The 54610-nt window shown below is 44.4% G+C and carries 41 protein-coding genes; 22 read left to right on the forward strand and 19 right to left on the reverse strand.

Annotated elements, in window-relative coordinates:
- The 3 genes from AB6D07_RS14280 to speA form a co-directional block, all read right to left on the reverse strand.
- Nucleotides 1-5420 (reverse strand): retention module-containing protein (locus tag AB6D07_RS14280; RefSeq protein ID WP_372140724.1); only part of this gene is annotated, 5420 nt, incomplete at its 3' end.
- A 724-nt stretch (nucleotides 5421-6144) separates the two neighbouring features.
- Nucleotides 6145-7071 (reverse strand): agmatinase, encoded by a 927-nt coding sequence (gene speB / locus AB6D07_RS14285; RefSeq protein ID WP_017103789.1) that lies wholly within the window; start codon nucleotides 7069-7071, stop codon nucleotides 6145-6147.
- Nucleotides 7071-8978, reverse strand: coding sequence for a biosynthetic arginine decarboxylase (speA, locus tag AB6D07_RS14290; protein WP_032500816.1), 1908 nt, complete (start codon nucleotides 8976-8978; stop codon nucleotides 7071-7073). Before speA ends, speB begins: the two co-directional genes overlap by 1 nt.
- Nucleotides 8979-9535: 557 nt before the next feature.
- On the opposite strand from speA, the gene AB6D07_RS14295 reads away from it, so the two are divergent.
- From AB6D07_RS14295 to AB6D07_RS14310, 4 genes are all read left to right on the forward strand, one after another.
- Complete coding sequence (locus tag AB6D07_RS14295) at nucleotides 9536-10972, forward strand: coniferyl aldehyde dehydrogenase (protein WP_029223063.1); 1437 nt, start codon at nucleotides 9536-9538, stop codon at nucleotides 10970-10972.
- The gene (locus AB6D07_RS14300; RefSeq protein ID WP_017103787.1) at nucleotides 10969-11547 is read left to right on the forward strand and encodes a TetR/AcrR family transcriptional regulator; all 579 of its coding nucleotides are present in this window, start codon (nucleotides 10969-10971) and stop codon (nucleotides 11545-11547) included. The genes AB6D07_RS14295 and AB6D07_RS14300 overlap by 4 nt, the downstream gene beginning before the upstream one ends.
- A gap of 491 nt (nucleotides 11548-12038) precedes the next feature.
- Nucleotides 12039-13613, forward strand: a complete 1575-nt coding sequence (locus tag AB6D07_RS14305; RefSeq protein ID WP_372091460.1) for an ABC-F family ATP-binding cassette domain-containing protein — start codon at nucleotides 12039-12041, stop codon at nucleotides 13611-13613.
- Between the two features lie 114 nt (nucleotides 13614-13727).
- A complete protein-coding gene (locus tag AB6D07_RS14310) occupies nucleotides 13728-14966 on the forward strand; it encodes a leucine-rich repeat-containing protein kinase family protein (RefSeq protein ID WP_017103785.1) in 1239 nt (412 codons plus the stop codon).
- 120 nt (nucleotides 14967-15086) lie between these two features.
- On the opposite strand, the gene AB6D07_RS14315 is transcribed toward AB6D07_RS14310, so the two are convergent.
- The 7 genes from AB6D07_RS14315 to AB6D07_RS14345 form a co-directional block, all read right to left on the reverse strand.
- Complete coding sequence (locus AB6D07_RS14315; protein ID WP_017103784.1) at nucleotides 15087-15536, reverse strand: hypothetical protein; 450 nt, start codon at nucleotides 15534-15536, stop codon at nucleotides 15087-15089.
- A gap of 68 nt (nucleotides 15537-15604) precedes the next feature.
- Nucleotides 15605-15919 (reverse strand): N(4)-acetylcytidine aminohydrolase, encoded by a 315-nt coding sequence (yqfB, locus tag AB6D07_RS14320; protein ID WP_009846506.1) that lies wholly within the window; start codon nucleotides 15917-15919, stop codon nucleotides 15605-15607.
- Nucleotides 15920-16087: 168 nt separating this feature from the next.
- On the reverse strand, nucleotides 16088-16441 hold the full coding sequence (gene rplT / locus AB6D07_RS14325) for a 50S ribosomal protein L20 (protein WP_004733517.1): 354 nt from the start codon (nucleotides 16439-16441) through the stop codon (nucleotides 16088-16090).
- A 42-nt stretch (nucleotides 16442-16483) separates the two neighbouring features.
- Nucleotides 16484-16678: a 50S ribosomal protein L35 gene (gene rpmI, locus AB6D07_RS14330; RefSeq protein WP_004738430.1), complete on the reverse strand. Its 195-nt coding sequence runs from the start codon at nucleotides 16676-16678 to the stop codon at nucleotides 16484-16486.
- A gap of 104 nt (nucleotides 16679-16782) precedes the next feature.
- Nucleotides 16783-17334, reverse strand: a complete 552-nt coding sequence (gene infC, locus AB6D07_RS14335) for a translation initiation factor IF-3 (RefSeq protein WP_077680304.1) — start codon at nucleotides 17332-17334, stop codon at nucleotides 16783-16785.
- A 2-nt stretch (nucleotides 17335-17336) separates the two neighbouring features.
- Nucleotides 17337-19265 (reverse strand): threonine--tRNA ligase, encoded by a 1929-nt coding sequence (gene thrS / locus AB6D07_RS14340; protein ID WP_029223062.1) that lies wholly within the window; start codon nucleotides 19263-19265, stop codon nucleotides 17337-17339.
- 384 nt (nucleotides 19266-19649) lie between these two features.
- The gene (locus AB6D07_RS14345; protein WP_017063601.1) at nucleotides 19650-20393 is read right to left on the reverse strand and encodes a sporulation protein; all 744 of its coding nucleotides are present in this window, start codon (nucleotides 20391-20393) and stop codon (nucleotides 19650-19652) included.
- 181 nt (nucleotides 20394-20574) lie between these two features.
- Here AB6D07_RS14345 and hutC point away from each other — a divergent pair, with 181 nt between their 5' ends.
- The 6 genes from hutC to AB6D07_RS14375 all read left to right on the forward strand — a co-directional run bounded on the left by hutC (nucleotide 20575) and on the right by AB6D07_RS14375 (nucleotide 27975).
- Nucleotides 20575-21288: a histidine utilization repressor gene (gene hutC, locus AB6D07_RS14350; protein WP_017099838.1), complete on the forward strand. Its 714-nt coding sequence runs from the start codon at nucleotides 20575-20577 to the stop codon at nucleotides 21286-21288.
- A gap of 113 nt (nucleotides 21289-21401) precedes the next feature.
- Nucleotides 21402-22652: an imidazolonepropionase gene (gene hutI / locus AB6D07_RS14355; RefSeq protein ID WP_029223061.1), complete on the forward strand. Its 1251-nt coding sequence runs from the start codon at nucleotides 21402-21404 to the stop codon at nucleotides 22650-22652.
- On the forward strand, nucleotides 22639-23703 hold the full coding sequence (gene hutG / locus AB6D07_RS14360) for a formimidoylglutamase (protein WP_017103782.1): 1065 nt from the start codon (nucleotides 22639-22641) through the stop codon (nucleotides 23701-23703). The genes hutI and hutG overlap by 14 nt, the downstream gene beginning before the upstream one ends.
- Before the next feature lie 78 nt (nucleotides 23704-23781).
- Nucleotides 23782-25476, forward strand: coding sequence for a urocanate hydratase (gene hutU, locus AB6D07_RS14365; protein WP_017103781.1), 1695 nt, complete (start codon nucleotides 23782-23784; stop codon nucleotides 25474-25476).
- Between the two features lie 14 nt (nucleotides 25477-25490).
- Nucleotides 25491-27023, forward strand: a complete 1533-nt coding sequence (gene hutH / locus AB6D07_RS14370; RefSeq protein WP_017085756.1) for a histidine ammonia-lyase — start codon at nucleotides 25491-25493, stop codon at nucleotides 27021-27023.
- 226 nt (nucleotides 27024-27249) lie between these two features.
- Nucleotides 27250-27975 carry a DUF3581 domain-containing protein gene (locus AB6D07_RS14375; protein ID WP_010438254.1) on the forward strand — a complete coding sequence of 242 codons (726 nt, stop codon included), beginning with the start codon at nucleotides 27250-27252 and terminating at the stop codon, nucleotides 27973-27975.
- Between the two features lie 138 nt (nucleotides 27976-28113).
- On the opposite strand, the gene AB6D07_RS14380 is transcribed toward AB6D07_RS14375, so the two are convergent.
- Both AB6D07_RS14380 and AB6D07_RS14385 read right to left on the reverse strand, forming a co-directional pair.
- A complete protein-coding gene (locus tag AB6D07_RS14380) occupies nucleotides 28114-28575 on the reverse strand; it encodes an isoprenylcysteine carboxylmethyltransferase family protein (RefSeq protein ID WP_017103780.1) in 462 nt (153 codons plus the stop codon).
- 66 nt (nucleotides 28576-28641) lie between these two features.
- Complete coding sequence (locus AB6D07_RS14385; RefSeq protein WP_017103779.1) at nucleotides 28642-31677, reverse strand: FAD-binding and (Fe-S)-binding domain-containing protein; 3036 nt, start codon at nucleotides 31675-31677, stop codon at nucleotides 28642-28644.
- 219 nt (nucleotides 31678-31896) lie between these two features.
- Here AB6D07_RS14385 and AB6D07_RS14390 point away from each other — a divergent pair, with 219 nt between their 5' ends.
- The 7 genes from AB6D07_RS14390 (at nucleotide 31897) to AB6D07_RS14420 (ending at nucleotide 38043) form a co-directional block, all read left to right on the forward strand.
- Nucleotides 31897-32580: a DUF3334 family protein gene (locus AB6D07_RS14390; protein ID WP_009846485.1), complete on the forward strand. Its 684-nt coding sequence runs from the start codon at nucleotides 31897-31899 to the stop codon at nucleotides 32578-32580.
- 220 nt (nucleotides 32581-32800) lie between these two features.
- A complete protein-coding gene (locus tag AB6D07_RS14395) occupies nucleotides 32801-33490 on the forward strand; it encodes a DUF2786 domain-containing protein (RefSeq protein ID WP_009846484.1) in 690 nt (229 codons plus the stop codon).
- A gap of 105 nt (nucleotides 33491-33595) precedes the next feature.
- Nucleotides 33596-34264, forward strand: a complete 669-nt coding sequence (locus AB6D07_RS14400; protein WP_009846483.1) for an OmpA family protein — start codon at nucleotides 33596-33598, stop codon at nucleotides 34262-34264.
- 142 nt (nucleotides 34265-34406) lie between these two features.
- On the forward strand, nucleotides 34407-35507 hold the full coding sequence (locus AB6D07_RS14405) for a tetratricopeptide repeat protein (protein ID WP_017103778.1): 1101 nt from the start codon (nucleotides 34407-34409) through the stop codon (nucleotides 35505-35507).
- A gap of 165 nt (nucleotides 35508-35672) precedes the next feature.
- On the forward strand, nucleotides 35673-35861 hold the full coding sequence (locus AB6D07_RS14410) for a hypothetical protein (RefSeq protein ID WP_017098749.1): 189 nt from the start codon (nucleotides 35673-35675) through the stop codon (nucleotides 35859-35861).
- Between the two features lie 361 nt (nucleotides 35862-36222).
- Nucleotides 36223-36630 (forward strand): SulA-like leucine-rich domain-containing protein, encoded by a 408-nt coding sequence (locus AB6D07_RS14415; RefSeq protein WP_017099831.1) that lies wholly within the window; start codon nucleotides 36223-36225, stop codon nucleotides 36628-36630.
- Between the two features lie 309 nt (nucleotides 36631-36939).
- Complete coding sequence (locus AB6D07_RS14420; RefSeq protein ID WP_017103777.1) at nucleotides 36940-38043, forward strand: phosphoribosylaminoimidazolesuccinocarboxamide synthase; 1104 nt, start codon at nucleotides 36940-36942, stop codon at nucleotides 38041-38043.
- 172 nt (nucleotides 38044-38215) lie between these two features.
- Here the strand turns inward: AB6D07_RS14420 and AB6D07_RS14425 are convergent, their stop codons facing one another.
- The gene (locus AB6D07_RS14425; RefSeq protein ID WP_017103776.1) at nucleotides 38216-38593 is read right to left on the reverse strand and encodes a hypothetical protein; all 378 of its coding nucleotides are present in this window, start codon (nucleotides 38591-38593) and stop codon (nucleotides 38216-38218) included.
- Between the two features lie 203 nt (nucleotides 38594-38796).
- Nucleotides 38797-41181 (reverse strand): helicase-related protein, encoded by a 2385-nt coding sequence (locus AB6D07_RS14430; RefSeq protein WP_017103775.1) that lies wholly within the window; start codon nucleotides 41179-41181, stop codon nucleotides 38797-38799.
- Nucleotides 41182-41365: 184 nt separating this feature from the next.
- On the opposite strand from AB6D07_RS14430, the gene AB6D07_RS14435 reads away from it, so the two are divergent.
- From AB6D07_RS14435 to AB6D07_RS14445, 3 genes are all read left to right on the forward strand, one after another.
- Entirely contained in the window at nucleotides 41366-43054 is a 1689-nt protein-coding gene (locus tag AB6D07_RS14435) for an NAD-dependent malic enzyme (protein WP_012603704.1), read from the forward strand.
- A gap of 171 nt (nucleotides 43055-43225) precedes the next feature.
- The gene (locus AB6D07_RS14440) at nucleotides 43226-44062 is read left to right on the forward strand and encodes an ElyC/SanA/YdcF family protein (protein ID WP_029223060.1); all 837 of its coding nucleotides are present in this window, start codon (nucleotides 43226-43228) and stop codon (nucleotides 44060-44062) included.
- A 198-nt stretch (nucleotides 44063-44260) separates the two neighbouring features.
- Nucleotides 44261-45631, forward strand: a complete 1371-nt coding sequence (locus tag AB6D07_RS14445) for a DASS family sodium-coupled anion symporter (RefSeq protein ID WP_017103773.1) — start codon at nucleotides 44261-44263, stop codon at nucleotides 45629-45631.
- 353 nt (nucleotides 45632-45984) lie between these two features.
- Here the strand turns inward: AB6D07_RS14445 and AB6D07_RS14450 are convergent, their stop codons facing one another.
- The gene (locus tag AB6D07_RS14450; RefSeq protein ID WP_017103772.1) at nucleotides 45985-47280 is read right to left on the reverse strand and encodes a GGDEF domain-containing protein; all 1296 of its coding nucleotides are present in this window, start codon (nucleotides 47278-47280) and stop codon (nucleotides 45985-45987) included.
- A gap of 302 nt (nucleotides 47281-47582) precedes the next feature.
- Here AB6D07_RS14450 and AB6D07_RS14455 point away from each other — a divergent pair, with 302 nt between their 5' ends.
- On the forward strand, nucleotides 47583-48407 hold the full coding sequence (locus AB6D07_RS14455; protein ID WP_017103771.1) for a DUF2797 domain-containing protein: 825 nt from the start codon (nucleotides 47583-47585) through the stop codon (nucleotides 48405-48407).
- Between the two features lie 133 nt (nucleotides 48408-48540).
- Here the strand turns inward: AB6D07_RS14455 and AB6D07_RS14460 are convergent, their stop codons facing one another.
- Complete coding sequence (locus tag AB6D07_RS14460) at nucleotides 48541-49791, reverse strand: diguanylate cyclase (RefSeq protein ID WP_372043898.1); 1251 nt, start codon at nucleotides 49789-49791, stop codon at nucleotides 48541-48543.
- Nucleotides 49792-50038: 247 nt separating this feature from the next.
- Nucleotides 50039-50923: a LysR family transcriptional regulator gene (locus AB6D07_RS14465; protein WP_372140725.1), complete on the reverse strand. Its 885-nt coding sequence runs from the start codon at nucleotides 50921-50923 to the stop codon at nucleotides 50039-50041.
- Between the two features lie 218 nt (nucleotides 50924-51141).
- Between AB6D07_RS14465 and AB6D07_RS14470 the strand changes: the two genes are divergently transcribed.
- Nucleotides 51142-51813: a type 1 glutamine amidotransferase domain-containing protein gene (locus tag AB6D07_RS14470; protein ID WP_017103768.1), complete on the forward strand. Its 672-nt coding sequence runs from the start codon at nucleotides 51142-51144 to the stop codon at nucleotides 51811-51813.
- A 165-nt stretch (nucleotides 51814-51978) separates the two neighbouring features.
- On the opposite strand, the gene AB6D07_RS14475 is transcribed toward AB6D07_RS14470, so the two are convergent.
- The gene (locus tag AB6D07_RS14475; protein ID WP_017103767.1) at nucleotides 51979-53214 is read right to left on the reverse strand and encodes a cysteine desulfurase-like protein; all 1236 of its coding nucleotides are present in this window, start codon (nucleotides 53212-53214) and stop codon (nucleotides 51979-51981) included.
- Nucleotides 53198-53854 carry a 2OG-Fe dioxygenase family protein gene (locus AB6D07_RS14480; RefSeq protein WP_029223059.1) on the reverse strand — a complete coding sequence of 219 codons (657 nt, stop codon included), beginning with the start codon at nucleotides 53852-53854 and terminating at the stop codon, nucleotides 53198-53200. The genes AB6D07_RS14475 and AB6D07_RS14480 overlap by 17 nt, the downstream gene beginning before the upstream one ends.
- Between the last annotated feature and the right edge of the window lie 756 nt (nucleotides 53855-54610).

Genomic DNA, 54610 nt, shown 5'->3' on the forward strand with positions numbered 1-54610 from the left:
AGTGCAAGAGTAAAAATCGGAGTCCCACTTGTGGTCGCACCTTGGTAGGTGGTTGTGTTCGCAGCCCCAGTGACCTCAGTGATCGAAATCGCTTCATTGCCTGATGTCAGAGTAGTTTCTAGAGTGGCTACGTTACGCAGTTCGTAAACCTCTACTTGGTCTGCACCTTCTGTGGTCACAAACGAGCCTGTCGCTTGAGCCACAACAGAGCCTAAATCATCTTCATCAACAACAAACGTACTCGCAACTGTTGTATCCGTAATGACGGGTACATCATCAGTAATAGTCACCGTAAGAGGCTTAATTACTGAATCCGTATTGTCTTGGTCGACCGCAATAACTGGCAAGGTGAAGATTTGAACGTTATTACCTTGCACAGGCAGGTGATCTAACTCTTCTAACAATGTGAAGGTATATTGACCAAGCACCAAACTATCAAAAGTGATGGTGAAAATGTCCGTTTGGACACCACCGTTTTCTACGAAGCCAATATAATTGTCGCTGTTTAGAGGATCTTCTTTTAGCTTAACAACCAGACCATCCGATTTTAGGTCCCCAGTTGTGTTGAACTGCGCAGTATCAATACGGAAGTGGTTCACATCATCACTACCAGATGTAAACGTCATTGTTCCGGTTTGAGTGACCGTTATGCTCGGAGAGGTGCCATCAAGCAAGTTTGCTTCAGCCAAGGCGACTGGTAGTATGTTATCAATAACAGGTGGAGCACCATCTGAAATGGTAAGCGTAACGGTCGACGTGACTTCGTCACCATCTTTATCTTCAGACGTGACCGTAATAGTCTTAACAATATCGCCCCCTGAATGATTGAGGTTGCGATTAGGTTCGAAACGGACATCACCTTCCAGAGTGATATACAGTTTACCTTCAGCAACAGGGAAAACCTGCTCTCCGGTTGTCCCCTGAATTAACGTGTACACGTTGTTATCGTAAGTAAACTGGCTAATCGTTGCCCCGTCGGCACTTTGAACTGGCATCACATCAATGGTGTTAGTCGTTACCGTACCATCAGCAAGATTTGGTTCAGTAATACTCAGCGTTTGGTTTTGCATGCCTTGCACATCATCGCTGACCGTCACTTTCAGTGGCGACATTAATGAGTCATCACCGTCGCGGTCTACCGCGTAAACAGGTAAATTAAAGCTCAACTCATTATTCGCTTGGCCATCAGCATGATCTAACGCTTCAAGTAGAGTAAAGGTGTACTCACCCACCGTGCTACTTGAGAAGCTAATCGTAAAGACAGGAACTTCTGGGTTGGCTCCATCTTTCACAAACCCTATGTACTGGTTACTGTTTTGTGGATCGATTCGTAAATCGACGGCTAACCCACCCGATTTAAGCATGTCGTTCGGGTTGAATTGAGTAGGATCGATACGGAATTTGACTACATCATCACTTTGATTGGTGAACTGAATAGTCTCAGTTTGGCTAACAGGAGCATTGCTTGCTGCTGAGCCATCGGCTAGATTGGATTCTGATAGCGTGACGCTAGGAATAGTATTGATGATTGGAACATCACCATCGGTGATGGTCAAAGTCACGGTGGATGTCACCGGATCTTTATCAAAGTCACTTGACGTCACCACTATCGTCTTAACGATATCTTCGCTGCTCGTGTGGTTTAAATCGCGATTCGGCTCAAAGCGCACCAACCCTTCAAGAGTCATATACAGTTTACCTTCAGTAACAGGGAAAACCTGCTCTCCGGTTATCCCCTGAACTAACGTGTACACGTTGTTATCGTAAGTAAACTGGGTAATCGTTGCCCCGTCGGCACTTTGCACTGGCATCACATCAACAGTGCCTGTCGTTACCGTACCATCAGCAAGATTTGGTTCAGTAATACTCAGCGTTTGGTTTTGCATGCCTTGCACATCATCGCTAACCGTCACTTTCAATGGCGACATCAATGAATCATCACCATCACGATCGACCGCAAGTACAGGAAGCTCAAAGCTCAGATCGTTCTTTGCTTGGCCATCAGCATGATCCAATGCTTCAAGTAGAGTAAAGGTGTACTCACCCACCGTGCTGGTAGAAAAGCTAATAGTAAAGACGGGAATCTCTGGGTTGGATCCATCTTTCACAAAGCCAATGTACTGATTGCTGTTTTGTGGATCGACACGTAACTCGACGGCTAACCCGCCCGATTTAAGAGCGTCGTTCGTGTTGAATTGAGCAGGATCGATACGGAACTTGACTACATCATCACTTTGATTGGTAAACGAGATCGTCTCGGTTTGACTCACTGGCGCGTTGCTTGCTGCCGAGCCATCTGTAAGGTTAGATTCTGATAGCGTGACACTTGGAATAATATTGATGATTGGAATATCACCATCGGTGATGGTCAAAGTCACGGTGGATGTCACCGGATCTTTATCAAAGTCACTTGACGTCACCACGATCGTCTTAACGATATCTTCGCTGCTCGTGTGGTTTAAATCACGATTCGGCTCAAAGCGTATTTCACCTTCAAGGGTAACGAACAGTTTGCCCTCAGGAACTGGAATCAGTTGCTCTCCCGTTATGCCCTGATTCAAGGTGTAAACGGTATTGTCATACGTGATTTGGGTAATGGTCGCGCCATCAGCACTCTGCTCGGGCATTACATCAATGGTGGCAGTCGTTACCTTACCAGCAGCCAAATCCGCAACCGTCGGTTCAACAATATTGAGCACACCATCTTTCATGATTTGCACATCATCACCGATGGTCATTGTAAGCGGGGAAATTTGCGAGCTATCGCCATCAGTGTCCACGGCGTAAACAGGCAGTTCAAAACTTAGCTCGTTATTTGCAAGGCCATCTTCATGATCTAACGCTTCAAGCAGCGTGAAGGTGTATTCCCCTAATGTACTTGTAGAAAAGCTAATCGTGAATACTGGGACATCAGGGTTTACCCCATCGTTAACAAAACCTATGTAAGTACCTGAGTTCTGGGGGTCTTCCTTGAGTTCAACGACAAGCCCATTCGATTTGAGCGTATCATTAGTATTGAACAAGTTTGGATCAATTCGAAAACTCGCGACATCATCACTACCGGCTGTAAACGTAATCGTTTCAGTGGCGCTAACCGCATTTCCGCTTGGCGAAGATCCATCACCAAGATTCGTTTCAGATAATGTCACTGGTGGAACTAGGTTAATTACCGGATCTTGGCCATCAGTAATACTAAGATCAAGCGTTGAGAAGCTCTCGTCGCCATCAGCATCTTCAGCTAAAAAGGCAAATTGTTTTACTATGGTTTCGCTGCTTGAGTGGTTGATATCACGAGCGACTTCAAAACTAAAATCACCATTGAGTGAAATCGTTGCAACCCCTTCTGTAAATGGGAAAGTTTGTGCCGCATCTGGGAGTAGATTTTGGTCTAACTTGTATTCGACCCCATCGTAAGACAATGATTGGATTGTCGAACCATCCGCACCCTCAAAGTTGAATAGATTATAAGAAACAACAGTATCACCCGCCAAAGTCGGTTCATCGACGGAAACGACATTATCGATGAGTTCGACCACATCATCTTTTACACTGATTAAGATCTCAGCAGCTTCTGGTGTGTTTGACCCACCAGACAGTGCAGAGCGGTCACCATCCGCGTCAACCGCGTAAATGGGCAATACAAAGGTTAGCAACTCACCTTCAGCACCTTGGTGTGAAAGCGATTCGTACAGAGTAAATTCATAATTCCCCAATGATGGACTATCGACTTTAACGTCAAAGACCGTAATTCGAGATCCATTGACCTCGACATAACCTTCATACGTTCTCACGCCATTGGTTTGACTAACTAACTCTAATTGAACGGCAGCACCATTGGAAACCAAGGCTCCCGTTGTATTAAATTCAGTCGGTTCAAGTTCGTAATGGTCAATAATGTCACTTTCAAAAACACTTGCTGTGATACTGCCAATACCACCTACTGGGGTTGTTCCTTCTTGTGAGCCGCCAACAATGCCTGACTCATCAACATCGATGCCATCAACATTAATAATGAACGGGCTATCACCATCAGAGATATCAACCTTAATCGTATTCGTTACGACATCCTGGTCAAAATCGGTAACCGTAATCGGTAGAGAGAATGAAAGCGTGTCGGAGCTCACTTCTTCTATCGGTTTAAACTGTTGGAAATTATATGTGCCATCGGTATCGAGGGAGATTGTGAGAACAACCTCACCTCTCCCTTGAATAGACAGAGTGATCGTTGTTCCATCATCAGACAGTCTTGCAACCGTGTTTTGGTTATCACTGAGCAACCCATCAAACTCTTCTAACGCACTGGCATCAAAGACAGCGGATTGAAGTTTATCACTTCCAATATTAGAAAAAGTGCCTTCAATAGGTGCACTACTCGTTTCTACATTATTGATATTCACGCTTTCAGCAGACGGATTCACCCCGTCAAATAAAGTAACCAGCGCATTAATTGGTGATGCTATTGGGTTTCCTGCGGAGTCTTCACCTTGAATATCAAAAGCAAAGTTAATTTGATCGCCAGTATAAGAGACCTGCCCACCACCGATAGACGGAACATGATCAATAGATTGAGAAATCGTGGTGGTTAACGAGATATCGATATTATTGCCAACACTAGTAGCATCAATATCGATACGTAATACTTCGTCAGTACCTTGGACACCAACAATGGAATTCGTCACCGAGTCGTAAGTAAACGTGACAACTTGGCCGCTTGATGTAATGTCGTTATTAAGCTCACTTAGGAGTGAAGCAAGGGAGAGTGTGTCTGGGACAAAAGAATCTGGGTCTAGAGCTAAACTGCCCGCAATAATCGTTTCTGTGGTCGTAATAGATTGGGGGTAGGTATTGCCAGAAATAGAACCTTCAGTGACTGATTCGCTGATCGATTGACCACCAGCTGAACGGGTGATCGTTCTAAATTCCTCTCGAGTTTCCTCTACCTCTTCTTTCGCAAGCCCTGATGTCTCAAAGAATGTCGAGGGCTGAGTTTGAATATTATTGTATTCAATCGTAACAAAGCCAGCATTTGCAGAGCCTAGCCCTTCACCAGCAGCCGTTGCTTCCAAAATTTCAGTAGGATCGGCGCCGCCTAAAATAGCTTCTTGGATTGCCGCAATATCATCGTCAGTAAATGCTCCGTCGTCAGATTGCTCTAGATCGAAATTGACCTCTCCGGCGACAGGGGCATCAGCCCAAGACAATTCTTGGTCAATACATCCAACACAATTCTCGCCAACCAGAACCTCACCATTTGGAGCACCTAATACAAGTTCTGCATTATTTGCGGTAATGACTATCTCATTTTCACGGATGATATCGCCAACTAGAACTTTTTTTGGGTTGCCGTCAGGTGTTACTACAACCACATCCCCACTTACTGCTTCAACAACCGCAGCTTGGCGCGAAACCTCAATATCCATATATCCCCCGTTATCACAAGCACTCTTATCTAGAGCTGTACAAATTATTTTTGTTAATCATTACAGGCTTTAATCAAATTCATACTTACCCCTCATCAATGGCCAATCTTTTGTTGTGCCTCTTCGAGTTGAAAAGAGATAAGTATTTAACCTGTTTTTTTATAGTTTACTTACTGTTAAGCCTAGTCTTCCCCATAAAAAATGCCATGTCTGTGCTAAGAGACTCCTTTTCACAAATTCACTTATTCTCTATGGATTTCTAAAACACAAATTAAACGTTAGTAGTGCATTGATTTATATGCAAATAAACTCACAGCGATGTTACATCTCTTTAATCCTATAAAGATATACAGGAATAAAGTAGATAAATCATGAGCGAATATCAGACATTGCTTGAGGCAAACGATGTGATAGCAACAAAGCAGAGAGTAGTCCCAAACTTGAGACAATGTTCAGCACAAAGCGGATGAAAAACCATTTATTAAGCGTATATTTCGCCAATTTCATATATACCCATCAACATATTAAGGTGCTATGGAGGAACAATAGTCATGACTTATCATTCGATACACACATATCAAGAGGAATACGTTTTAGGACAAAACAATAGATACAAAAAAGCCGCCCGAGTTTAACTCGGGCGGCTTTTAGAAGATCATGTACCGCAATATGGTGTTTATCTGTAAAACGAGATTGCCACGTTCAACATGCCTCGCTAACTATTTTATTTTGTTAAGCGATTTGCAGTCCAAACATAAAGCAGCTCAAGTGCGATAGTTGCGCCAGCTAGAGCCGTAATTTCGCTTTGGTCATAGGCAGGACACACTTCTACAACGTCCATACCAACCATGTTAATACCCTGTAAGCCACGAATGATTTTGAGTACTTTATCTGAGTTCAAACCACCACACACAGGCGTCCCAGTACCCGGCGCAAAAGCAGGATCCAGACAATCGATATCAAACGTTAGGTAAACTGGCTTATCACCAACAATGCCTTGCACTTGAGCAATGATCTCATCCACGCTCATGTCATTCGCTTGCATCGCATTGATAACATTAAAGCCATGACCTTCCTGCTTATACTCTGTACGAATACCTATTTGCACAGAATGCTCAGGCGAGATTAACCCTTCATTTGGCGCATGGTAGAACATAGTACCGTGATCGTAACGACTACCCTGACTGTAAGTATCAGTGTGCGCGTCAAAATGAATCAGAGCCATTTCACCGTACTTCTTGCCGTATGCTCTTAGCAAAGGCAATGTAATGAAGTGATCGCCACCTAAACCTAACAATGTTTTACCACTGTTTAGAATCGCATTTGCAGCCGCTTCTAAACGCTGAGTTAAATCTTCAGCATCACCGCAATCAAACACAAGATCGCCAGCATCAATTACCGAGGTATGTTCAAATACATTGAAGTCCCAAGGAAACTTTTTGCCTTCCCACGCCAAGTTTACCGACGCACGACGAATCGCATCAGGTCCCATACGAGCGCCCGGACGACCCGACGTCGCCATATCTAACGGCGCGCCCAACACAACCACATCAGCATCGTGATCAATTGGGTTCTGTACCAATGGGCGACGCATAAACGTCATCGCGTTGGAGTACAGCGAGTAATCTGGTTTGGTAAATAGATCGTTCATTAAAAATCCTCAAGATAGGTGTAACCCATCAAGCCTTGCTCTAACTCTTCAAGTACGCTTTGTTGCTCTTGTGCTGGTACTTTCGCCGTGACCAAATCTTTGTAGTTCTGACGAATCAGATCCGTATCAATGTGAACATAACGCATCATGTCTTCAACCGTATCGCCTTCATTGATGTAGTCGATATTCGCTTGGCCACTTTCATCAACATTCACCACTACACTGTGGGTATCACCAAATAGGTTATGCATATCACCCAAGATCTCTTGGTATGCGCCTACTAAGAAAAAGCCCATCAGGTATGGTTCATCTGGGTTCCATGCCGGCACTGGCAGCGTTGTTTCAATACCTTGACCATCAACGTACTGATCAATCGTACCGTCAGAATCACATGTGATATCCAGTACTACAGCGCGTCGCTCATCCGCATTATCCAAACCACTTAGAGGCAATACAGGGAACACCTGATCGATACCCCAAGCATCTGGCAACGATTGGAACAGCGAGAAGTTCACGAAAAACTTATCAGCCAAACGCTCGCTCAACTCATCCAAAATAGGACGGTGGTAACGGTTCTTAGTGCTCATTCGAGAGCTAAGTTCGTAGTTAATGCGCAAAGACATCTGCTCTGCCCAAGCACGGTGCTGAAGGTTCAGCATACCCGTCGCAAATTGGTTGTGTGCTTCTGCGATATCACTTTGCGTGTCGTTGTAGATCTCAATCAGCGCGCGGTCACCATTACCCGCATCTAGCTCTAAGAAATTCTTCCACATGTTGTTTAGCAACATTGGTGCGTCAGCTTCAGGCGCAGCCATATCTTCCGGAGAATAGCTTTCTGTACCGATCACGTTAGTAACAAGCACAGCGTGATGCGCAGTCAACGAACGACCAGATTCAGAAATGATCACAGGTTGCGGCTGATTGTAGAGCTTACAAATATCCCCTACTGTCATTACGATGTTGCGAGCGTACTCAAGCAAGCCGTAGTTCATTGAGTTTGAAGACTGGCTACGTGTGCCGTCGTAATCGACCGCCAAACCGCCACCAACGTCTAAGAACTTCAGTTGAGCACCTATATCACGCAGTTCACAGTAAAAACGAGCCGCTTCACTCACACCATTTCGTACATCACGAATATTCGCTATTTGCGAGCCAAGGTGGAAGTGCACGAGCTCTAGAACATCCAGTTGATCTTCTGCTTTCAAGCGTTCAATAACGGTCAATACTTGTGATGCAGACAAACCGAATTTCGACTTCTCACCACCACTTGCTTGCCATTTACCTGCACCTTGAGATGCAAGACGAATGCGTAGACCTAAACGAGGTTTCACGCCAAGCGCTTTTGCTTCAGAAAGGACAAGATCAAGCTCTGACAACTTCTCTAGAACGATAAATACTTTGTGGCCTAGCTTTTCGCCAATAAGCGCAAGACGGATGTATTCTCTGTCTTTGTAACCGTTACACACGATCACAGAGCTCGCTTTTTGAGCCAGTGCCAATACCGCTAATAGTTCAGGCTTGCTGCCCGCCTCTAAACCAAGCTGCTTCTGCTCTAATTGAGCTTGGCTCGCTAAGATCTCGTCAACCACTTCTTTCTGTTGGTTAACTTTAATCGGGTAAACAAGTAGGTAACGGTTATCGTACTGATATTCGTCGATCGCTTGGTTGAATGCGTTACAGATATTGTGCACACGTTGATGCACTATTTGAGGAAAACGCACAAGAGCAGGCAAACCAATATTTCTCTGCTCTAACTGTTTTACGATCTGACTTAGCGGAACTTGATGATCGGTTTCGCTCGGTGATACATACACCTCACCATTATCATCAATTCCATAAAAACCTTGGCTCCAGTGCTTTACATTATACTCAGCACGGATGCGTTCCAAATTAACCGAATTTTCCAATTCTAGAGACCTCACACTATAGGGCCATCGACAGAAGATACCTCATTGGAATAGCGAGGTATAACCCAACAAAAAACGTTCGAAAACGATTTGTTGGCTGCATTAACCGATATTATTAAGAGTGAGTCCAACCATTGATATTTGTGGTTACGATTACGTTTTTTTATCGTCGACCCGACTTAAAGTGACAGGTAAGGTATTACAAGGTTTTAGGCCAAAAAACAGGCTGAAGCGCATTAGATTTAAAGCACTTTCTAACAAAGAATCAGGTGAATAAAATACCAAAGACACATAAAATTCTTAGCTAACCTGGTCAAGTTAAGTCAGGGTTGTGACAAATATGCGCACTTCCCAATCTGAACTCTCGCTATCACAAACACAACTTGTATCCCGTGATTCGATACCTATAAACACTTCGTTCTTCCTACTAAAACTCGCTCACTTCAATGTTGTAACCGCTCAATTTTTGAACTTTTCTCGCGCATATCTTGTATTTGGTTGGATATTCTTGTAATTTCAACCAACCAATCGGTCAGCTTTCGAATTTAGGGGATACTATGAGCCATAATCTAGACCTTGAACCAACCACGTCGAACATCAACGGCATGGATCAAATATTCAACCGACAAAAAAATCACTACCGCAGTAATGTTAATCCAACGCTTGAGCAGAGAAGAAAAAACCTCTCGGAATTAAAAGCGTTGCTAATGCGCTACCAAGGGCAATTGATTGATGCGGTGTCTGAAGATTATGGCCACCGAGCAAAACACGACAGCTTGATTGCTGATATCACCCCTTCTCTTCACCAGATCAATTACAGCCTGAAGAACCTTAAGAAATGGTTGAAGCCATCTCGCAGAAAAGCAGGCTTAATGCTGACACCCGCGAAGATCACCGTTCATTATCAGCCAGTGGGTGTTGTCGGTATCATTGTTCCTTGGAACTTCCCGGTGATGCTCTCTTTAGGGCCCCTCATCACTGCGTTGGCGGCAGGTAATACTGCAATGCTCAAGATGTCTGAGTTCACTCCAGCGACAAACCGAGTTTTGAAAGCGATGTTGGCTGAGGGTTTTAACGAAGATCAGATTGCGATTATAGAGGGTGAAGCTGACGTTTCCGCGAAATTTAGCCAACTCCCGTTTGATCATATTCTATTCACAGGGTCAACCTCTGTGGGTAAGCACGTAATGAGAGCAGCAGCCAACAACTTAACGCCTGTAACTTTGGAATTGGGCGGTAAGTCTCCAACGATTATTGCGCCTGACTTTGATGTCGCTGACGCCGTTGAACGCATCCTGTTTGCAAAAAGCTTAAACGCTGGCCAGATTTGCGTAGCACCCGATTACATCTTATTGCCACGAGCAAAAGCCGACGCGTTCATCGCAGCTTATAAGCAGTACTTCAAGAAGCTTTATAAAGCAGGCATTGAAAGCAAAGACTTAACCTCAGTGATCGATATGCGCCAATACAATCGTTTGAAGGGTGTGATTGCAGATGCTCAGTCTAAAGGTGCGGTTATTCACACTGTCACCGAGCAAGCACAAGACGATGTGAACCACAGAATGACGCCACACCTCCTAACCGAAGTGAACGACGACATGGTCGCAATGCAAGAAGAGTTGTTTGGCCCTATTCTGCCTATCGTGCCTTATGACTCTATTGAAGAAGCAATCAACTACATCACAGTAAGAGAACGTCCACTTGCTCTGTATCTGATGAGTCATGATAAGCAGACTCAAGACCAGTTCTTATCGAATACGCATTCTGGCGGTGTTTGTATTAACGACTCTCTAGTGCATGTGGCAGCAGAAGACGCGCCGTTCGGTGGCATTGGCCCTTCAGGCATGGGACACTACCACGGTATTGAAGGCTTCAAGACCTTTAGCCATGCCAAAACGGTTCTAAGTAGAGGAAAAATTAACTTCACTAAGTTAATGCACCCTCCTTACAACAACCCAATTAAAAAGATTCTGTTCAAAGTACTAAATAGATGATTACGAAAAGGCAAAAAATCCTAGATGCTGCGCTCCTGCTCTTTTCTCAGCAAGGGCTCGAGGGCACATCTACAGGACAAATAGCGAAAACAGCAGGCGTAGCAAAGGCAACGCTGTTCCATCACTTCGAGAACAAATCGTTGTTGATTGATGAGCTGTTCCGCGAGCTAAAGCTGGCACTATTCTCCACTCTTCAACCACACACTGATATCGCTGAACAAGATCGCTACCAAGCCATTAAGTTCATGTGGATCACAGGGCTTGAATGGGCGTTAGAAAATCCAGTTGCGATGAAGTTTTTCACCAATGTTCATTTCGACCCGACGACTCAAACTCGAGAAGTGATTGTTTCAAAGATGTTCGCATCGTTAGACGAGATCATTTTGAAAGGACAAGAAACTGGTGAGCTGATGGTGTTAGACATCAACCTTGTTAGGCACTTCATCCACAGCCACTTTTTGATTTGTGCAAACTGGTTGATTGAGCAGAATGAGTTACCACCAGAGCAGTCAGCCAAGTACATCAGCGATAGCTTTGATATGTGCTGGCGAGCTGTCGGCGGACAAAACCTGTAATTTCCACATTCGTGAAGCCCTTGCTTTCAAAGAACACTCTAAAGCGCCTCATGGCTATATCTATATATAGGCATGAGGCGCTTTAATTATTTGGATACATTTTAATCACACCACCATATTGACTTTAAGCACTCTCTTTCAGTAACATCCCACCATCATTTCAAAAGAGAATAACGCCATAATGAAGTACTAACATCCTGACATCCGATTTATTTTTTATAAAAATCATTTGGACACTCGGGGTTAGTGGGCGTTACTTCGTCATCTATTTTCGCGACAAATCAAGTTCTTAAAGATCCGTCTTTTGACAACATATATCTTGCAGAACTGTACCTCAAAGACAGAAATTATCTCAGCGCAGCTTTCTATCTTTGATTGGTCATCTACCTAAGTAACGTCTTTGGCGATCTGCTGTTAGAGTCCGACATGGATTTTATGTAGAAAAGCGCCTCACCCCTTTTACTCGTTTATACGTAAAGGGAGGTATTTTTATGCCTACTATATTAGCCAACAATCTCTCATTCCAGCTCGATACTGGTGAGTGGTTATTCAAAGACATCACCTTTAGTTTGAGCAGTCGCCTGACAGGCTTAGTCGGAAGAAATGGGGCTGGAAAGTCACTACTGCTTTCGTTACTGGTCGGGCAAACACAACCCACATCAGGCAGTGTTTCCAGACAAGGCTCGATCGGCTTTTACTCCCAGTTGCCTTCAAAGCTATTGGATAGCACAACCAGCATTGCTGACTTCTTGGGGATCACCGAAAAGTTAGACGCATTACATGCCATAGAACAAGGCAGCTGCGAACTTCAGCACTTCAATATCGTCGGCGAGGATTGGGATTTACAAGCGAACACAAAGCAACTTTTAGCCACATTGAAAATAACCAGTGGGTTGACCACGCCTTGCCATACATTGAGTGGTGGGCAACTTGCCCTTTTACAGCTTCATCGGTTATTCGCATCAAACCACGACATACTAATTCTCGACGAACCTACAAATCATTTGGATAGCGACGGGCGCAATTGGTTACTGGAACAGTGCCAGTTGTTTGAAGGTAAAGTACTTATCGTCAGTCACGATCGAAGCTTATTGAGACACATGGAAGGGATCTATCACCTCAACAGTTTGGGATTACGTTTCTACAAAGGAAACTACGATGATTACTTCACGCAAATGTCGAGTCAAAGTGAAGCACTGGACAAGCAGATAACGCATCATCAATCGGAAAAGAAACGACTCGAGCGCCAAGCTCAGACTAACAAGGAAAAAGCACAACAACGTGAATCTCAAGGTAACCGACTCCGAAAATCAGGTAGCCAACCCAAGATATTATTGGATGCAATGAAAGATAAAGCAGGACGAACCCAAGGAGCATCAGCAACAAGCCACAGGAACTTAAAGGATCAAAACCAAGATAAACTTCAATCTCTTAAAGAACAACAAGAGCAACTGAAGCCACAAGCGTTGTACCTACAACAAGCGAATAGTTCTAAAAAACACTCACTATTAACCGTTGAAGAGTGTCGCCTGAGTTTTGGTTCTGGTGCTCCTATTAGCTTCTCTCTATCACAAGGGGAACGATGCTATCTAACTGGGGCTAATGGGTGCGGAAAATCGACACTGTTAAAAGCCATTCACGGCCAACACTCGAACTATATCGGATCCATTAAGCGCTTAGGGGCGACCGTATACTTGGATCAACACTTTGGCCTGTTAGACACCAACGACACCATGTTCGATAGCTTGATGACACACGGCTTTGGGTTAACAGAAAGTGACGCACGAACCTTGCTCGCTGGAATAGGGTTCAGGCGAGACTCTGTATACCGAAAAGTGGCTCATTTAAGTGGTGGTGAAAAAATGAAACTGGCGATGTTGATCGTTAGCCATAAGCAAGACACCCCGCTTTTATTACTCGATGAACCGGACAACCACCTAGACATCGACTCAAAGCAAATATTGGCGTCCGCTTTACGTGAATACCAAGGCGCATTTATCTTGGTGAGTCATGACAGCGACTTTGTTGAGGAGGTCGGCGTCAGCCAAAACCATATACGACTTTAACCTTTGTAAAATCGTTCACTTAGTTTAGTTAAGCGAGCATCGTTCCGGTGCTCGCCTTTCTTGATTGAGACAAGTAAACTACGCGCCTCGAACATCTATTCATAAGGCTAAGGTTTGCATACTCTAGAACAATTAAAATCAGGGCAACTTAAAGGTATTAAACGCTTAAAACTGTCAGCAGGTCTCACCGAGTTTCCTTTAGAGATTTTGGAACTTGCTGATTCTCTTGAGATCCTAGACCTTTCAGGCAATCAGCTGTCAGATCTACCAAAAGAGTTATCACAGCTGACTAACCTGCGTATTATCTTCGCATCGAATAACCTGTTCACGCACCTGCCTGATGTTCTGGGGTCACTTCCTAAGCTCGAAATGGTTGGCTTCAAAACCAACCAAATCAAAACCGTTAGCGAGCAGTCTCTACCTACTCAATTACGTTGGTTGATCCTGACAGACAATGCAATCGAGGTTCTCCCTCACTCGTTGGGTGAAAGACCACGCCTGCAAAAACTCGCATTGGCGGGTAACAAGATTCAAGTTTTACCAGAAAGTATGGAAAACCTATCAAACCTTGAACTGGTTCGTCTGTCTGCAAACCAACTGACTGAATTCCCAGAGTTCCTTATCAAGCTACCAAAACTGGCTTGGTTAGCGTTTGCGGGTAACCCATTTTGCAAACACCCAAGCAGCTTAGATAGCGTGCCTGCCGTAAGCTCACAATGCTACTCACTGAATCAAGTTCTTGGGCAAGGTGCGTCTGGGATAATTTCTCATGCTAACTGGTTAAATCGTGACTTTGATTTCCCACAAGAAGTGGCAGTTAAAGTATTCAAAGGCGAAGTAACAAGCGACGGTTACCCACACGATGAACTTGAAGCGTGTCTTCAAGCTGGTCATCATAGCAACCTAGTGAAGTCTATCGCTCAAGTTGATGAAGAGAACTACCTAGCATTGGTGATGGAGCTTATCCCGAGCAACTTCTACAACCTAGGTTTGCCCCCTACTCTTGAAAGCTGCACTCGTGATACATTCAACGAAGGCTTTAAGCTTTCAATTTCTCAGATCAATAGCATTACCGAACAGATGATTGATGTGTTTGAACACCTTCATGCCAACAAAGTTTGTCATGGTGATCTATACGCACACAACACTTTAGTGAATGAGCAAGGTCAGATGATCTTTGGCGACTTTGGAGCGGCAACTATCTACGACTACCTAACTGAAGAGCAACAGCAAGGCATTCGCCGAATTGAAGCACGTGCATTGAAGTACTTTATTGAAGACCTACTGACGGTTTGTGCAAAGCAAGATCAAGACAGCGAGCTTTATACTCAACTGGCGAACTTCGAAGCTTAATGGCGTGTTGATTGGAAGTAATCGGTCGAATTGAAAACAACAAAGCCAACATCACTGTTGGCTTTTTTATTCTTGGAATATCACTTATTCTAATGGACAAGCAAGGTCGGCTAAAAGGGATTAACGCTCAGCCTGCACCAATTTCAGATACGAATGCAGCTCACCATTTTTATATTCCACCGCAGAGTGAATATTGAGATCAGCACGAGCCACAACAGTAAACTGGTAGCGATTCTCGCCCTTCAAAATCTCGACGTGTAACAACCCATCTTTTAGTTGCCACTGCCCTGTTGTTTCAAATCGATCGAACAAACGATATTCAATCAGAGAACCGTCAGCATTGAAGTGTACTTCAGTGATGTAACCGCCGGGGCAACTCTTCACCCAAACTCGATTCTCGATATCACTGACAATGAAGTCACGCTTTGTATCACGCCACGCTAGAAAGCCTTCGCTATCATAAAGAGCAATGTCGAGATCAGTTCTAGAGATTAACGGCTGCTCATTTTGCTCACGACAATAAAGTTGGAGAAAAATTTGCTGAGCTGCACCATTCTGTAATTCACTCATTGTGACTTCCCTTTCTCATTGCTCTGCGTTAGACGCTGTATTGATCAACAAATTCTATTTAAAGCGGGTTACACAAGCTCGTAAGAAACCACATACAGTTGAGAGATACCCGGATAGATATCTTGAATCACACCCTTGAGGACTTCTAGCGTCATGTTCTCTTGCTCCGCATGGAACTCACCTAAGTCATCAAACAAGATTGGTTCTACACTAATGATCTTAAGATTACAGAATACACGTCCCTGCTCTAGCGTTGATACTTCTACAACGCTACCTGGCTGGTAATTGCGCTCAGATTCATCGCGAATAGTAATCGTCTTCTTGCCAGAAAGGATGTCAGTTTCAAAACGTTCGAAGAACGTCATAGTAGTCGGTGCGGTCATTTATCTCGGTCGCTTAACATTTAAAGGTTAGGTAAATGTTTATATACCAGAATGCTTGTTCAAGCGAATAAAAATTAGATGCGAGAGAATGCGGCAAAGCCAAATAGCAGGCAATAAAAAAGGAGAACCGAAGTTCTCCTTTTATTAAACCTTTAAGCTAACTCTAAATTATAGAGATGCTTTCGCTTTTTCAACTAGAACAGCAAATGCTGCTTTGTCGAATACTGCGATGTCAGCAAGAATCTTACGGTCGATCTCGATAGATGCTTTCTTAAGGCCATTGATGAAACGGCTGTAAGATAGACCATTTTGACGAGATGCCGCGTTGATACGTGCAATCCAAAGTTGACGGAATTGACGTTTCTTGTTGCGACGGTCACGGTAAGCGTATTGACCAGCTTTGGTAACTGCTTGGAAAGCTACGCGGTAAACACGTGAACGTGCTCCGTAGTAACCTTTAGCTTGTTTTAGAACTTTCTTATGACGTGCACGAGCTTGTACACCACGTTTTACGCGAGGCATTATGCTTCTCCTAAACTAAACGAATTTATAAACTAAAAAGAATTAAGCGTATGGCATCATACGTAGAACTTGAGCAACTTCACATTTAGGAAGGATCGAGTTCGGACGTAGCTGACGCTTGTTCTTAGTAGTACGCTTAGTCAGGATGTGACGTTTACCAGCGTGCTTAAACTTAATACCACCAGCAGTTTTCTGGAAACGCTTAGCAGCACCTTTGTTGGTTTTCATCTTAGGCATGATGAATAACTCCGCATTGTTGAGTTGTTAATAACATAGTAATTAGGGCGAATAAAACCCCGCAACCTGAGGCTGCAGGGTTTAATTACTTGCAAAGCCGTTAATTACTTCTTTTTAGGGGCCAACACCATGATCATCTGGCGACCTTCAATTCTCGTTGGGAAAGATTCGACAACTGCAAATTCTTCAGTATCTACTTTCAAACGATTAAGAACGTCAACACCGATTTCTTGGTGAGCCATTTCGCGGCCACGGAAGCGAATTGTTACCTTCACTTTGTTGCCGTCTTCAAGGAAACCAGTCAGGTTGCGTAGTTTTACCTGATAGTCTCCAATATCAGTTCCAGGTCGGAATTTAATTTCCTTGATCTGAACCTGCTTTTGCTTTTTCTTCTGCTCTTTCGCAGCTTTGCTCTTCTCGAAGAGGAACTTACCGTAGTCCATCACACGACAAACTGGCGGCTCGGCGTTAGGGCTGATCTCTACAAGATCCATACCAGCTTCATTTGCAGCTTCCATCGCTTCAGCGATTGTTACTACACCAACAGCTTCGCCGTCTGCGCCAGTTAGACGCACTTCACGAACGCCACGAATGTCACCGTTTAAACGGTGCTGGTTTTGTTTGGCCGGTTGTTGGCCACGTCTTCCGCCTTTAATAGCTATTCCTCCAGATTGAGCTTACGGCTTGAAACCTCGGCTTGGATGTATGAAATAAAGTCATCCACTTTAAATTTGCCAAGGTCCTTACCTTTACGTGTACGTACTGCAATTTCGCCGGCTTCCATTTCTTGGTCACCACACACAAGCATGAACGGTACACGTTTCAAAGTATGTTCGCGGATTTTAAAGCCAATCTTCTCATTTCTCAAGTCTGCTTTGACTCTAAATCCACTTTTTTGCAGTTTTTTCGCAATTTCTTGTACATATTCAGACTGTTTGTCTGTAATGCCCATAACAATTGCTTGTTCTGGCGCCAACCACGTTGGGAAGAAGCCAGCGTATTCTTCAATAAGAATACCGATGAAGCGTTCTAGTGAACCTAAAATCGCGCGGTGAATCATAACTGGCGTGTGACGCTCGTTATCTTCACCTACGTAAGTTGCACCTAAACGTTCTGGTAATGCAAAATCGAGCTGCACTGTACCACATTGCCATGCGCGGTCCAAACAATCATGCAAAGTAAATTCAATCTTAGGTCCGTAGAACGCACCCTCGCCTTCTTGAATCTCGTATGCAATCTCCATCGCCTCAAGCGCTTGCTTAAGATCGGCCTCTGCACGGTCCCACATTTCGTCTGAACCTACGCGCTGTTCTGGACGAGTAGATAGCTTAACAACAATGTTTTCGAAACCGAAAGTTGTGTAAGTATCGTAAACCATTTCAATACAAGCTTTAACTTCTTGCTGAACTTGGTCTTCAGTACAGAATACGTGAGCATCATCTTGAGTGAAGCCACGAACACGCATAATGCCGTGAAGTGCGCCAGACGGCTCGTTACGGTGACATGAGCCAAACTCAGCCATACGTAACGGTAGATCACGGTAAGATTTCAAACCTTGGTTAAAGATTTGAACGTGACCAGGGCAGTTCATTGGCTTGATCGCGTATTCACGGTTCTCTGAAGAAGTCGTGAACATCGCTTCAGCGTACTTATCCCAGTGACCAGAGCGCTCCCAAAGAACACGGTCCATCATTAATGGGCCTTTTACTTCTTGGTAATCGTACTCAGTCAGCTTCTGACGAATAAATACTTCTAGCTCACGGAAGATAGTCCAACCGTTGTGATGCCAGAACACCATGCCTGGTGCTTCTTGCTGCATGTGGAATAGATCTAAGTGCTTACCGATTTTACGGTGATCACGCTTAGCCGCTTCTTCTAGGCGCACTAGGTGAGCCTTAAGCGCTTTCTTGTCGTGGAATGCAGTACCGTAGATACGTTGAAGCATCTTGTTGTCACTGTTACCACGCCAGTAAGCACCCGCTACGTTAAGTAGCGTGAAGTGTTGGCAGAAGCCCATATGTGGAACGTGTGGACCACGACACATATCGATGTATTCTTCATGATGGTACAGGCCTGGACGATCGTCTTTAGAAACGTTCTCATCCAGGATTTCGATTTTGTAAGTCTCGCCGCGAGCTTCGAATGCGTCACGCGCTTCCTGCCAGCTAACTTTCTTCTTAACAACCTGATACTTGGTCTTCGCTAGCTCTTTCATACGCTTTTCAATCTTTTCTAGATCTTCTTGCGTTAGAGAGTGCTCAAGGTCGATATCGTAGTAGAAACCGTTATCAATGGTAGGACCGATCGCCATTTTCGCTTCTGGAAAAAGCTGCTTAATCGCGTGACCTAAAAGGTGAGCACAAGAGTGACGAACGATCTCAAGGCCATCAACTTCATCTTTAGCTGTGATGATTTCTAGGCTTGCATCGTTTTCGATAAGATCACAAGCATCAACACGCTCGCCGTCTACACGACCAGCAATGGTTGCTTTCGCAAGACCAGGACCGATTGATAGGGCAACATCTAGAGTTGATACAGGGTTGTCAAATTGACGCTGACTACCGTCAGGAAGAGTAATAATTGGCATTATTTGTCCTTTACAGTGGTGTTGCACACCAAGCAACACATGAAAATGTTTAATATATGTTTGTCAGTCAACGAGTATGTTGACCGGAGATATATGCATAATAAATATACCCACATAGAAGCAAATACAGATGCCCCACTTGTGAGTAGCCGAACATTGTAACGAAATTATATGAAATGACAATGTTAGTCCCACAGCGCCACAAAAACTACATAACTTAAATGTCTCTTCTATATAGGACCTTCTAACACCCTAAGCTAACGTTCAATGATTGGCTCTTTGCCTTTATTTACAAACAAAAAAGCCGAACGGTTAAGTTCGGCTTTAGAAGTTGTATTGTCTTGTCTCTGTTAATAGACAGAGCAACTACTAACAGAGAGGGAACTACGCACTCATGATTCTTGATACAGCGTTGCGGATGTCTGAGTCGGCTGCGTTAGCTGGCAAGCTGAATGAGATGTATTGGTCGCCACGGAAGCTCATTGAGCGGTCGATCTCTGCTAGGCAGTGAACCATAGAGCCATCTACGATGAATGACAGCTCGATCTCTTTGTTATTCATAAAACCTCCGCTGCGAAATTCAATCTCTTGGTAACAGCCAGAGCGAGAAGCAAAGCTGTTGCCTTTCAAGAAGCCCTTCTCTACGTCTGCTTTCACCATTGCCATACCCGATGCTTCGACACCTTGGATGATTTTAGCGACTGTTGGCAATGGGTGTACGGAGATAAAGTCACGGTCTTTAGGGTCAATCGCGAAGCCGATATCTAAGTTGGTTTCAACCCACACATGGCATTGGTTCATTTGTGCGTTCAACGCCGTGACTGGTGTTTCATCATTTAACTTAAGACGGAATGGAACCAGTTTGGTTTCGCCCGGTTGGATAACGAAAGGCTCTACGGCTTGAATACGACCCAGTGAAAAGGTTTCGTAGCTGGTGCTGTCTTCCGTTTCTACTTTTACTTCTGTGTTGAGAACCAAGTTGATCAGGTCAATTTGTTGCTCAACGTCGCCGCCAACAATGTGAACATTGCCAGACAACTCTCCACCTTGGAAAACTTCAATATTATCTAAGACAGTATCAACCTTTGCTGCACCGATGCCCAACGAGGCCTTTAATTTCTTAAACATATTATTTCCCTTTCTAATTATCTGATTTACGAATAGTTATTGCGTGACAATTTGCGACACTTGCCTCACAGAATCAAGCAATTTGCCCCATCTATGTTGAATAAGGTCACATTGCCCGAGGAAATGTTGAAATCGTGAAAAATTCCGTTACTCTATTTGTATAGTCAAATAAGGTTTCATTATGTCGAAAGCGCCGCTCTACCTTCAGATAAAACAGTTCATAGATGACAAGATCAACAGTGGTCACTGGCCAGTGGGTTACCAGATAACCACAGAACTCGAACTTACCGAGCAGTTCAATGTGAGTCGAATGACGGTCAATAAAGCGATTCGAGATTTGGTGTCTGAAGGCAAGCTCATCAGGAAACCAAGACTGGGGACTTTTGTTTGTGAACCAGACGAAAAAGCGCAATCTCCGTTGCTTGATATCAACAACATCGCGCAAGAGATCAAAGACCGAGGCCAAACGTATACTAGCCAAGTTATCAAGCACGATAGTATCAAGGCTGATGAAAGCACGGCTACACGGTTAGGTGTGATGATTAACGCAGAAGTGTTCTATAGTGAAATCATACACTTTGCCGACAACGCACCGATTCAATTGGAAGCGCGCTGGGTGAACTCTCAAGCCGCTCCAAAATACCTAGAGCAAGACTTTTCAACCTCTACACCCAACGAATACCTTTCAAAAAGCTGCCCGTTGAGTGCTATCGAGCATACGGTTGAAGCCATTATTCCTGACTCTCAAATTAGAACGTCACTAAAACTTTCTGAATCAGAGCCTTGCCTGCTTTTGAATAGAAGAACATGGAGCAAAGAACGGCTCATCAGCTTTGCATTGCTCTACCATCCTGGCTCTAAGTACAAATTAAGCTCCAAGATACTTCTAGATTAAAGAACATCATCCTGATCGCCGATCACATTTTTGCAACATCAACTTGATTCGGGTCAGCGTTTAGCCTATTTGTTTGTATATACATTTAATATTTAGCAAAGATCTAGGTGATTATGAATTTGATCCTTAAAAACGCACGAATGGTCTCCATGAGTTCGGGAGCCGATGGCTATCAGCCCTCTTCCCCTCAAGATATCGTTATCGAAAGCGGTAAAATCGTGTCCATCTCTTGTTCAAACCAAGGCGTACTTGCTTCTGAGTTAGAACAAGTAAGTATTGATGGTTCTTTGGATTACATCACCTATGATTGCAAAAACAAGTTAGTCACCCCTGGGCTGATTGATTGCCACACTCACCTCGTATTTGCGGGTAATCGTGCCAATGAATTTGAGCAGCGTTTGAATGGTGTGTCTTACACCGACATCGCCAAACAAGGCGGCGGCATTCTGGCGACAGTAACCGCGACCCGCGCAGCGCAAGAATCCGAACTGGTTGAAATGGCTTTGCCTAGACTCGATGGCCTGCTAAGAAGTGGCGTAACCAGCATCGAAGTAAAATCTGGCTATGGTTTAACACTTGAAGATGAGCTCAAGATGTTACGCGCAGCTAAAACGTTAGAGAATCATCGCCGAATTAAGATCACCACCACTCTCCTTGCAGCGCATGCTGTGCCACCTGAATATAAAGAACAACCGGACAGCTATATCGATTTGGTTTGCCAAGAGATCATTCCTAAAGCTGCAGAGCAGGGGCTCGCCGATGCTGTTGACGTGTTTTGCGAATCTATCGGCTTCAACCTAGAACAAACCGAACGCGTCTTTGCAGCTGCCAAAGCGCATGGGCTAGCGATTAAAGGCCACACTGAACAACTTTCGAATATGGGTGGCAGCGCGCTTGCAGCAAAATACGGCGCACTCTCTGTTGACCATGTTGAGTACTTAGATGAAGCTGGAGTAAAAGCACTGGCAGAATCAGGCACAGTTGCCACCTTGCTACCCGGCGCTTTCTATTTCCTTAAAGAGACTCAACAACCACCCGTTGCCCTGCTTCGTGAACACAACATTCCAATGGCGATCGCGACCGACTTAAACCCCGGCACGTCTCCCTTTGCTGATTTAACGCTGATGATGAACATGAGCTGCACCTTATTTGGCACGACGCCTGAAGAAGCGCTGCGCGGTGTGACTAGTCATGCTGCGGCTGCCATTGGCGACTCACAAACTAAAGGCAAAATTGAAATTGGTTATGCCGCTGATTTAGCTATCTGGAATATCGAGCACCCTGCCGATCTAAGCTATCAAGTCGGTGTTCCTCATCTTCATAAACGCATTGTTAATGGCGAGGTGTGTCATGACTCAATCTAATTCCAACGGCATTCAAAAGAACTCAGAAGCCGTACATAACTTCGTGTGGACGGGACGTAATGATCTTGAAGATGGCGCACTAGGTACACGCGTTCATCACATTACCAAACAAGTGCAACATAGTGACTTAAGTGACGAGCTTAATGACCGCGCCATCGCCTTGGTAGGCTTTGCCAGCGATGCTGGTGTTGCAAGAAACAAAGGTCGAGTGGGCGCGAAACAAGCACCTGACCTGATTCGCCAAGCTCTGGCGAATATGGCTTGGCACAGTGACACTCACATCGCGGACCTGGGTGATATCGAGTGCAATGATGGTCAATTGGAAGTCAGCCAAAAACAGTGTGCTTCTGTGATTGCCAATGCTCTATCAACTAACAAAGTGATTACCCTTGGCGGTGGTCACGAAGTGGCTTGGGCATCGTTCCAAGGCCTCGCGGAACATTTACATAAAGCAGAACGCCTTCATAAAACTGAACGTATTGATAAAGATCAGCCAATACACAAACCTAAGATCGGCATCGTTAACTTTGATGCTCACTTTGATCTTCGTGAATTTGAAAGCGACATCGCTGATGTTAAACCCAGTTCAGGTACGCCTTTTAATCAAATCAGCGATTACTGCCACAAGCATCAATGGCCGTTTCATTACGCTTGTCTTGGCGTTAGCGCAGCCAGTAATACCAAAGCGCTGTTTAACAAAGCTGACCAACTGGGCGTGTGGTATGAACATGACCGCAACATGACCCAAGTGAACCAAGTCGCTCAACTGGTTAAGTTGCAAAAATTCATCGCTGAATGTGATTACCTCTATCTCACCATTGATCTAGATGTATTCCCAGCAGCGACTGCGCCGGGTGTAAGTGCACCAGCGGCAAGAGGCGTGAGCTATGAAGCACTCGCTCCTTTTCTAGAACAGATTTTCCAACACAGCGAAAAACTCATTATCGCGGACATTGCGGAATACAACCCAGACTACGACGTCGATGGCCAAACGGCTCGATTGGCGGCACGTTTGTGTTGGGATATAGCCAGTGCAATGGCCAGCAACTAATCCAGCTATACCGATAACTACAACTACAACTACAACTACAACTACAACGATATAACGTGAAACAGAAGGAATTCCAAAATGACGGAACACCACAACAGTGACCCTCGTCTCGACACGACTCGCGAAATTCGCGCACCTCATGGCACCACTTTGCGCGCTAAATCTTGGTTAACAGAAGCACCACTGCGTATGCTGATGAACAACCTAGACCCTGATGTGGCAGAACACCCACATGCACTGGTTGTGTATGGCGGTATCGGTCGCGCGGCGCGTGATTGGAAATGTTATGACAAGATTGTTGAAGTATTAGAGCGTTTAGAAGACGACCAAACGTTACTTGTTCAATCAGGTAAACCTGTGGGCGTGTTCCCGACTCATAAAAACGCACCTCGCGTACTGATCGCGAACTCTAACCTTGTTCCACACTGGGCTAACTGGGAGCACTTCAACGAGCTCGATAAAGAAGGCTTGATGATGTATGGCCAAATGACTGCCGGCAGCTGGATTTACATTGGCTCACAAGGCATCGTCCAAGGCACTTATGAAACGTTTATTGCTATCGCGAAGAAGCACTTTCAAGGCGAAGCAAACGGCAAGTGGGTTTTAACGGGTGGTCTTGGCGGCATGGGTGGTGCTCAACCTCTTGCTGCAACTATGGCTGGCTTCTCAATGATCGCGGTTGAATGTGATGAATCACGAATCGATTACCGCTTGCGTACAGGCTATGTAGACAAAAAAGCCACTAGCATAGATGAAGCGATGGAGATGATTAAAGAGTCAGACACACCAATCTCTGTTGGCTTGCTTGGTAACGCAGCAGATGTATTCCCAGAGTTAGTTGAACGCAATATCACGCCTGACGTCGTGACAGACCAAACCTCTGCCCACGATCCGTTGAACGGCTACTTGCCTCAAGGTTGGACGATGGAGAAAGCAGCACAAGAACGTTTAGTTGATGAAGCGAAAGTAGTGAAAGCCGCTAAGCAATCAATGGCGATTCAAGTACAAGCCATGCTAGATCTTCAGTACCGTGGTGCAGCGACTGTAGATTACGGTAATAACATTCGCCAAATGGCACTGGAAGAAGGTGTGGAAAACGCATTTGATTTCCCAGGTTTCGTTCCCGCATATATACGACCTTTATTTTGTGAAGGCGTCGGTCCGTTCCGTTGGGCAGCCCTATCTGGCGACCCAGAAGACATCTACAAAACAGACCAAAAAGTAAAAGAACTGATTCCAGATAACCCACATCTACACAACTGGCTAGATATGGCGCGTGAACGCATTCAGTTCCAAGGTCTACCAGCTCGTATTTGTTGGGTTGGCTTGAAAGACCGTGAACGTTTGGGTCAAGCATTCAATGAAATGGTGAAAAATGGCGAACTGAAAGCACCAGTTGTTATTGGTCGTGACCACCTAGATTCAGGCTCAGTAGCAAGCCCGAATCGCGAAACAGAAGGCATGATGGATGGCTCAGATGCTGTATCAGATTGGCCTCTATTGAACGCTCTGTTAAATACTGCAGGCGGCGCAACATGGGTTTCTCTACACCACGGTGGCGGCGTTGGCATGGGCTTCTCACAACACTCGGGTATGGTGATTTGTTGTGACGGTAGCGAAGATGCATCACAACGTATTGCTCGTGTACTTCACAATGATCCGGCTACTGGCGTTATGCGTCATGCTGATGCGGGTTACGATATTGCCAAGCAGTGTGCTAAAGAGCAGAAGCTTGATTTACCTATGCTAAACGAAGAACTTCGTCGCCTTTAATGTCTGGAGAAAACATGTTGAATTTATTACTTAAGCCAGGACTTCTAGGCCTGCCTGAACTGCGTAAGATTAGCCGTAGCCCTGTGAATTTATCTCTCGATCCTGCAGCGATTCCTGATATAGAAGCGAGCATGCACGTTGTCGAACAAGTGATTGCTGAAGATCGCACCGTGTATGGCATCAACACGGGTTTTGGCTTGTTAGCAAATACCAAAATCGCCCCTGAGGATTTAGAAGTACTACAGAAAAGTATCGTGCTTTCTCACGCGGCGGGCATTGGTAAATTCATGTCTGATGAAACTGTTCGCTTGATGATGGTACTTAAGATTAACAGCTTGTCTCGCGGTTACTCTGGTATCCGCCTCAAAGTGATTAATGCCCTTATCGATCTTGTGAACGCACAGGTTTACCCATGTGTTCCACAAAAAGGATCTGTGGGTGCTTCAGGAGATCTTGCTCCCCTCGCCCACATGAGTACGGTACTGCTAGGTGAAGGCCAAGCACGCCACAACGGCAAGATCATCACTGGCTTAGAAGCAATGCAGATCGCAGGCTTGGAGCCTATAACGCTAGCACCTAAAGAAGGTCTGGCGCTGTTAAACGGCACACAAGCATCGACAGCCTTTGCACTAGAAGGTCTGTTCGCAGCAGAAGACTTATTCGCGTCTGCAACCGTGTGTGGTGCAATGTCTGTAGAAGCCGCGCTGGGTAGCCGTCGTCCGTTTGATCCGCGTATTCATCGCGTTCGTGGTCATCGTGGCCAGATGGATGCAGCACTTGCTTACCGTCATATGCTTGATCAAAAGAGTGAGATTGGTGAATCACACACTTGTTGTGAAAAGGTTCAAGACCCTTACTCACTGCGTTGTCAGCCTCAAGTGATGGGGGCATGTTTACAGCAGATTCGTAATTCAGCAGAAACCTTAAACATTGAAGCAAATGCCGTATCCGACAACCCGCTAGTTTTCGCTGACGATGGCGACATCATTTCGGGCGGTAACTTCCACGCAGAACCTGTCGCAATGGCAGCAGATAACCTTGCATTGGCCATTGCCGAGATCGGTAGCTTGTCAGAGCGTAGAATGGCGCTGCTGATTGATAGCGCGCTAAGCAAACTACCGCCTTTCTTAGTCGATAACGGTGGCGTGAACTCAGGCTTTATGATTGCTCAAGTAACGTCTGCAGCACTCGCTAGTGAGAACAAAACATTGGCTCATCCTGCGTCAATTGACAGCCTACCTACTTCTGCAAACCAAGAAGACCACGTATCAATGGCCACCTTTGCCGCTCGTAGGCTTAGATACATGGCTGAAAATACCCGTGGGATATTGGCAGTAGAATATTTAGCAGCAGCACAAGGGCTAGACTTCCGCGCTCCGAATCTATCTTCTCCTCGTGTGGAAGAAGCGAAGCAGATTTTGCGTGAGAAAGTGAGCTTCTACGACAAAGACAGATATTTTGCTCCAGATATTGAGCAAGCGAACTTATTGCTCAAATTATCCGTTCATAATCACCTAATGCCAGAAGGCACTTTGTGTAGCTTTTAAAGTAAAAACATTCTGAACAACACCCATTAGAGTGTCATATAAACAAGGGCTATCAGTTAGCCCTTGTTGCATTGAGCCAAAGGCCATATCTCCCTTAAAGTCGTGACATACCATCCAACGTATTTATCTAATTGACTGATATATCAGCAAAGTTAACTGGATAGACCATTAGAACCAAGTTAGTTAGCTATAATCCACCCCAGATTTGATGACTAATAGCGATACTATGTTTCTGACACCTTACTTTTCTACTGAAGACAATCAATTTCAATTCACTCGTGAACAAGCTAGCCACTTTGCTAAAAAAGTAGCTGCTGACTTCAACCCAATTCACGATGAAGACAACAAGCGCTTCTGCGTGCCTGGCGATCTTTTATTTGCAGTACTTCTGCAAAAAGAAGGCATCAGCCAAAAAATGCGTTTTGATTTTTCAGGTATGGTGGGTAACGGTATTGCGCTAAGCGTTGACAACAAGTGTGAGAAAGAAAGCTCACTGGTTGACGAGAAAGGCAAAGAGTACCTACACATGTCTTGTGAAGGTGAAAAGAGCCACGATCAAGCATTCATCGAACACGTAGTAACAAACTACGTTAAGTTCTCAGGCATGAACTTCCCACACATCATGGTTCCTCTTATGGAAGAACAACAAATGATGATCAACTGCCAACGTCCTCTTGTGATTTACGAGAGCATGGAAGTTGAATTTACTCGTCTAGACCTATCTCACCCAGAAGTTGAATTCTCTGGTGCGACTTTTGATGTTGAAGGCAAGCGTGGCATCGTGACACTGAACTTTGATTTCAAAGAAGACGGTGAAGTAGTCGGTAAAGGCGTAAAGCGCATGGTAGCAAGTGGTCTTAAGCCATACGACCAAGCTTCTGTAGACGACCTAGTAAACCGCTTCAACGAACGTAAAGAGATGTTTCTAGCTCAGTTCGCAGCTGCCGCTTAATCAGCATCCTTATTTACATCACTTGATGTAAACAGCTAAAAACAAGATCAATAAAGCCCAGCTTGGTATCACAAGCTGGGCTTTTTCATTTCGATGACTAATGACATCAAGTCACTCAAGCCTGTATTCAAGTCAGAACTAAATCCAGCGCCTAACCTTTTGTTTGTAATCAACATATTCCGCACCGAACAATTGCTCTAGAGCGTGTTCTTCTGGCTTAATTTGGAACTGATTCATGTAGATTACGAATACAAAACTGAGTAAGACACTGAACAGGTTTTGGAAGAAGTAGCCAAAACAAAACAGTAGGATAAATAGCCCTAGATACATTGGGTTTCGCGTGTAGCCAAAGATTCCACTGTCCACAACTGCAGAAGCGGTGTCGACTTTGATCGGATTAACGGTGGTTTTCTGTTTGCGAAACTCCCATATGCCTGATATTCCAATAACACCACTCAAGACAATCCCGATACCGAGCACAACCATTCGATAAGGCAGTGCCAATGTTCCTTGGCTCAACTGCTGAGCGCAGAAGTATGATGCTACGAATACAATAATGAACAGTGCAACGGGTGGTACTTTTAATTCTAGAAATTTCATACTTTTCCTTATTAACATTCCTTTGTTAGTTTAGAAAAAAGCCCAGCAATTGCTGGGCTAAATGTATTAAAGAATTTTTGCTAGCGCTTGTAATGGGTGAGCAAGCTTCTCACCTTCAAAACGCTTCACTTGGCTACGGCAAGAATAACCCGTCACCAAACAACGATCTTTTGGTAAGTCCTGCATTTGAGGCTTCCAGCTTAAACCGTATATATCTTTCGACATTTGTAACTTATCAACTTCATGCCCGAAGGTGCCCGCCATACCACAACAGCCAACCGGAACGCTGGTTAACGCAGCACCAAAGTGCTTGAAGATAGTGCCCCACTCTTTTTCAGCGTTCGGCATTTTGGTTTTCTCAGTACAGTGAGCAAACAAGTACCACATATCTTCACTTGCTGAACGTGCTTCGAACTCACCTAACGATGGCATTAACCATTCATGCACGGTAAGCACATCAAAGTCGCCACGTTTGTCACCTAAGGTCTCAACGTATTCATCGCGGTAACAAAGCACAAGAGCCGGGTCCACACCCACCAAAGGAATACCGATATCCGCCACCATCGACAAGAAATCCGATGTTGATTTCGCTTCACGCGCAAAACGACTTAAGAAGCCTTTAATGTGCAGAGCTTTACCATTTGGCTTAAACGGCAGCAACACCGGAGTTTTACCAAGTTTTTGAACCAGAGTGACGAAGTCTTCAATCACCTCCGCATCATAGAAGCTAGTGAACGGGTCTTGAACGATCAGCACATGCTGTTTCTTCTCTTCAGAAGACAAGCCTTCTAAGTACTGTAAGTCGAAGAGTTGCAGCTCTTTGCTCGCCAGACGATTTTTAAGTGTAGGTACCGACATCAAAGGAGCATCAACATAACCGACCGTCTTAGCCGTTGCCGTTTGTATCCACTTTTGACCCAATGCAGCGTTCACTACTTTTGGCGCTTTCGCCATCAGCGGCAGCATGGTTTCAATGTTAGCGACTAAATAGTCTTTTGCTGGGCGCTGGTAACGCGAATAGTAGATGTTTAAGAATCGAGAACGGAAACTTGGTACATCAACTTTAATAGGACACTGGCTCGCACACGCTTTACACGCCAAACAACCGTTCATCGCTTCATGAACTTCATGTGAGAAATCGTACTCATGACGTTTGTTCATCGTGTTACGAACACGTTCCACCATGGTTTTAATCGGAGTATTGTCCTTCAGCGCTTCTTGCTCTAAGTCGAGAATATCGACGCCTTGTTCCGTTAACTGACGTAACCATTCACGAACCAAGCCTGCACGGCCCTTTGGTGAATGACGACGGTCAGCCGTGACTTTCATCGAAGGACACATTGGCGAACTCGTATCGTAATTGAAACACAAGCCGTTACCATTACATTCCATCGCTTGCTTGAAGCTATCACGGACTTGTACGTCGATCTGGCGATCGTAGAAACCACGCTTGGTATCAGTGACTTTCACCAACTCAGCATCGCTTTCTAAAGGCGTACAGATCTTGCCTGGGTTCATCTTGTTATGCGGGTCAAATGCCGCTTTAACTCGTCTTAATTCGGTAAACAGCTCTTCACCAAAGAAGTCAGGACCATACTCAGAACGGAAGCCTTTACCGTGTTCACCCCACATCAAGCCGCCGTATTTAGCCACCAGCTTAACCACTTCATCAGAGACTTCATGCATCAATGCTTCTTGCATCGGATCACACAAATCTAAAGCAGGACGAACGTGCAGTACGCCCGCATCCACGTGACCAAACATGCCGTAGTTCAACTCTTTTGAATCGAGTAAGACTCTAAATTCAGAGATGAAGTCGGCCAAGTTTTCTGGTGGTACACAGGTATCTTCAGCAAAAGCGACTGGCTTAGCTCGGCCTTTCGCCGCACCTAATAGACCTACCGCTTTCTTACGCATGTTGTAGATTCGGCCAATGCTCGCCAAATCACTGCACACTTGGAAGCCAATCACACCCGCGTCTTCAGTTTCTACCATGCTTTCAAGCTGTGCGGTCAGCGCTTGAACTTGTTGTTCAACTTCCGCTTCATCTTGGCCTGCAAACTCAACCATGTTGATACCAAGCATCTCTTTATTTGGAACATCCATAAGCAAATCGCTCACGGTGTGCCAAACAATGTCTTGTTTCGCTAGGTTCAATACTCTTGAATCAACGGTTTCAACAGACAGCGCTTTCGCTTCTACCATGAACGGCGCATTACGCAGTGCAGAATCGAACGTGTTGTATTTAACGTTAACCAGCGTTCGCGCTTTGGGAATCGGCGTGAGGTTGAGCTTTGCTTCAGTGATGAATGCTAATGAACCTTCTGCACCACATAGAACACGAGTCAGGTCAAAGCTATCGTCTTCTTCGTTGATTGCGTTCTTTAAATCGTAACCAGTTAAGAAGCGGTTCAATGGTGGGAATTTATTAAGAATTTGAGCGCGCTTATCTCGACAAACGGCCTCAGTTACTGCAAAGGCATGATGAGCAAATTCACCTTCAGCAGGTAAGCCGTGTGATAAATCGGATTCGAGACATGAACCATCTGCGAAGACGGCTTGCAGCGACAACACATGGTCAGACGTTTTACCGTACTTCAATGACCCTTGGCCCGAAGCATCGGTATTGATCATGCCACCTAAGGTTGCTCGGTTACTGGTAGAAAGGTCTGGAGAGAAAAAGTAACCATACGGACGCACAGCATCGTTCAATTGGTCTTTAACGATACCTGACTGAACTCTTACCCAGCCTTCTTGCTCGTTAATCTCAAGAACCTTGTTCATATAACGAGAAAGGTCAACCACGACGCCTTTTGTTAAAGACTGTCCGTTAGTACCGGTACCACCGCCACGAGGGGAAAAGGTCACGCGTTCGTAAGCAGATTTTGCACCCACTTTACCGAGCAGCACAACGTCTTGGGTTGTTTTAGGGAGAATAACTGCCTGCGGCAATTGCTGATAGACACTGTTATCAGTCGCCACAGCCAAACGGCTAGAATATTGAGATTCAATGTCGCCAGTAAAGCCCGCTGTTTTTAGTTCATCTAAAAAGCGTACGACAACTGGATCGACATCAGCATTGAGTTGAAGTCTTGGTAACATTTGCTTCCTGCCCCTACTTCGCTGATCCTATCAGCATTGGGTTATCTGAGATTTTTAATATTTTTCTTTGAATTTCGTCACTTTACTACTATTAAGATCATATAAAAAGGTGATCAAATAAGAATCTCGGTGCAAGAATGGAGAAATAGTCACTTTCGTCTTAATTCAGTAGTAAGATAGTAGATAACTTTTTTACGACATCTCCATGAGCAAATAACAATGAAAAAAAGCAAAACAGTCACAACTGAAGATATTCTTCTTAAGCTATGCCAATCAGTCTCAAACGTACTTACTTCAGCGACGGCTTCACAGGTGTCCTACTCAGCAATGGTTCAAAAGATCAACAAGACAAGCCTTAAGCCAGATTTTGGTTGTTTCGTCTTGTTCGACGGCGGTTTTTCAGGTCTTGTTGTTATCAATTTTACGTCGAAAGCAGCGCTAGAGATCTACACAAATTACATGCGTAATATGGGCATGCCTGAAGACGAACTCGCTGTACTTCATACTTCAGACGAAGTAGGTGATGTATTAGGTGAGTTGATGAACCAGTTGGTTGGCGACTTTACAAACAAAATCCGTAAAGAACTGCAAACTAACATCACACAAAACCAACCGAAAATGCTGGCACTGAACAAGCAAGTGAACCTTTCTGTTGATACTAACTTAGATCGCCCGCAAGCTCGTCGTGTTACTTTCTCTACTGCCGACAACAACATTTTCTACCTTGAGCTTGCAATGGACAAAACTGAATTCATCCAATTGGAAGAATTTGAAATCGCTGAAGACGAATGTCCAGACAGCATTCTTGAAGCGACTCAGAAAAAAATGCAAGAACCAAAGCAGCCAGAGCAAAGTTCAGGCAACGATTCTGCAGCTGATTTACTCGATGAACTTGGAATCTAGTTTGCGAAAGCTCTAGCACATCCTAAAAATCGTGTCACTAACGCCATCAATCCTCTTGATGGCGTTTTGTTTTGTCCGGGACCCGCCGCTTCCTTCCTATATCCTTATCTTCCACAATCGTTCACCACATTCCTACAAATGACTTTTGACTTTGCTGTTGCTCGCCAAAACATGTAAAATGTTGGACTTTTAAAAATTTGCGGTAATGATTAAGTTGTCGATGGATAAGAAAAAAGCCCTAAAGAAAATTGCCAAGTGTCTTGAGCTTGGAAACTCTGCGAACGTCAATGAAGCTGCCAATGCGATAAAAATGGCACATAACTTGATGCTGAAATATGGTCTCGAAAAGGACGATATTGAATTTATCAAGATGGGAAAAACTCAATCCAGTCACCTGTTACCTGCAAATATCAGCTCTACACTGCTGCGTGTTATTCGTGGTATTAACACCAAGTTTGGCGTAGAAGCCGTGTTACTGAATCACAAAGGCCTTAAACGCGTTGAATTCATTGGTGAAGCCGATCGCGCTATCTTCGCGGCTTTTGCGTTCGATATTATTTATCGCGAACTGAATGAGCACACTGGCCAATTCAGAAACAGTTTTGCGGGCTCGGGAACAGGGACACTAGAAGTAACACGTCGCGTAAACTCTTACGTTTCGGGTTGGGTAGAAGGTGCGCTTGAAAAACTGCCTGTTATCACCCCAGACGACGAGTCAAACAACAAGATCAATAACTACATTGATAAAGAATTCCAAAACATCGACCGCGAAACGTTCAAACAACAACTCAGAGAAGCGATGAAAAACCTCACCGCAGACTATGAAGTTGGTTTGAAGAAAGGTCGAAAACTGTCTGTAAATCGACCTGTTGGCGGAACTCAAGCCGTTAAAAAAATAACTAAATCATAAAGCCACTTTACATTGCTTCAGCGTATTGATAAAAACCACCAATAGGACTTATTGTTGTCTTTCGTAATTCATGCGTTTGACAGAAGTACATGATGGAGAAATACGTTGAAAAAAATCACACTAGCCCTGGCACTCACTGTTGCTCTAACGGGCTGTCAAGCGACACAACGCCAAAACGCTACAACTGGCGAATCTGAGACTAATTCCGCAACTCAAGGTGCTTTAATTGGTGCAATCGCAGGTGCTGTTGCTGGTGCTGCTACGGGTGACGACTCTAAAGACCGCCGCAAACGTGCACTCATCGGTGCGGCAGGTGGCGCCGCTGTCGGCGGTGGTATCGGTTACTACTTTGACCAGCAAGAAGCTGCACTTCGTGAAGAACTCATGAACTCAGGCGTTCAAGTAGAGCGTGTTGGTGAGAACCAACTTCTACTTCGCCTAGAGAACGGCATTGGCTTCGATTCTGGTTCTTACGCTTTAGAATCAAGCATCCACAAAACACTTCGCGGCGTTGCGCGCATCTTAGTTGAATACCCAGACACTAGCCTAGTGATCGAAGGTCACACTGACAGCACAGGCAGCGAGTCTTCTAACCAAGTTCTTTCTGAGCGTCGTGCTGAATCGGTTCGTGCATTCTTGATCTCTCAAGACGTTGCTGCAGGCCGTGCCATTGCTCGAGGTAACGGTGAGCGTTACCCTCTATGTGACAACAACACCTCTCAAGGTCGCGCTTGTAACCGTCGCGTAGAAATTCAAATCTTGCCGCTTAAGTAGCACGATTAAAGCCCAGTTCGTCTTTATCTATTGAATTAACCTCTATATAGTTGCTTATCGTCGTGTTGCTTGTTCAAAGTCACACGACTAGCCATATTCATACTGATATACCGACTCTGGGCTTTTTTACGAGACTTATCTATTGTTTATCCTATCCAACTTTCTGTCATCATCACTTCTTAGAACTCTATTTTTCACCCTCATCTTTTCTACAATACAGTTCTCTACTGCACACATCGTTCATGCAGAAAGCAACGTTGCATTCTCGATAGAATCTCAACCTCAAGATCCAGTTTCTCAATACCAACTAGCTCAAGCTTATGAATCAGGTAATGATATCCCTTTGAGCACCCACGATGCATTTTATTGGTACTCGCAATCCGCAGAAAACGGCAATGCAGATGCGCAATTTAGGCTAGGTGAATGGTACTTGGCAGGTTCAGGTGTAGAGCAAAGCAACAAGCTAGCTTTAGAATGGTTTATTAAATCAGCCTTACAAGGTAACCAACGCGCGCCTATCGAAGTCGCAAAGCTCTACGAATCCTCACTTGAGGAAGAACTCCTAAAACCATTAGATGAAGCACAGCTATGGTATGAAGCGGCCTTAAAAAACAATCCAACAGCCGAAGATGGCTATAACCGTATTCTGGAAGCGCAATTCAACCAGCAACGTGCCAAGCAGATCTCTTCGATTGAGAAGCTCAATGACAACGTCATTGCTGAAAGCAGCACGAATCAGAGGCTATCTAATCCAGAGCGAGCAAGTAGCTCCCCTTCTTATCTGCCCTCTAGAGAGCAGGTAACACGTTCTAACCTAACGTATTCAGACTATCTAATTGGCACAGCCTTAGCCGTGTTGATTTCAATTGTCAGCATTATCATGACTCTGGTGATATCAAAAAGAAGACACGCTCTAAAATCGGGTGAATTGGGGCAACAAAAGCAGACACTTGAAGCACAGCTTAGCTCGAAAGACTTCACTATTAAGCAGCAGAAACGTCAGCTGCACACGATGTTCCATGAGTTAAAAAAACAGAAAAATGACAACAGCCTGAACAATTTACAAGTAGCCTGCGCTCTATTTGGGTATACACCTAGCTCAATTCCGAATCAAAAAAGCATTAAAATTCGATATAAACAGCTATCCAAAATATACCACCCTGATGGTTACGGATGTGACGAAGAGATGAAACGTTTGAACAATTCGCTAAAAACCATCCTTAAGAGTGTTACAAAAACGTAAACAGCCAAGTAAACTCGATTTCCAAAGTCGCAAAGATATCGATTTTATTAGTACTGCAATCGATCCCCCTCTCAAAAACAGGTAACAAACTATTAACTAATGAGTCTTACTTGTGTCATAATTCGCGCCGAAAATACACCTGACTTAAACAGGTGAGGAGAGAATATGTTCACAATAGAAGGCGTTTGTGATTGGTGCAAAAAGCCAAGCCTAGTTAAAAAGCACGACTACCTAGATGGTAAGTGTCATCATGCATGTAAAGAGTGCAATGATATGGCCACCATTGATGTTCGCCAGTTCAATATTGGTGAAATGGAAATGAGAGCAAAACTCTCCCAAGCGACATTGAGATAAGCAACACCGTTGAAATATAAGAAAGCGCCTAAGGCGCTTTTTTTGTATCTGAGATTTATCTTCTTATCTTCTTATCTTCTTATCTTCTTATCTTCTTATCTTCTTATCTTCTATACAGGTGTATACAGTACTTTTCTGTCAAACCCACTGTATACACCTGTATAAAGCTCACATTTCTTCAACTTATGAGACAAAACAACGAATTCATTCAAATTTAATTTTTACCATATTTTCAACAGCTTAAATAAAAATCACTTACCCAACCAAGCAAGATCGTCCAATAATCCCTCAAAAAACACTTGATCTTATAAGCAACAAAAACTACTGTATACGCATACAGCATGTATATAAGGACAGCAAAATGATTCCAGCACACGTTAAAGCACAACACTCTAGCCCGCTAACTCACTGCGCATTTACATCCGTCTCTCGTGACACAAAAAGTTCAAACGAAGAAGCGTTGTTTGCCAAAATGGCGTTGCTGTCCAATCAACATCAGTGGTTACTGTTTACGGCTCAAACACCAAGACCATCGGCTAAACAGCTGCAGCAACATAATGTTTGCTGTGATCGTGTTATTCACATGAAAGCCTCTAATCAAATGACAGAAATAGAAACCGTCGAGAAAGCCATTCGATCTAAGAATGCGAGCGCGATTGTTGCGAGTGCTTCGATTGATCAATTCAGTCAGCAATACCTAAGAACATTAGGAATGCGCTTTCAGTGCGAAGTCTTCTTTATTGATGCCAATTCAGAGCGTATTCACTAGACCACCTTGCTTAATATCATGTTGGCTCAAAAACATAGCCCATAAACATAGCTTAATCTTTTAGCTAACAAACTTAGTTAACTTAACAGCATAAATCCAAAACACAGTCCAAATATACTGCCTTCCCCTGCCCTACAATTCGCCAATTTTTTAGCGGATTGTTAGGCGGGGGTTTTTATTTAAACAATAGATTTAGCAATCGTTTGCTTTTTCTCTGGAAGCAAATAGTAGATTGGGTATAATGCCCGTCTAATCATGTGCACACCGCACTTCTCTGTATGACGTTTGATAAAAGATAGGAATGTCTAAATGAGCCTTGCTGATCAAGTTCTTGCCGTAAATGATGACCTACCAATCCGTACTGATAAACCTGTCCACAGTGGCAAGGTTCGCTCAGTCTACTGGTTAACTGAAGAAGATAGCCAACGACTAATTAAAGAGAAAGGCTACGATGTAGCACCAGATGCGCCTTTAGCAATCATGGTGATCAGTGACCGTATCTCTGCATTTGATTGTATCTGGCGTGGTGAAGGGAATCTAAAAGGTGTTCCAGGTAAAGGAGCGGCTCTGAATGCTATCTCTAACCACTGGTTCAAATTGTTTAAAGACAACGGCCTTGCTGACAGTCACATTCTTGATATCCCTCACCCGTTCGTATGGATTGTACAAAAAGCTCGCCCAGTCATGATCGAAGCGATTTGTCGTCAATACATCACAGGTTCAATGTGGCGTGCATACGCAAACGGCGAACGCGAATTCTGTGGTATCGAGATGCCAGAAGGCCTTGAGAAAGACAAGAAATTGCCTGAGCTACTGATCACGCCTTCTACAAAGGGGATTTTGAAAGGGATTCCTGGTGTTCCAGAAGCTGACGATGTGAACATCACACGTAACAACATCGAAGATAACTTCGCAGCGTTCAACTTTACTCAAGCAAGTGACATTGCGCATTACGAGAAACGTCTAAAAGAAGGCTTCAACGTAATTAGCCAAGCACTAGCAAAAGTCGATCAAACCTTTGTCGATACGAAATTTGAGTTCGGCTATGTGAACGATGCTCAAGGCAAAGAAAAGCTTATCTACATGGATGAAGTCGGTACTCCAGATTCATCTCGCATTTGGGATACTCAGGAATACAATAACGGTAACATCGTTGAGAATTCAAAAGAAGGTTTCCGCCAGTTCCTGCTTAACTACTTCCCTGATGCGGACATTCTTTTGAACAAAGAGCGTATGCCAGAGCGTGAAGCGTTAGCTCGTGACAATGAACTTCCATTGGATTCATTGATGTCTCTGTCACGTACTTATCTTGATATCGCGGCGAAGATTACAGGTGCGGAAATCGTACTGAGTGAGAATCCTAAGCAAGAGATCATCGATGTATTGCGTGCCAACTACGGCCTAATCGATTAATAGCGGTTAGATATCACGTTCTGCCTAAGTACAAGAACGACTTAAATACAAAAAGGGCCTCAGTATTTAGGCCCTTTTTACATGTACGTTTTAATCTTATTTGAGCTAAGCTCTAAGCTCTAAGCTCTAAGCTCTAAGCTCTAAGCTCTAAGCTCTAAGCAATACTGATAGATTAAAGCTTAATAGTAAACTCTTCTCCAGTATTCTCGGCAATCACCAAATGACTGCGCGATTCAATGTACTCGATCTGTTTTTCTTCAAGAGAATATGGCATAGCAACTTTGAGTTCATTGATCCCCTCTAGCTTGGCTAGCTTGAGTAAGGTAACAATATTTGACTCATCACTTTTACGCGTCGACATCGATTTCAATGCCATCTGCCATAAACGATCTTCAGGGCTTGCGAGCTCTTTAATGCTATCTCGCCAGACAGTACTAAATACTGGCGCAATCGTGGTTAGTGCTTCCAGAAAAGTCCATTTTTTACTGCATGAGGCGCCAAGAAATGTTGTGTAATCAAACTCTACACGCGTCTCTGTCTGTTTATCCATGATGTCCCCCGACACTTTGACAACACAATATACTCAATATCTATCAACTCTTTCTTTATAGCAATAGGATATAGAAGAATAGTCTTTTATGACCTTTTGATTGGTTAAAAAGGCATATAAAAATCAAACTTGTAACAAAATAAGCACTGAAAAAACATATATGCACCTATTTGATTAATATTTTAGAGATAAAACTAATCCATCTATTTGATATCAATTATCCGACTCGCTTTTTTGTACTGGATACGCCAGCCAGACCATGTCGGGAGCTCCCAACGTTTTGGCGATAACTTTCGACTGCCCGATTGATAATGAACGTAAATCAGCTTGCGTGCCGGCAGGTATTCGACTTCGAGTTGCAAGTCGGCAAGGCTCAATGCAAACGGGTACTTTTCCGAAAACTCTGAATAGAGCCAAGTCGGGATACCATCGAATGGAATATCTGCATGGTCGAACATTTCCAATTCGCTCACATCAGTGACACCTAACACTTCAAGCTGCTCTATTAACCATAGCTCAAAGTTAATGTTCTCAATTTCTGGTGTGTATTGGGTTTGTTCATCGAGACCGAGTTTCACATACAGCTGCCAATGTTTGATTTGTTGAGTACGAGCTTGTGCAAAACCGGGAAGTTTAACCCCATTCGATACAAGATCGACGATCGGCTTTAACGATAGTTGCCCTTCCGCTGCCACGAGCTTGGTCGTGATCGTGCGGCCGGCATACACCAAAGCCATCTCAGTAAAGACGCCATCATCATTAACCACGGTTTCACCTTGTTGCCACTCTCCCATCTCCGCTTCAATCATAAGATCCAAAGGAATAGGTGCAGTGACCGTCGCTAAGGTCAGTGTTTGCTTAACACCTCTTCCCGGCAAACTATGAGTGTCTAACACCAACATCGCTTGTGCATTGTCCGGGAAACGATTCTGACGGCCGAGTACTACCTCTAACGCTCCGTTGGCAAAGGCTTCTTTCCTTTTCAGTCTGCGCACAAACACTAACTCAGGATGCAGCTTAATAATGGTGTCAATCAGTTCAATACGCGGGAAACGGGACGCGACTTCTAATTGAGGAAGTTCAAACACCTCACGCATTTGCTTAGCCAGTCCTTGTGCTTCATTCAATGCTTGCTGATCGATTTCTAGATTCGGATATTCGCGACCGCGAACGATCTGAATCAACAGGGATAAATCACACCCTTCCTTTTCTCGTTGAGCGAGTGCTTCCAAATGTTCTGCATTGGTTGGTAATTGATACAAGCGAGCAGGAACGGACAGCGCAGCAGTGAGATCGACCATCGCTTCTTTTAATGCTTTGGTTTTGATTCGAGTAACGATATCGGCATACAAAGCATCAATCGGCAGCGGATACAGCTTTTTGCCATGCTCGGTAATTTGATGGTCGGCTTTAATCGCTTCCATCGTCAGCAAGGTTTGAGTAGCACTGTTTAGTGATTTTTCAGGAATAGGATCAAGGAAAGACAAGCTCTCAAGCGGAGCACCACAACAGGCCGCGGCCAACATAGGTTCGGTCAGCTCTTCACGCTGCAATTCAGGCGGTGTGACTAACTCTAACGCCGCATGCTCACCATACAGACGCACACAAGCGCCGTCCATTACCCTACCCGCGCGACCAGCTCGTTGCTTGGCACTGGCTCGTGATATGGATTTAAGCATCAGAGTCGTTCTACCGTTTCGTTGAACGGTGCGTCTTTCTAATCCTGAATCTATCACCACACCAATATCGGGAATGGTTAATGAGGTTTCTGCCACGTTGGTTGCAAGAATGACCTTTCTCAGGCCATAACCGTTAGCATTGATATCGATATTACGACCCGATAACGCTAAATCTCGCTCCTTATCACTGACCGACGCATGCAATTTCACCACTTGGATATCTGGATTTTTCGCTAAGGCTTGTTCGCATTGCACGATCTCTTTTTTACCCGGTAGAAAAACCAACATATCGCCAGAAGAAGCGATCAATTGATGATTCACTTCTTCCGCGATGCGCTGCTCTAGATGTCGAATATCAGGCAGTGTTCTGGATTCGTTCGCTCGGTGTTCAATAGCAACTTGATAAGTTCGGCCTTCACAGCTTATCCGACCCGCATTCAAATAGTGAGCAAGGCGTTCACCTTCGATGGTTGCAGACGTGATCACCAAGCGATGGCTCGCTTTTTGTTTGAGAATCGCCACCAGCAAATCGATATCCCAACGCCTTTCGTGAAATTCATCGACAACGATGACATCAAAGCCAGCGAGTCCATCTTCAGATAACCAACGCAGCGCGATACCGGGCGTCACAAAAACGACGTTAGTTTTCTCGTTGTATTCAGACTCAAGTTTGATCGCATAACCAATTTTGTCACCAAGCTTTTCGCCCGATTGTAGGGCGAGATATTTAGCTAATGAGGTACAAGCTATTCGTCTTGGTTCAACCACAAGCACTCGCCCATGTTGGCAAGCCCAAATTGGTAAGCGCGTTGATTTACCCGACCCGGTTTCAGCTTCTACTACTAGGTGAGAATTAGCGATTTGTTCGTGAAATACGTTTTGATAAGCATCGATGGGAAGTAATGACATAAAAAAGAGGCGTCGCGAAAAAGTGTGAGCAAAGTATAACGAATTATGGTGCTAAAATTCGATAAGTGTGGGACATGGGTAAGAATATCATTTTGTTTGCAAAGATCGGGGGTAAACTATTTACAATTGAATAACTAAACCGTTATCATTTTTCGGTTACCCTTTCTCCCATATTAGGCATCTAATGAACAACGATAAACGCCCTCTATATATCCCTTATGCTGGTCCTGCTCTACTAAGTACCCCTCTTCTAAACAAAGGCAGCGCATTCTCTGCTGAAGAGCGCAGTTCTTTCAACCTTGAAGGCTTGTTACCGGAAACAACCGAAACAATCCAAGAGCAAGTAGGACGTGCATACAAGCAATATTGTAACTTCGAAAGTGATATGGATAAGCATATCTACCTTCGTAACATCCAAGACACTAATGAAACGCTTTTTTATCGTTTAGTTCAAAACCACATCTCTGAAATGATGCCTATCATTTACACGCCAACAGTTGGCGCAGCATGTGAGAACTTCTCAAATATTTACCGTCGTGGCCGTGGTCTGTTTATCTCATACCCGAACCGCGATCGTATCGATGACCTACTGAACAATGCGACAAACCACAACGTTAAAGTTATCGTGGTTACGGATGGTGAGCGTATTCTTGGTTTGGGAGACCAAGGTATCGGTGGCATGGGTATTCCAATTGGTAAACTAGCACTTTACACAGCTTGTGGCGGCATCAGCCCAGCTTACATGCTACCAATCGTGCTCGATGTGGGTACAAACAACCCACAGCGTCTTGCTGACCCAATGTACATGGGCTGGCGTCACCCTCGTATCACAGGTGCAGATTACGATGCATTCGTTGAAGAATTCATTCAAGCCGTTCAACGCCGTTGGCCAGATGCTCTAGTTCAATTCGAAGATTTCGCACAAAAGAACGCAATGCCACTGCTTGAACGCTACAAAGATCGCCTCTGTTGTTTCAACGATGATATCCAAGGTACAGCCGCTGTAACGGTTGGTTCTCTACTTGCAGCATGTAAAGCAGCGAACAGCAAACTGTCAGACCAACGCATCACCTTCTTAGGTGCGGGTTCTGCAGGTTGTGGTATTGCTGAAGCTATCATTGCTCAAATGGTGTCTGAAGGTATCAGCGATGCACAAGCTCGCTCTCAAGTTTACATGGTTGACCGTTGGGGTCTGCTACAGGAAGGCATGCAAAACCTGCTTGATTTCCAACAGCGTCTAGTTCAAACCAACGCGAACACCAAAGATTGGGAAAGCGACGGCACTGGTTTCTCTCTACTAGACGTTGTTCGTCACGCGAAACCTACGGTTCTGGTTGGCGTATCTGGTGCTCCGGGTCTGTTCAGCAAAGAAGTCATCAAAGAGATGAACCTTCACTGCGAACGCCCTATCGTGTTCCCACTGTCAAACCCAACAAGCCGTGTTGAAGCAACACCAAATGACATTATTCGTTGGACTGACGGCCAAGCGCTTGTTGCGACTGGTAGCCCATTTGAGCCGGTGGTTCACAACGGCACCACTTACCCAATCGCTCAGTGTAATAACAGCTACATCTTCCCAGGTATTGGCCTTGGTGTATTGGCTGTGAATGCTTCACGCATCACTGACGAAATGCTAATGGAATCAAGCCGAGCACTTGCAACGTGTTCTCCACTTGCTATCAATGGCTCAGGTGCTCTACTTCCACCATTGGAAGAGATCCACACCGTATCTAAGAAGATTGCTTTTGCCGTTGGTAAAAAAGCGATTGAGCAAGGTGTTGCTCTAGAGATCACTGAAGAAGCACTACAACAAGCGATAGACCAGCACTTCTGGCAGCCGGTTTACCGTCGCTACAAGCGTACTGCATTCTAATAAACGTGCTGCGCTTGGAATAAAGAGCGTTAACTACTCTTACAAGAGCCTCTGCAACTGCGGGGGCTTTTTTCTTTACACTGTCTTGTCTTTTTAACTGATTTTTCTCATTTTTATTTGGTATTATCGAGCACTCAAAAATTAATGCTCAGTCAAAGGACCATACCGAGAGTGAAATTTGATTCTCACATTTTCCGTAGCCACTTATTAAAAGCTTACAAAAAACTGCAAGGTTTTCTGTTTGGCGCTTTCCTCGTGTTCTTAGTAGGCAGCGCTGCGGTTATTGCGATCGATTATTGGGTTTCATGGCAAGCAGAAGATCGCATCATCTACGATATAGATGAAGTGCCCGAGCTTGAGGTCGCCGTTGTGCTTGGCACAAGCAAATATTTAGGTAGAACACTCAACGACTATTATAAGCACCGAATCGAAGCGGCAATTGAGCTGTTCGATCGTGAAAAGGTAGACCAATTTCTACTGAGTGGCGATAACGCTCATCGCTCTTACAATGAACCGTGGACGATGAAACGCGACTTGTTAAAAGCGGGCGTCCCCGATGAACGCATCAATCTAGATTATGCGGGGTTCAGAACCCTAGATTCGATTGTTCGCGCCAAAAAGATATTCGATACCGATAACTTCCTAATCATCACTCAGAAGTTCCACTGTGAAAGAGCGCTATTTATCGCTAACTCTTACGATATTAATGCGCAGTGTTTGGCGGTTTCAGGACCAACCCATCATTCAGGAACCTCAATACGTTTACGTGAAGTGTTTGCACGTACCAAAGCGTTTCTTGATCTGTATATTATTGGTACTACGCCAAAATTCCTTGGCCCTAAAGAGCCGATCCAACCCAGTCCAAAACCAGAATCATTGCCGATTCCTAGCCCTATTGCTGACCCCAATGCAAACCCTATAGCAGACCCCACAGCAAGCCCTACTGAAAATCCGATTGCAACTCCTTCAGTAAGCCCTATTTTAGAACCAGCAGAGACCGATGTGTAGAAAACTACACATTTTGAATTTGTTGCCTCACACTTCCCCATTGTTAAGCAAAAACACACCAACACTCCTTTATTAACTTGAGTAACATTCTCCCAACAAAGTCTGACCCTACATCAAGTCTATATACCTCGAAAATAATAAGCACCGCTCAACGAAGTCGTGCACCAATAAAACGAGGATAAACAAAAGGAGCGTCTTATGACGGCACTTGTTACTACACTGAAACACTGGTTGTTTACCCGCAACAGCATGATATTAATCGGTAATTTCACGCTATTTGCAGTTTTGCTCAATTCCCTGCCATTCGAAGCGCAAGTGAATACGGGTTTAAGTATTCTCGTGTTCGTTGCCATTCTATGGTTAACAGAAGCTATCCACGTCAGCATCACCGCTTTGCTCGTTCCCCTATTGGCTGTCTTGTTTGGTGTATTCAACACGCCCGCAGCACTGGCTAACTTTTCGAATCCCATCATATTCTTATTCATGGGCGGATTCGCGTTGGCAGCCGCACTGAACAAGCAAGAGCTGGATAAAGCGATAGCTGACAAAGTATTGCTCATAGCAAAAGGCAGAATGTCGGTAGCCGTGTTCATGTTGTTCGGTGTGAGTGCGGGTTTATCCATGTGGATCTCAAACACCGCCACCACAGCAATGATGCTCCCTCTTGTTCTTGGTATCATGAACAAAGTCGACCAAAGTGAAGACCGAAACACCTACGTGTTCGTGCTATTGGGTATCGCTTACTGTGCTTCAATCGGTGGTATCGCAACTTTAGTTGGTAGCCCACCAAACGCCATTGCTGCGGCAGAAGTTGGCTTGAGCTTCACAGAATGGATGGCGCTTGGGCTACCTATCTCAATGATCTTACTGCCAATCACGATGATTATTTTGTACGTGATGACTAAGCCAAAACTTGACCACAAATTCGAGTTAGACCATGCACCTGTCGAGTGGACAAACAGCAAGAAAATCACACTGTCTATCTTCCTTTTAACCGTAACGCTTTGGATATTCGGCAAGCCGATCAACGCAATGATTGGCGGGTTCTCTAAGTTTGATAGTTTGGTAGCGATTGGCGCCATTGTACTGCTTGGCGCTTCTAGAGCCGTGGAATGGAAAGACGTTGAGAAGACAACGGATTGGGGTGTACTTATCCTGTTCGGTGGTGGTATCTGCTTAAGTAACATTCTAAAAGCGACAGGAACAAGCGTATTCTTAGCACACTCACTAAGCGGATTTTTAGAAACAGCAGGCGTACTTCTTACAATTCTAGCTGTGGTAGCCTTCGTGGTATTCCTAACGGAATTTGCAAGTAACACAGCGAGTGCGGCACTGCTTGTCCCAGTATTCGCAACCATTGCTGAAGCGCTAGGTATGTCGCCAGTTATCTTGTCTGCACTGATTGCTGTTGCCGCTTCTTGCGCCTTCATGCTACCAGTTGCGACACCGCCGAATGCGATAGTCTTTGGTTCGGGTCATATCAAGCAGAGAGAGATGATGCGAATCGGTATGGTGTTGAACCTAGTTTGTATCCTAGTACTGACTCTGTTCGCTTGGATCTTCTGGTAAGCACTAACGCTTATAGAGAAAGCTTTACAGGCAAGTGCTTAGAAACACATATTTATAGGTAAATACTTATAGATAAATGTTTACAGGAATGCCCCCTCTCAAAAAATCTGGTTGCAGCTTCCCCCGGCTCAACCAGTAAAAAAATGCCCGCTCTGCTAACAAGATCAGTTTAACTAGCAAGATCAATTTAACTAATAAGATCAGCCAAACGGGCATCTAAAAACAAAAAACGCTTTTCCCTTTTGGTGGCCCCGCGCCACCTTTTTTGTGTCAGCTATTGGGATAAGAGCCATAAAAATGCCACACGTCACATATGCACGTGTGGCTTATAAACCAATAAACTCTACTTCAGATTAGTGGCTCAAGATCACCTGATTTCGCCCTGAATGCTTCGCTTGATATAAGGCTTCATCAGCGCGGGCAATGGTCTCTGTCACCCGCTCTTGTTTCATCTCGGCAATGCCGATACTGCAAGTGAGAGAATCCCCATGAATCCAAAGATGTTGGCTAACCAAAAGTCGGATTTTCTCTGCCTTTCTCTGCGCTTCGCCAGCTTCGGTTTCAGGGCAAAAAACAATAAACTCTTCACCACCCCAACGTACAAGTTTGTCCGTCGCACTGATAGAGCTGCCAACCACCATACTGAATTCACGCAAGATATGATCACCCATCAGGTGTCCGTATTTGTCATTCACACTTTTAAAGTAGTCAATGTCCAGGTAGAGCATACTTAACTTGCCGTGGCCTTGCTTCACCTGTTGCGACTGCATTTTCAACCAATCACGAATCGCGTGTCGGTTAAGTATCCCTGTCAATTCATCACGATGAGCCTTTTCAGAAAACTCGAAGTTTTGCTCTCTCAATGCCCGATTGACGTTTTTTAAGTGATGGTGTCTTTTTTCAGCGATCGCGATACGTTTTCTTGAGCGGTGTAATTCTGAAAGCAGAAACACAGTGCCTGTACCCACCCAGATAAACAGCAAGATCAGGAACAGGCTTTCAGCCGAAATATACGAACCCTCAAACTCAATACTTCGAATAATTATTCGATGATGACCTAATTTAGCACCAGAAGCAGTAGCAAACTCAACCATGTTCACATTTGAAAACTCGGGGGCCGAATGCTCTAACGCAATCTCGTTATCCGCTAACCACCACGTCATGACTTGCAAATTTTTGATCGGAATTTCTATCACGCCACCATCGATTCCTGGAGAAAACTCCATCCCGTTATACTTATGTGTATATTCGTCATCAGGCACCGAATAAGCAGGATTGTAATTACGTAGGTACGTTCTCAGACGACCACTAGGATCAGCCTTCGCATGGTAATCAATATTGACTCTAAAGGTGTGGTACTGCGAAAGGTCAAGACCAGTGGTTATGTCTGGGCTAATACGAATCGATAGCCCACAGTAAGGCCACGGATATTCGGATTTTTTAAGCTCACAATCGAGAATATACTGCCCATTTTCATAGGATAATTGGGAGGTACTGACTCCTCTATCAACTTGATCGCTGGTCGCGATAAATTCATATTGTTCAGGAGTAATTGTTGTTATCACACGATTTCCACTTACCTGGTAATACTGCACAATGGCAAGTGTTGCGATAACTAGAAAGATAACAATTTTATGAATCCACTTCACATCTAAGCTTCCGGCTTTTGGTCCCTATAGTTGGGATTTGACGATATAAACAAGCAAAATTAATCATTAGATTGCATACTAACAATTGACTTAAAAACGTTATATCACACCTTAACAAAATGTCATACTATAATTTAGATGACGTATTTCCAGTCAATTATTCACTGCATGAATCAAGTAATATTGCGTATAAATAGAGGCTCTATTTGTTATACTCATCGCATAATCATCGTTAACCGCAGCGACTGCTTACAAGGCGTTCGAGTCGACGAAATAATAATCAAAATACAACGAGTAATGTCATGTCTTTATTAGCAAAAGGAACACTCAGAAAAATGAGTGCTTCCCTTGATGGTGCGGTTACCTACCGTTTACCTGTAGGGGAAGAGTTTGTAGAGCTAAACCCTCTGATTGGAAAAACCATCAACCTTACCCACACTGGTAATATTTTTTGTTGTTCGTGTGGTAAGAAAACTAAGAAAAGCTACTCTCAAGGCCACTGCTTTGTGTGCATGAAAAAGCTAGCAAGCTGCGACATGTGCATCATGAAGCCTGAGACTTGCCACTACGAACAAGGTACTTGTCGTGAGCCTCAATGGGGTGAAGAAAATTGCTTCGTCGATCACTTCGTTTACCTGTCGAACACATCAAGCCTTAAGGTAGGAATCACTCGCCATACTCAGATTCCAACTCGCTGGATTGATCAAGGAGCCACTCAGGGCCTACCTATTTTGAAGGTAAAAACGCGCCAGATCTCTGGCCTTATTGAAGTCGAATTAGCAAAACACATCGCCGATAAAACCAACTGGCGCACGCTGCTAAAAGGCGACGGTGACGATATGGAGTTGGTTGAAAAAGCCAAAGAACTATTGCCACTTGTAGAAGATAAGATTCAAGAGATCAGAGCGAAGTTTGGTGATGATGCTATCGAGGTGCTCAGTGAGAGCACTACTTCATTGAGCTACCCAGTTGAACAGCACCCTGTGAAAATTGTATCGCACAACTTTGATAAGAACCCTGAAGTGACGGGCGTACTTCAAGGTATTAAAGGTCAATACCTTATCCTAGATACTGGCGTGATTAACATCCGTAAATTTGGCTCTTACGAAGTGGAAGTGTCTGCCTAATTTATAGAACTTAAGCGTTTCTCATGGTGAGAAGCGTTCAGTTAATAGCCAAAAACTAAAATGCCCTCAAGTGATGACTTGAGGGCATTTTTCGTTGTCGATTCTATTCGTCTTTGGGTGACGGTTTTAGGCGTTAAAGCGCGACTACATCTCCGTCTACGCAATTCTTGCCATTGGCTTTCGCGCGATAAAGAGATTGGTCGGTTAAATTCACGAGTGCGTCAATAGTGACACCGTCTTCACACGCTCGGCTATCGCTGATTCCGATACTCACGCTAGAGTTAAAACGAATTTGTTCACCCACTTTGAACTCGACTTGATTGAACTGTTGGCGAATCTCTTCTGAAACTTCGAGAGCTGTTTCAAGAGACGTATTGGGGATAAATAGAATGAACTCTTCACCACCCCAACGGCCTGCTACTCCACCAACTTTCTCGGCATTACGCTTGGTTATGCTAGCTAAAGCACAAATTACCTCATCACCTACCATATGACCATAAGTGTCATTAATCGACTTGAAGTCATCGATATCTAGTAGCATACAGACAAGGTAGTTTTTAGAGAACATATGCTCTCTCAACCATTCATAAATCGCCCTACGATTAAGCAGATCCGTCATTTCATCGTAATTCGCTTGGTGAACCAACTGCTTCTCCAACATCACCTTTTGAGTCACATCTTCGAGTACTACTTGAACGGCCCGCTGACCTTTCCAAGTAATTGCATTATCGTAAATATTAAAGAAGCGATGAACACCGTCAAAGCCAATATTTTCAACCACGGTACTGGTTCCCGACAACTCACCCGACACGATCGCTTGATAGTGTTTATAGATGCCGTCGCTATTCTGCTGTGGTACTAAGTCAAGAATCGAATCCAGCGCTAAGACTTGCTCTATGGAAGATCCACCTTGCAGTTTTACCCAGGATTGATTGACCATCAACGGTTTGAAATCTCGGTGAACCAAGATGCCCTGCCCTGATTGCATGATCATGTCGTGATACATCTTATCTTGCTCACGCACTGCATTTTGCAGCTGAATCGCAGGGGAAAGATCGATAACCGTGACTTGCAGTGCAGGTCTTCCCTGCCACTCCGTCACATGATCGATAGAAAACACGGTGAACTCTCTGCCGTTGCGATCAATATTGGTATAGGTGTGAACCTGAGGGTCTCGTTGACCACTGACCGTTTCGAGGTAATTTTGATAGGCTAAAACATGGTACTCTTCTGAGATGAGATCTAGAAAGCTATCGATATCAGAAAGTAGTTCTTCCGGTGATTGGTATCCATAGATGCGAGCATAGTTAGCGTCAACACTCACTACATTCATATCTTGAATCGTTATTACACCGTACGTGGATTCGAAATTTATTGAAGACATTGCCAACTCCGCATTCTCGCTACACTTCATAAGCCGAAGCATAACAACACATCCTGCCAACGCTTCCACACAATCTATCACGCGTTAGGGACATTAATATGATATCTAGTATATCGTACTGCTTTAGGCTTCTCTACAACTCAATCGTAAGCGTAAGTCATCAAAAGTAGACAAATAGCACCTTCTTATTACGCACATCAAAAAACAACAAGGATATTGTATAGCTATGTAAGCATTATCTATTCGGTTATTCATTCCAATCGGAAAAATAAGAGACTAAGAAGTCGATAGCCAGCCTTGCTCTCTGGGGTAAAAAACGACGATTTTGATATACGACCCAACTGCTGGTTCCTGCTCCCCAATACTCTTCAAGCACCGGGACAAGCTTTCCATTAGTCAGGCCACCATTGAAACTGCTTTTAGGAAGGTAGACAACACCAAGCCCCTCTTCACATGCTTTCAGTACTGCGCTCGAATTGTTACTGCGCCATCGCCCGTGCACTCGCACTGCATTTAGCGGTTTGCCCTCTTTCTCAAATAGCCACTGATCACTGTTGGCGATAATGCAGCTGTGCATTTTTAACTGCTCTGGATGAGTGGGCGTACCAAATTGCTCTATATAGTCTTTACTGGCTGCTGCCGCCATTGGGCGATCGACGAGCTTTCTTGCCACCAAACCGGAATCGTCTAATCGGCCGTAACGAATGGCGAAGTCGATACCATCTTCGATGAAGTTAACCATCTTAGTATTGAAGTTCATCTCTATGGTGAGCTCAGGATGATCTTTCGCAAATTCCATCAAAGCTGCTGCAACATGATTCTCGGCAAACGCACCCGCCGCACTGACACGCAAAGTACCGCTCAGCTGAGCTTGTTGAGACGTGACTTGTTCATTCGCCTGTTGCAGTCCGATAACCAGATCTTTGCATTGTTGATAATAGGTATGCCCAGACTCAGTCAAACTTACCATACGAGTGGATCGAGCGAGTAAAGCCACACCCACCCGCTCTTCTAATCTCGATACTTGGCGGCTGACATGGCTGGTACTGCCCCCCAGCTTTTTTGCTGCTGCAGAAAAGCCGTGACATTCCGCTACCGCCACAAATTCATTAATACCTTCAAAGCTATCCATACTTCACCTGTTTACATCTAACGAGTTCACATCCGACTAATTCACATCCACTATTGCTATATAGCAATAATGTTTTGTCTACTCGGCATATTATCACTCAAATGGTTTACTACTAGTATTACAGGTAACGAAACAGCGGTATCTAAATTGAAAGCTTTGGTTTTCTAAATAAAAGCCACGACGCTGAAACCAAACAAACGTGCTCAAAGGGACGAATCATGAAAAAAATACTAATACCTGTAACTAACCACGTAACACTAGGCGATACAGACCAAGCGAACGGTACTTACGCTCCAGAACTGACTCATGCACTGAAAGAGATCATTGCTGCGGGTTTTGAGTACGACATCGCGTCGATCAAGGGTGGTAAAGGTCCGCTGTATGGAACCGATATTGAAGGTGATTCAGTAAACGCAGAAATCTTGGCTGATGATGACTTCCAGAACCGTATCAATAACACGATTCCGGTAAGCCAAATTAACGTAGAAAGCTACGATGCTATCTTCTACCCAGGTGGATTCGGCCTACTTTCTGACTTAGCAACCGACGAGCAATTCGCAACGATTGCCGCTAAGCATTATGAAGATGGCGGTGTGATCGCATCAGTATGTCACGGCCCAGCAGCACTGCTTCCGATTGTTTTAAGCAACGGCGAGAAGCTATTAAGCTCTAAATCGGTGACTGGTTTTACTCGTGAAGAAGAAATCGACTTTGGCACCATCAATGACATTCCGTTCTTATTGGAAGAGTCTCTTGCTCGCAGCGCTGCGCGTTTCAACAAGGTTCAACCTTGGCATGAGCTTGTAATTGTTGATGAGCGAGTGATTACTGGCCAAAACCCAACCAGTGCGCACGCAGTAGGTGCAGCTCTGGTTAAGCAGCTCTCTTAGTTAAGTCATGGAGTTAATCGATTAACGGTTTTAGTCTTCGTAACCGTCCTAATAGAATAACTGCCGTTAAACAGATATAAGCTCAATCAAACAAAAAAGAGCATACTTCCACCTCAATATTATTGAGAGAAGTATGCTCTTTTCTAATTCTATAGCGATTAAGTGCTAGTGGCTTCGCAAGATCCCTTCAAGCACATTGAACAACAAGTCGATCTCTTCAATCGAGTTATAATGCATACAACCAATACGCACCACGCCCTGCTCTTCAATACCCAACTGCTTCACCAGCCCTAATGCGTAGAAGTGACCATTCCACACACAGATATTATGCTCACCCAACTTCTTAGCTATGAACTCTGGGGAGTGCTCATCAAAGGTAATCGCAAAGGTTGGCGTTCTTAGGTTCGAATCAAACTCGGTTTTCCCGTAAAGCTTTGCCCCTTCAAGATCGGACAAGCGTTTCAGGAAGTACTCACTGAGTTGGCTCTCGTGCTTGTTATACAGCGCGTAGCTTTGCTCTAAACGAGAACGCAATGAATCAGCGGGATCGCCTAATTGCGCCAAGTAATCTACCGCCGCAATCACACCAGCAAGACCTTCGAAGCTTTGCGTACCTGTCTCAAAACGACCTGGGCCGATATTGGTTGCAGGCTCTACCTTGTAAGGCTTTAAAGTATGCAGCCATTGAGGCGCAACATAAGCAATACCCACATGCGGGCCGAAGAACTTATACGCTGAACACGCTAAGAAATCACAATTCAATTGCTGAACATCGACCAAATGGTGTGGCGCGTAATGAACGGCATCGACATAAACCTGAGCGCTATATTGATGTGCAAGCTCGATAACTTTCGCCATGTCAACAATCGAGCCTGTCGTGTTTGAAGCAAACGTCACCGCGACAAGCTTGGTTTTCTCGTTAAGCAGCGATTCAAAGTGCGCCATATCTAAACTGCAATCCGACTCGTCTACGCGAACTTGGCGAACAATCGCGCCTTTGTCATCTGCCGCTTGCTGCCAACTCGATACATTTGAGTAATGGTCTAACGCCGTGACGATAACTTCATCGCCCTTTTTCCAATCGCGACTGATCGCTCGGCTCAATTGGAAGGTCAGAGATGTCATGTTCGCTCCGAACACAACGTTGCCAGAAGACTCCGCATTAAGCAGTGCTTGCGCCGCTTCTCGCGCTTGCTGCATTAAACTTGTGGTCTTTTGGCTAGAAAAATAGTGGCCGCCTAGGTTTGAATTGAAATGCCCTAAGTATTCGGTCATTGATGCTAAAACATTCTCAGGCACCTGAGAGCCACCCGGCCCATCAAAGAAAGTGACTGGCTTGCCATTATGATATTGGCCTAACGCGCTAAACTGTTGGCGCACGTCATTAAGAGTGAAGGACATTGCGCGCATCCTTAGCAGTTAGAACAAACACATCCATGTAGCCCATCTCGCCGTGGTCTATGGTACGAATCGGTTGTGCATTGTGCCAAAGCTTACTATCAGCAAGCATTGCCACCTCGCCATCGCCTAATACTTTTCTAAAGAATGGCGCTTCATGTGAGTCTTGATAAAGCATAACTTCACCACCAACGATGTTGTGACGAGTAACACCAATGATCGCGATGTGGTCAAAACCGTCTTGGTGAACACCTTCTGGTGCAACCTGAGTTTCTTCAAAAATAGCGGCAATGCGGATTTGATGGATTTCGATTTCTTGTCCGTCTTCAAGCCCGTTGGTTTCAATAAACAGTTCACACATCTCTTGCATGCCTTCGCTGCTTAGAATATTCGCTTCAATCGGCTCGAACTGACGAACAACATCACCTTGAAAGTGATTAATGTTTTCAGACTGAACAAAGTTATGTTTGTCTAGCTCAACGACTTGTCCATTACTGAATTCAACCACTGAGTACCTTCTCAATCGGAACTGGCCATCTGCATGCTCTGTGCTTGGTAGCTTAGAGAATGATGGTGACAACTCCTTAACTGCATGGTTACTGAGGTGGGTAATATGTAGGGTATTTTCGTGAGCATGTAACATCATCGACTCCTTAATGATTGTTAATTAACTTTCGATATTTAACGTTTTATTTACATAAAGGATACTTGAAGATCTTGCCAAATCAACATTAAACAATCATTTATCCCGTCAGATTTAATAATTCAGACACTAAATCCAATCGAGGAATAAAAAGCAGTGTATAACACCAGAATAAAAGATGACCAACTCTTAAAACTAGCACACTCCACTAGCCAGTTATAAATGCCTACAATTTAAATAATAACGACATTATTAACTAGAAAGACAGGTTTCATATTGTGTCGGCCCTTTCACTTCAATACGCCAGCCTCCTTGCATAAACTCAAGCACCACGGTTGCCATCATTCATTTCTATGATTTGCACATCGAAATACGATCTACCTATCAGTTGCCAAACTATTGATTATTTACACAACAAACTGAAATTGGTTAATTTATCAGTAAGCCAGAAACCAAACGCCTTTGCTTGCGCGTCTGGAACAGGTCGAGTTCGGGGGGAACTCGGCCGCCCCAAATGGCTCATTTCTTTTAGAAGAGCAACTTGATAGTTTTTTTAGTCTCGAAGATTTTTGAAGTGGAATGTTACGGGGGGATTTACTCAGTAGCATTTGAAAACCTGAGCATGAAGCATTTGAAATCGACGAGAACGATGGATTTAGCTTCTAGTAAGTGACACGTGTTTACAAGCGTCAGGTGCTCTCCTGTGATTACCGAGGGAGGTTGACGGTCTAAATACCGAAGGATTCTGTCGTTGCT

The organism is Vibrio sp. 10N.239.312.C11 (genome assembly GCF_041466065.1).
Lineage (GTDB): Bacteria > Pseudomonadota > Gammaproteobacteria > Enterobacterales > Vibrionaceae > Vibrio > Vibrio tasmaniensis_A.

Bases quoted from the DNA above. Each gene is read 5' to 3' on its own strand.
- speB (WP_017103789.1), bottom strand. From the start codon at position 7,071: ATGAACGATCTATTTACCAAACCAGATTACTCGCTGTACTCCAACGCG.
- AB6D07_RS14295 (WP_029223063.1), top strand. From the start codon at position 9,536: ATGAGCCATAATCTAGACCTTGAACCAACCACGTCGAACATCAACGGC.
- AB6D07_RS14300 (WP_017103787.1), top strand. From the start codon at position 10,969: ATGATTACGAAAAGGCAAAAAATCCTAGATGCTGCGCTCCTGCTCTTT.
- AB6D07_RS14305 (WP_372091460.1), top strand. From the start codon at position 12,039: ATGCCTACTATATTAGCCAACAATCTCTCATTCCAGCTCGATACTGGT.
- AB6D07_RS14315 (WP_017103784.1), bottom strand. From the start codon at position 15,536: ATGAGTGAATTACAGAATGGTGCAGCTCAGCAAATTTTTCTCCAACTT.
- yqfB (WP_009846506.1), bottom strand. From the start codon at position 15,919: ATGACCGCACCGACTACTATGACGTTCTTCGAACGTTTTGAAACTGAC.
- rplT (WP_004733517.1), bottom strand. From the start codon at position 16,441: ATGCCTCGCGTAAAACGTGGTGTACAAGCTCGTGCACGTCATAAGAAA.
- rpmI (WP_004738430.1), bottom strand. From the start codon at position 16,678: ATGCCTAAGATGAAAACCAACAAAGGTGCTGCTAAGCGTTTCCAGAAA.
- thrS (WP_029223062.1), bottom strand. From the start codon at position 19,265: ATGCCAATTATTACTCTTCCTGACGGTAGTCAGCGTCAATTTGACAAC.
- AB6D07_RS14345 (WP_017063601.1), bottom strand. From the start codon at position 20,393: ATGTTTAAGAAATTAAAGGCCTCGTTGGGCATCGGTGCAGCAAAGGTT.
- hutC (WP_017099838.1), top strand. From the start codon at position 20,575: ATGTCGAAAGCGCCGCTCTACCTTCAGATAAAACAGTTCATAGATGAC.
- hutI (WP_029223061.1), top strand. From the start codon at position 21,402: ATGAATTTGATCCTTAAAAACGCACGAATGGTCTCCATGAGTTCGGGA.
- hutG (WP_017103782.1), top strand. From the start codon at position 22,639: ATGACTCAATCTAATTCCAACGGCATTCAAAAGAACTCAGAAGCCGTA.
- hutU (WP_017103781.1), top strand. From the start codon at position 23,782: ATGACGGAACACCACAACAGTGACCCTCGTCTCGACACGACTCGCGAA.
- hutH (WP_017085756.1), top strand. From the start codon at position 25,491: ATGTTGAATTTATTACTTAAGCCAGGACTTCTAGGCCTGCCTGAACTG.
- AB6D07_RS14375 (WP_010438254.1), top strand. From the start codon at position 27,250: ATGTTTCTGACACCTTACTTTTCTACTGAAGACAATCAATTTCAATTC.
- AB6D07_RS14380 (WP_017103780.1), bottom strand. From the start codon at position 28,575: ATGAAATTTCTAGAATTAAAAGTACCACCCGTTGCACTGTTCATTATT.
- AB6D07_RS14385 (WP_017103779.1), bottom strand. From the start codon at position 31,677: ATGTTACCAAGACTTCAACTCAATGCTGATGTCGATCCAGTTGTCGTA.
- AB6D07_RS14390 (WP_009846485.1), top strand. From the start codon at position 31,897: ATGAAAAAAAGCAAAACAGTCACAACTGAAGATATTCTTCTTAAGCTA.
- AB6D07_RS14395 (WP_009846484.1), top strand. From the start codon at position 32,801: ATGGATAAGAAAAAAGCCCTAAAGAAAATTGCCAAGTGTCTTGAGCTT.
- AB6D07_RS14410 (WP_017098749.1), top strand. From the start codon at position 35,673: ATGTTCACAATAGAAGGCGTTTGTGATTGGTGCAAAAAGCCAAGCCTA.
- AB6D07_RS14415 (WP_017099831.1), top strand. From the start codon at position 36,223: ATGATTCCAGCACACGTTAAAGCACAACACTCTAGCCCGCTAACTCAC.
- AB6D07_RS14420 (WP_017103777.1), top strand. From the start codon at position 36,940: ATGAGCCTTGCTGATCAAGTTCTTGCCGTAAATGATGACCTACCAATC.
- AB6D07_RS14425 (WP_017103776.1), bottom strand. From the start codon at position 38,593: ATGGATAAACAGACAGAGACGCGTGTAGAGTTTGATTACACAACATTT.
- AB6D07_RS14430 (WP_017103775.1), bottom strand. From the start codon at position 41,181: ATGTCATTACTTCCCATCGATGCTTATCAAAACGTATTTCACGAACAA.
- AB6D07_RS14435 (WP_012603704.1), top strand. From the start codon at position 41,366: ATGAACAACGATAAACGCCCTCTATATATCCCTTATGCTGGTCCTGCT.
- AB6D07_RS14445 (WP_017103773.1), top strand. From the start codon at position 44,261: ATGACGGCACTTGTTACTACACTGAAACACTGGTTGTTTACCCGCAAC.
- AB6D07_RS14455 (WP_017103771.1), top strand. From the start codon at position 47,583: ATGTCTTTATTAGCAAAAGGAACACTCAGAAAAATGAGTGCTTCCCTT.
- AB6D07_RS14460 (WP_372043898.1), bottom strand. From the start codon at position 49,791: ATGTCTTCAATAAATTTCGAATCCACGTACGGTGTAATAACGATTCAA.
- AB6D07_RS14465 (WP_372140725.1), bottom strand. From the start codon at position 50,923: ATGGATAGCTTTGAAGGTATTAATGAATTTGTGGCGGTAGCGGAATGT.
- AB6D07_RS14470 (WP_017103768.1), top strand. From the start codon at position 51,142: ATGAAAAAAATACTAATACCTGTAACTAACCACGTAACACTAGGCGAT.
- AB6D07_RS14475 (WP_017103767.1), bottom strand. From the start codon at position 53,214: ATGTCCTTCACTCTTAATGACGTGCGCCAACAGTTTAGCGCGTTAGGC.
- AB6D07_RS14480 (WP_029223059.1), bottom strand. From the start codon at position 53,854: ATGTTACATGCTCACGAAAATACCCTACATATTACCCACCTCAGTAAC.